Origin of the sequence: Sulfitobacter sp. 1A15299, from assembly GCF_043556915.1 — a bacterium.
Taxonomy (GTDB): domain Bacteria; phylum Pseudomonadota; class Alphaproteobacteria; order Rhodobacterales; family Rhodobacteraceae; genus Sulfitobacter.
Window position 1 is genome coordinate 1 of record NZ_JBIFFJ010000008.1, and the last position, 57,472, is coordinate 57,472.

A 57,472-nucleotide genomic window follows, 5' to 3' on the forward strand; every position below is an offset into this window, starting at 1 on the left:
CCCAATCCCTGAATGCCCAACGCCCTGCTGCACGCACATCCCCTAACAACCGAATCATACGACTATTACGTGCGACAGAGGTTAAGCAGGCTTTAACCGAAATCGGTTTGCACGCATTGGTTGATTATGGGTAAATTTACTCGCGCGTCAACTGTGTTGAAAAGAACCCGTCGCCATCGGGGGTCACGTCATAACGGTCCATGCGGACGACTTTCCATTCTGGGTTGCGGGCGAGAAAGGCTTCGACCCGCGCCTCGTTCTCCTCTCGAAACAGGGAACAAGTGGCGTAGGCCAAGACACCGTCACGGGCGGTAAGCCCTGCCGCCGTATCGAGAATTTGATCCTGAATGGCCGTCAGTTCTGTCAAACGTTCGGGGGTCAGGGTCCATTTTCCCTCTGCCGCGCGGCGCCATGCGCCGGAGCCGGAACAGGGCGCATCGCAGAGAACGATGTCATAGGGCGCGCCCGCTGCGGCCTCATCGGTATTGACCAGGGAGATTGCGACGCCCGCGCGATCGGCGCGGGGGGGAAGGTCGCTCATCCTGCGGGGGTCAATGTCGTGGGCCGTGATCTCGCGCAGGGGGTCCATGGCCAAGGCCAAGGCCTTGCCGCCACCCCCGGCGCAGTAGTCGAGCACCCGCCCCCCCTGCGGCAGCGCGGCGACAACTGCTTGGCTCGACGCGTCTTGCAGTTCGACATAACCATCCGCGAAAGCGGCGGAATTTCGGATACGCCGCGCGCCTTCGGTCACGGTCAGCGCGGCCTCGGCAAGCGGGTTGGCGCGGGTTTGGACACCCTCTTCGGCCAGCAGTTCTTGCGCCGCGGGCACGGCGATCCGTGCCGTGTTGACCCGCAGGCAGATCGGCCCGCGCTCTTGAAGCGCGAGGGCTACGGCATCCGCAGTCTCCCCAAGCGCCGTATCGAACAGGGGCAGCAGCCAGTCGGGCAGGTTCAGCCGCGTTGCGCGATCCTCGGGCGCTGGCGGGATAGCCCGCTCATCCTCGGACAGCGGCGCAGGCGCATGGCCCGCCCCTGAGAAGAGCGCGTCAAGGTCGCCCCCCTGCCCGCGCAGCACACCGATCATCAGCGCGCGGCCCGTCTCCCCCTTGCCGTAATGCGCCGCGCTGCGTTTCTGGCGCAGCACGTCGAACACATGATCGCGCACGCCGGCACGGTCCTTGGATCCTGCGAAACGGCTTTGACGTGCCCATCGGGTCAGCGCCTGTTCGGCGGCCAGCCCCCCGGCAATTGCGTCCAGAACTTCTATCGCAGCCGATACGCGCGCGCCGGGGGTCATGGCATCTTCCTTCTGGCAAAGAACGGCCCGCGGGCCGTTGCTTCATGGGTTAACCGATCCGGTAATTCGGGCTTTCGCGGGTGATCTGGACATCGTGCACATGGCTTTCCTTCAGCCCCGCGCCGGTGATCTTCACGAAGCTGCAATTGCGGCGCATCTCATCGACCGTGGCGCAACCGGTATAGCCCATGGCCGCGCGCAGACCGCCGACCAATTGGTGCAACACATTGCCCGCGCTGCCCTTGTAGGGCACCTGACCTTCGATCCCTTCGGGCACCAGTTTGTCAGAGGCGGCGTCTTTCTGGAAATACCGGTCTGCCGAGCCGCGCGCCATGGCGCCCATGCTGCCCATGCCACGGTAGCTTTTGAAGCTACGGCCTTGATAAAGAACGACTTCGCCGGGGCTTTCGTCGGTGCCAGCGATCATGCTTCCGACCATGGCACAGGAGGCACCGGCGGCAATCGCCTTGGCGAAATCGCCGGAGAACTTGATGCCGCCGTCGGCTATGATCGGCACGTCGCCCGCAGCGGCCACGCAGTCCATGATGGCGGTCAGTTGCGGCACGCCCACCCCCGCGACCATCCGCGTGGTGCAGATGGAGCCTGGACCGATGCCGACCTTGACTGCATCGGCGCCCGCGTCGATCAGCGCGCGGGTGGCGTCGCCGGTGGCCACATTGCCCGCGACGACCTGCACATCGCCGAACTGTTTCTTGGCGCGGGTCACCGCATGGGCCACGCCTTCGGAATGGCCATGGGCGGTGTCGACCACGATCATATCGACGCCGGCATCGACCAGCGCCTCCGAGCGCTCGAAGCCCGCGTCGCCCACTGTCGTCGCCGCAGCGACGCGCAAGCGGCCCAAGTCATCTTTGCAGGCAGTGGGGTTCAGCACCGCCTGTTCAGTGTCGCGCAGGGTCAGCAGCCCGGTAAGCTTGCCGCTGGCATCCGTAACCAGCAACTTCTCGATCCGGCGCGATTTCATCAGGCTGATCGCCTCGTCCCGGTCGGCAGGCTCTTGCAGGATCGCCAGCCGGTCGGAGGTCATCATGACCGACACCGGCGTGCGGTCGTCAGAGGCAAAACGCATGTCGCGGTTGGTCACGATGCCCAGCACGCGGCCATTTTCGTCCACCACCGGGAAGCCGGTCACACGGTAGCGTTCTTGCAAAGCCTTGGCATCCGCCAGCGTCTGGTCCGGGCGCAGGGTGATCGGGTTGTAAACGATGCCGGATTCAAAGCGTTTCACCCGGCGTACTTCGCGGGCCTGTTCTTCGATCGTGAGGTTGCGGTGCACCACCCCCATGCCCCCGGCCTGCGCCAGTGCAATGGCCATGCGGCTTTCGGTCACCGTATCCATGGCCGAGCTGAGCAGCGGGATATTGAGCGCGATGCTCTGCGTGACGCGGGTTCGCGTGTCTGCGGTGGACGGCAACACAGAAGACGCTGCGGGAACCAGCAGGACGTCATCAAAGGTCAGGGCCTCACGAATCTCCATTTAACACCTCGGGTCTGGATGGGTTCATTTGGCGGTTTCCTATTTCACGGATGGCCGGGATTGGAAAGGCCTATTCCCCCGCGTAAGCCACAGACCGGGAATGACGCGGGCGCGGCATGAATTGCCGCCCCGCATCTTTCCCCCGCCGCGCGGCACGCTATGGTGTCGCAAAGAAACAAAGGACGGCCCCGATGAGCAGTGACCCCCTCGTGATTTTCACGCCCTCCGGCAAGAGAGGGCGCTTTCCCAAAGGCACCCCGGTGCTGACCGCCGCGCGGCAGTTGGGTGTCGATCTGGACTCGGTCTGCGGCGGGCGCGGCATCTGTTCGAAATGTCAGGTCTCGCCGGGCTATGGGCAGTTCTCGAAACACGGGGTGACCGTCGCGCCTGACGCGCTGAGCCCATGGAACGCGGTGGAAGAACGCTATGACGAGAAGCGGGGCCTGAAGGCGGGCCGTCGTCTGGGCTGTCAGGCGACGGTGCAGGGCGACGTGGTGATCGACGTGCCGCCAGAGAGCCAAGTGCACAAACAGGTCGTGCGCAAACGCGCCGAGGCGCGGGAGATCGTGCTGAACCCGTCGGTCAAACTCTTCTACGTCGAGGTCACGGAGCCCGACATGCACGAACCCTCGGGCGATCTGGAGCGCCTCCGGGCCGCGCTGGCCGAGCAGTGGAAGCTGGAGAAAGTCACCGCCGATCTGCACATCCTGCAAATGATGCAGCCGGTTCTGCGCAAGGGCGATTGGAAGGTCACGGTCGCCGTCCATCTGGGCGATCAGGAGAATGCCGCGCGGATCATGAACATCTGCCCGGGGTATTACGAGGGCACGGTCTATGGTCTGGCGGTCGATCTCGGCTCAACCACCATCGCGGCGCATCTGTGCGATCTGCAAACCGGTGAGGTCATGGCCTCTTCCGGTGTGATGAACCCGCAAATTCGTTTCGGCGAAGACCTGATGAGCCGGGTCAGCTATTCCATGATGAACCCCGACGGCGCGCAGGAGATGACCCGCGCGGTGCGCGAGGGGATGGCTGCGCTTTTCACCCAGATCGCCGCCGAGGGGAATGTCGCGCCCGATCTGATCGTCGATGCGGTCTTCGTCTGCAACCCGGTGATGCACCACCTGCTGCTGGGCATCGACCCCTTCGAGTTGGGCCAAGCGCCCTTCGCGCTCGCGACCTCTGGCGCGCTGCGTCTGCGGGCCGAGGATTTGGACCTGAACATCCACCCCTCGGCCCGTGTCTATCTGCTGCCCTGCATCGCGGGCCATGTCGGCGCGGATGCCGCCGCCGTCGCCCTGTCCGAGGCGCCTGAGAAATCCGACGAGTTGATGCTGGTGGTCGATGTGGGCACCAATGCGGAGATCCTGCTGGGCAACAAGGAAAAGGTGCTGGCCTGCTCCTCCCCCACCGGCCCCGCGTTCGAGGGCGCGCAGATCAGTTCGGGCCAACGGGCGGCCCCCGGCGCGATCGAGCGGGTCGAGATCGACCCAGAAACCAAGGTGGCGCGGTTCAAGGTGATCGGCTGTGACCTCTGGTCCGACGAGGACGGCTTTGAAGAGGCGGTGGCAAGCACCGGCGTCACGGGCATCTGCGGCTCCGGCATTATCGAAATGGTCGCCGAGATGCGCATTCACGGCATCGTCGACGCGCCGGGGCTGATCGGCAGTGCTGCGCAGACGGGCTCGGCCTCGGTCTTTGCCGATGGGCGCACCAACAGCTATCTGGTCTATGACGGCACCGAAAAGGGCGGACCCAAGATCACGGTGACCAACCGCGACATCCGCGAAATCCAGATGGCCAAGGCCGCGCTCTATTCCGGCGCGCGGCTGCTGATGGACAAATTCGGCGTCGACAAGGTTGACCGCGTGGTGCTGGCCGGAGCCTTCGGCGCCCATATCAGCCCCAAACATGCGATGGTGCTGGGCATGATCCCCGACGCGCCGCTCGACAAAGTCACCAGCGCGGGCAATGCCGCAGGCACCGGCGCGCGGATCGCCCTGCTCAATACCGAGGCCCGGGCCGAGATCGAGGCGACCGTGGGCGCGATCCACAAGATCGAAACCGCCGTCGAGCCGCGCTTTCAGGAGCATTTCGTCAATGCTTCGGCCATCCCCAATGCGGTGGAGCCTTTCCCCATCCTCAACAGCCTCGTCGCCCTGCCAGAGGTGACCTTCAACACCGGCGGCAGCGGCGATAGCGAACGCGGCGGGCGTCGGCGCAGAAGAAAGACGACGTGATGGGCGCCTCCGACAACAGCGATCAGGTCGAATTCTGGAGCGCCTCTGCGGGCCGAAGATGGGCCGCGCGGCAGGCAGAGTTGGACATTCTGATGCAGCCGGTGCTCGACGCTGTGCTGGCGCGGGCCGAACTGGCACCGGGGCTGAGGGTGCTCGACATTGGCTGTGGCGCGGGGGCGGGCTGTCTCGCCGCCGCCCAAGCGGTGGGCAATGCGGGCGCGGTACTGGGCGTCGATGTCTCTGCCCCGCTGCTCGACCTCGCGCGGCAACGGGCTGCCGCCCTGCCTCAAGTCGCCTTTCACCATGGTGACGCGACGACGCTAGCGCTTTCCCCTCCCTATGACCGGCTGATCTCGCGCTTCGGCGTGATGTTCTTTGCCGATCCGGTCCTGAGCTTTACCCGCATGGCCGCGCAACTCTGCCCCGGCGCGAAGCTCAGCTTTGCCGCTTGGGGCCGGATCCCCGAAAACCCTTTCTTCACCCTGCCCGCCCGCGCCGCCCGGGACACCATCGGGGCCATGCCGAAAAGCGATCCCGACGGCCCCGGCCCCTTCGCCTTTCGCGACCCCGAACGCGTGGTAGCGATCCTCGCCGAGGCGGGATTTGTCGATATCGCCTGCAAGATCACACGGCTTGACCTCACCCCCGCGGGCACGGTCGATGACCTTGCCCAACAGATGTGCGAAATCGGCCCGGCCAGCGGCGCGATCAATTATTTCGAGGCGGACCCGGCACAGGTCGAAAAGCTTCGGCAAACCATCGCCGAAGCCCTGCGCCCCTATGCGGAAGACGGCCCCCTGCGCCTGCCCGCCGAGATCAATTTCGTCACCGCGATAAAACCCTGACTTGACCTTCTCCCGCGCGCCGATTATCTCACCCTCAGCGCGCGGGTATGGTGAAAAGGTATCACGGCAGCTTCCCAAGCTTTAGTTACGAGTTCGATTCTCGTTACCCGCTCCACGCTTTCCCCCTCCGCCTTCGTGCCCCCGCCAGATGGCCCCGCGCAGGGCACACTGGGTTCCCCAAGGTCGCACCCATGAAAAGCCCATTCTGGTCCGAATTTCGCCATGATTGCCCGCAAAAGTAGCAATCAACAGGGAAGTAACTTACGCGCAGATGGCCCAACGATGTCGGATGCGCATTGAGGCAAAGGAAAAAAGCGTGGCAAACGCGTTTCGGGACTACGCGACCTCCAAGGCGTATATCATCGTCAACTTCATCGTGCTTTGCTGTGTCGCTGGCATCAGCTATTCGATCGTCAAGCTGGATTACGAGCAGCATATCGCCAGCATCCGTCAGGATGCCCGGCAAACGCTGCATGAAGTCACCAATCAAGTGCAGCATCAGTTCCAAGAGACCATTCTGGTCACCAAGAACATCGAGAACATCCTGCTCTCCGGCGAGGCCTTCAAAGACAAGAAGATCGAACTGCTGGTCAAGGAGTTGCGCGACCGGAACCCCGGCATTCAGGCCTTCGCCCTCGCCCCGGACCTCAAGATCACCCATAGCTATCCCAAGACCCCGAATGCCGGGGTTATCGGATTGGAATACAAGAACATTCCAACGCAGCTTTCCGGTGTCGCCAATGCCTACCGCCGCCAAAGCCCGACCATCGAAGGGCCGCTGAACCTGGTTCAAGGCGGCAAGGGCTATATCATGCACTACCCGGTGTTTGAGCGCCCCATCGGACTGGGCGCGCCACGCTTTTGGGGGGTGATGTCCATCGTCTTCCAGCCCGACCGGCTGTTCGAGCCGCATCAAAACCCGCATCAGGCCGCCGACTACATCTACAGCCTGCGCGCCTTCCCCACGGGCGTCATGCCGCCCGAGATCGAGCCTGCGACGGTCGACCCCACCGCCCCCGTACGCACCCGGTTTGAGCTTCTGGGCAAGACCTGGGAGGCGACGGCCAGCCCTGCCAACGGTCTGCCCCCCTATGCCCCGCAAAGCCCCTACCTCGTGGCCTTCGCTTTGATCGCGACCATCGCGCTGATGGCAGGTCTCTGGGCCTTTCGCCGGGTCACGTTGAAAAAACAGGAAGCCCATGCGCTATTGGCCGAAGGCATCGGCTCGATCCAAGAGGGGTTCATCGCCTTTGACGAGAAAGAGCGCCTTGTCACCGTCAACAGCAAGTTTCTGGAGTATCACCCTGAAATCGCTGACCTTCTGATTCCCGGCAAAACCATCGAAGCGCTGTTGCGCCATTGGGTCGCCCGCCATCAGCACCCCGAGAAGGTCGAAGAGCGCGAGGCATGGATCGCCAAACGTCTCGCCCGCTTCCGCAACCCGACAGGCGCTTTCATCCTTGAGGTGTCGGATAACTTCTGGCTCAAGGTCACGGAATCGCGCACGCCGCATGGCTATACCGTGGGCATCTGGACCGATGTAACGGCCGAGAAACGCGCGCTCGACGCGGCCAAGGCGGCGGACCGTGAAAAGACCGAATTCCTCAACAACGTCAGCCATGAGCTGCGCACGCCGCTGACCGTGATCTCGGGCCGCGCCACCTTCTTGCAACATGCCGAGAAACTGCCCCAAGCCCGGCGCTTGCAGACCGCGTTGAACAACAGCGCCAATGCCACGCCCGACATTCGCCACAGTGTCGATGAGTTCCAAAACTTCGTTTCTGACCAAGCGGGCGGCATCGCGGGGTCGTCCAAACATATGCTGCGCCTCGTCGAAGACCTGTTGGATTGGACCAAGGTCGCGCGCGGCAAGATGGAGCTTGATCTGCAAGAGATCGAGACCAGCGAGATCGCCCGCTCGGTCGCCGATGACCTGCGCCCGGATGCCGAAGCCAAGGGGCTGACGCTCACCTATGAGGATAATGGCACGGCCCTCGCCAATGCCGATCCGGTGCGCCTGCGGCAGATCCTCTACAACCTCATTTCAAACGCGATCAAATTCACCCGCAGCGGCAATATTCATCTTCAAATGCAGCAGGATGCCGAAAAGATCACCTTCTCGGTCTCCGACACGGGTTGCGGTATTTCCGAGGACAATCTCGAACGGGTCTTCCTGCGGTTTCAGCAGGTGGATGGCTCCATGTCGCGTGAGAACGGCGGCTTGGGATTGGGCCTTGCGATTGCAGAGCAATTGGCCAGCCTGCATGGCGGCAGCCTGTCGCTGGAAAGCAAACTCGACGTGGGCAGCACCTTCCGGCTGACCCTGCCCCGCCCTGTGGCCAATAGCGCGATGCGCCGCTCGGCGTGACGGCAGCCCGCCCCGGCCCAACGCGGACCGGGGCGGGCTGCCTTAGCTGTCGCCCCGCATCAGCACGTCACCAAAGCGGTCCCGCAGGTCGCGCTTCAGCACTTTGCCCGTGGCATTGCGCGGCAGCGCCTCGGCGAAAACTACCCTGTCGGGCACCTGCCATTTGGCGATCTGATCCTCGAAAATCTTGAGGATATCCGCCTCTGACGGATCGGCCCCTTCGGCCTTTACCGCGACCAGAACGGGGCGCTCGTCCCATTTGGGATGGGTGGCCCCGATGACGGCAGCGTCGGCCAGCTGGGGATGGGCTATGGCGATATTCTCTAACTCGACCGAACTGATCCATTCGCCGCCTGACTTGATGATGTCCTTGGCGCGGTCCCGGATGGTGATATAGCCGTCGGCGTCCATCGTCGCGATATCGCCGGTGTCGAACCAGCCATCGCGCAGGGTGCTGTCGCGGTCGGATTGGTAGTAGGCATCCAAAATCCAATGCCCGCGGGTGACCAGCGCGCCTTGGGTCTCGCCGTCATGGGGCAACGGTTTGCCTGCGTCGTCCCAGATCTCAAGTTCGACGCCAAAGACCGGGCGGCCTTGGTTCTCGCGCAGTTTATGCTGTGCGTCTTCGGGCAATTCACCGTGTTTCGCCAAGGGTTTGTTGACGCTGCCGACCGGCGACATTTCGGTCATCCCCCAAGCGTGGATGGTCTCCACCCCATAGTCTTCGCGGAAGGTCTTGATCATCGACGGCGGACAGGCCGACCCGCCGACCACGGTACGCTCTAGGCTGGGGAGTGCGCTGCCGGATTTCTTTGCCGCCGCCAAGAGCCCCTGCCAGATCGTCGGCACGCCAAGTGCCAAGGAAACGCGGTAGGTGTCGATCAGACCCACCAATGACGCCCCATCGAGGTTCGGCCCCGGCAGCACCATCCGCGCGCCGGTCATCGCACTGGCATAGGGGCAGCCCCAAGCGTTGACATGGAACATCGGCACCACGGCCATCACGATGTCCCGCGCAGAGATCGCAATGCTGTCGGCCATGTTGATGCCGAAGGAATGCAACACGGTCGAGCGGTGAGAATAGAGCACGCCCTTGGGGTTGCCCGTGGTGCCAGAGGTGTAGCACAGGCTTGACGCCGTGTTCTCATCCAGATCGGGCCAATCAAACCCAGCATCGCCCGAAGCCACCAATTCGTCGTAGAAGACCAGCCCCGGCAGCGCCTCGGCGGCCTCGGCATCAGGGCCGGACATCAACACGAGATGCTTGAGATGCTCCAGCTTGTCGCGGATCGCGGCGACGAGCGGCACGAAGGTCTTGTCGATGAAGAGCACCTCATCCGCGGCATGGTTGAGGATGTAAATCAGTTGATCGGCAAAGAGCCGCGGGTTGATCGTATGACAGACAAAGCCCGCGCCGGAGGTGCCGAAGTAGATCTCCAGATGCCGCCGGTTGTTCCATGCGATGGTCCCGCAGCGCGCCTGCGGCGAGAGGCCCAGATCGGTCAGGGCCGCGCCCAAACGCCGCGCATTCTCGGCCACCTGCCCCCAGTTCGTCTCTTCGACCCCGCCGCTGGTCGAGACCGAGATGATCTCCCCCTCGGGGTGATAGCGTTCGGCATGGGAAATCAGGCTTGAGATCAGCAGCGGCTGCGACATCATTTGGCCAAGCATAATGAAGATCCTCCAATCATTTGCTTCGAGACTGTCCAAAGGTCAGTGCAGTTGCAAGCCTTCCCCTCCGGCAAGTCGGAATAGCGCTGACGGACAGGACAATGGCACCGCGCAGGCGGCTGCCTCCCGCGCGGTGCCTCGTTCCCGGTCTCAGGGCAGCCCCTAGCCGCGATGCTGGTGGATATAGCTGATCAGCCCGGCGGTGGAGCCGTCTTTTCCCTCGGCAGAGGCCTCACCTTCGACGAGCGGTTGGAGCGATTTGGCCAGTTCCTTGCCCAGTTCCACGCCCCATTGATCGAATGAGTTAATGCCAAGGATCACGCCTTCGACGAACACGCGATGCTCATAGAGCGCGATGATCTGTCCCAGCGTGAAGGGATCAAGCGTCTCATAGGCAAGCGTGGTCGAGGGCCGGTTGCCGGGGAAAACACGGTGGCGCGCTTGGCGCTCAAGCGCGTCGCCCGAAAGCCCTGCGTCGCGCATGATGGCGCGCGCTTCGTCCAAAGACCGCCCGCGCATCAGCGCCTCGGATTGGGCAAGGCAATTGGCAATGAGCAGATCGTGGTGGTGCTGCAACTCCGGCTCATGCCCCTTGGCCGCCACCAGAAACTCGCAAGGGATCACCCGTGTGCCTTGGTGGATCAACTGATAGAACGCGTGTTGCCCATTGGTGCCCGCCGCCCCCCAGACCACCGGGCCGGTGTGGCGCGGGCTGTCGGTGCCGTCCATCTGCACGCCCTTACCGTTCGATTCCATCTCAAGCTGTTGCAGGTAATCGGGCAGCATCTCAAGCCGTTGGTCATAGGGCAGCACCGCGCGGGTGGCATGGCCGCAGATTTGATTGTGCCAGATGCCCACCAGCGCCAGAAGGATCGGCATATTCTCCGCCGGATCAGCGGCGCAGAAGTGGCGGTCCATCTCCTGCGCGCCGCGCAGGAAGCTGTCGAAAGCCTTGGGGCCAATGGCGATCATCAGCGAAAGCCCAATCGGCCCCCAGACGGAATAGCGCCCACCGACCCAATCCTCGAAACCGAAAACGCGAGCCGGGTCGATCCCGAACTCGGCGGTCTTGTCATCAGCGGTGCTGAGGGCTGCGAATTGCGTCGCCGGATCGCCGCCGTGGTCGCGCATCCAAGCCCGCGCCGTGCGTGCATTGGTCATGGTCTCGATGGTGGTGAAAGTCTTGGACGCCACGATCACAAGTGTTTTCTTGGCATCCAGCCCGCGCAGCGTATCCGCGATATGCGCGCTATCGACGTTCGAGACGAAGTGGCAGCGCGGCCCATCGTGATAGGGTGTCAGCGCGCGGGTCGCCATGGCAGGGCCAAGGTCAGAGCCGCCGATGCCAATGTTGACCACATCGGTGATCTCGCCACCGCGCACCTGATCGGCAAAGCTGCGCATCCGCGCCAGCGTGTCGCGCACCTGCGGCATGACATCTTCGCCCGCGACCTTTACCGCCCCGCCATCGAGATTGCGCAGCGCAGTGTGGAGCACCGCGCGGCCCTCGGTCTCATTGATCGGCGCGCCCGCGAACATCGCGTCGCGCCGCTCGGTGACCTTGGCGTTTTCGACCAGTTGCAACAGCGCCGCACGGGTCTCGGTGTCGATATTGGTCTTGGCGTAGTCGAACAGCATATGCTGCGTGCGCAGCGAGAAGTCCTCGGCCCGGTTCGGGTCATCGAACAATGCCGTGATCTTGCGCTCCGCCACGGCATTCTGCCGCTCTTGAAGGTCTTGCCAAATGTTCATCATGCCGCCCAGTAAACTTCGATTTCATCAAGCACCGCTGCGATCGGCGCCTCTTCGGAGGAAAGCCCCTGCGCGCGCTCAAGCGCGGCGCGTTTCTCATCCCCGAAAATCACGAGATGTTTGTTCAGCGCCCCGTCGAGCACATGCGCCGGCAGCGTGACCCGCGCGGTCGGCTGGCCCTCGGGATAGACCGGGCACAGAAGCGGCGCATCGGCGGCCAAAGCGTCAGGCAGGCTGGGGTCGCCGGGAAAAAGCGAGGCGGTGTGCATGTCGTCGCCCATGCCAAGCAGCAGGACAGAGATCGGCATATGCTCCGTCAGACTGGGGGCCACCGCCTCTGCCCCCTCGCCCGGGGAAAGCCCGGGGCGAAAGAAGGGGATGAACTGGGCCGCCGCGGCGCGGTCGTTCAGCAGATGCTCGCGCACCAGACGCGCGTTCGACAGGGGATCATGCTCATCGACCCAACGCTCGTCCGTCAGCATCACATCCACCCGGTCCCAATCCAGATCGGTGGCGCTGAGCATCTCAAAGATCGGCCCGGGCGTAGAGCCCCCCGGCACGGCAAAGGAGACGCGCTCATTACCCGAAAGCGCCGATTTCAGTTTGCCTGCCAGTTTGTTGGCAACATTCATCACCAGCATTTCGCGGTCCGCATATTCGATGATGTTCATGGGGATACCTTTCGCCATTCACGGCCATCGCGCCGCATCATTTCTGTCGCATCCGTGGGCCCGGCCGAGCCGCTGTCATAGGGTTTGGGCACGTCGTGACGGGCCTCCCAACCTTGGATGATCGGATCGGTCCAGGCCCAGGCGGCCTCGACCTCGTCGTCGCGCATGAACAATGTCTGGTTGCCCCGGATCACGTCCATGATAAGCCGCTCATAGGCATCGACCTGATCGCCCCCATCGGGGCCAAGCGCTTCGGCAAAGGTCATGTCGAGCGGCACATCGACCAGACGCATGCCCCCCGGCCCCGGTTCCTTGATCGTCACGCCAAGGGTGATGCCCTCGTTGGGTTGCAAACGGATCGACAGCACGTTGCGATGGCGGCCTGCATCTTCGGCAAAGATCGAATGCGGCGTGTCTTTGAAGACCACCGTGATCTCGCTCGACCGCGCCACCATGCGCTTGCCGGTGCGCAGATAGAACGGCGTTCCATGCCAGCGCCAGTTGCTGATATGGGCCTTCAACGCCACGAAACTCTCGGTCCGCGAACGCGGGTTGCCGACGGCATCGCGGTAGCTGGGGGCGTCTTCCTCATTGCCCTCTTCGGCCTCATACTGCCCACGCACCAGATGATGCGGCAGCACCGGGTCGATCGCGCGGATCACTTTCAGCTTTTCGTCGCGCACTGCATCGGGGTCGAAACGCGCGGGCGGCTCCATGGCGATCAGGCACAAGAGTTGCATCAGGTGGTTCTGCACCATATCCCGCATCGCGCCGGATTTGTCGTAGTACTCGCCACGCCCGCCGACGCCCACCGTCTCGGCCACGGTGATCTGGATGTGGTCGACGTATTGGCGGTTCCACAATGGCTCGAACAGCATATTGCCAAAGCGCACCGCCATGAGGTTCTGCACCGTCTCTTTGCCGAGGTAGTGGTCGATCCGGTAGATCTGCTGTTCTTTGAAAAAGGTCGCCAGCGTCGCGTTGAGGGCGCGCGCGCTCTCCAGATCACGGCCAAAGGGTTTCTCCACCACAATGCGACATTCCTCCCCCGCCATGCCCCATTGCTGCAACCGTTCGGCCAGATCGCCGAAAAGCCCCGGCGCGACGGAGAAATAATAGACCTCGATCCGGTCCTTGCCGGACATGAGTTCTTGCAACTCGGCCCAGCCGGTCTCGCCGCGTGCGTCGATGGCGACATAGTGAAGCTTGGCCAGAAAGGCGTCGAGGTTGTCGCAAGCGTCTTTGCCGCCGAACTCTTCGATCGCTTCGGCCACCATCTCGCGGTATCCTGCGGCGTCCATCTCGGTACGCGCAGCGCCGATGATCCGCGCCTCTTCGGGCATTTGCCCCGCGCAATACCGCCGGTATAGCCCCGGCAAAATCTTGCGCCGGGCCAGATCGCCAGTGCCGCCAAAGATGACAAGATCGAAGGGGTCGACAGGGATAACACGCGAAACCATTAATTAATCCTTGTCCGGGCAGAATGGCAGAGTTAGCGCAAACATACTTATTTTTCCCTACATCACAAGACTGTGCGCCCCGGTGCTTGGACTTTTAGGGTGCGCCGCAATAGCTTACCACAACAGGAACACACGGGATCACGCAAGGAACAATCATGAAAGATATTGCGCAAGCAAACGAGGGCAAGTTCCAGAACCCGGCGGTCACCGCCAAGGGGGAACCCCGCGCCACCGTGGCCCTGCGCGGGGCGGAAACGCTTTGGTTCAACACAGGCACCCTGTGCAACATCGAATGCGTGAACTGCTATATCGCCTCCAGCCCCAAGAACGACGCGCTGGTCTATATCACCGCGGATGAGGTGCGCGACTATCTCGACCAGATCGAGGAGCGAAACTGGCCGGTGCGCGAGATCGCCTTCACCGGCGGCGAGCCCTTCATGAACCCCCAGATGATCGAGATCACCGAAGCCTCGCTAGAGCGCGGGTATGAGGTGCTGATCCTGACCAATGCCATGCGTCCGATGATGCGCAAATCGGTGCAAAAGGGGCTTTTGCGGCTACAGGAGAGCTATCCCGGCAAGATGACCTTCCGCATCTCCGTCGACCACTACCGCCGCGACCTGCATGATGCGGAACGTGGGACAGGTGCCTTCGACAAGACCCTGATCGGCATGGAATGGCTGCGCGACAACGGCTTTCGCATGGCCGTGGCGGGGCGGTCGATCTTTGCCGACAGCGATGCCGACAGCCGCGCGGGCTATGCCGCCTTCTACGCCGAACACGGCTTTGACATCGACGCGCAAGACCCGGCCATGACCGTCCTTTTCCCCGAGATGGACGAGGCCGTCGAGGTGCCCGAAATCACCACCGCCTGTTGGGGCATTTTGGACAAGTCCCCCGACGCTGTGATGTGTGCCTCCTCCCGTATGGTGATCAAACGCAAGGGAGCCGAGAAGCCCGCCGTGCTGGCCTGCACGCTTCTGCCCTACGACCCTGAGTTTGAACTCGGCACCACCTTGGCAGAGGCGGAACGCGACGTGGCTCTGAACCACCCGCACTGCGCGAAGTTCTGCGTTTTGGGCGGGGCGAGCTGTTCGGGCTGACGCCCCTGCCCTTCGGCCTGCAGGCTCAATGTAGCGTGAATTCACCCACTTGGTTTTGCCATTCGCCGGGGCCGATCAACTTGCGATGGGTGAAACGGACCGAATGCAGCGGGCCGTCCAACTCCGCGCGCCAGAATTCGACGAATTCGAACAGACGCGGATGGTCCGGTGCGATGTCGTATTCCTGCCAGATATAACTGTTCAGCACATGGCTATAATCGGGCATGTGGTAAAAGAACTCTGCCGTGGTCAGCCCGTAACCTTTTAGCATCAATTCGGTTTCACTGCGGGGCATGTTGCGCCTCCCTTGCTGCCTCTGTAGAACAAGTTTGCGCGGTCGGAATTACTTTTCAATGAAAACAGTATGTTGGCACTTCACCCCAAGTGCTGCCAGTGCGTTTCGGCCACAGCCATTGCACCTGATATGCCCCGTCTGCTATAGAAAACCCCAAGATATAGAACCATAAAAATGGTGGGCAAGATACGTGACCGATACGCCGGATACCCCTGAAAACGCAGACGAAAAACCCATCTTTCACGGGCCGTCGGTGACCATCGAACACGAAATGCGCACGTCCTATCTGGACTACGCGATGTCCGTGATCGTCAGCCGCGCGATTCCCGATCTGCGCGACGGTTTGAAACCGGTGCACCGCCGCATCCTCTACGCAATGCATGAGACCGGCAACACACACGAGAAACCCTACCGCAAGTCCGCCCGTCCGGTGGGCGACGTGATGGGCCAGTACCACCCGCATGGCGACTCTGCGATTTACGACGCACTGGTGCGGATGGCGCAGGATTTCTCGATGTCGCTGCCGCTTCTGGACGGTCAGGGCAACTTCGGCTCGATGGACGGCGATAACCCGGCGGCGATGCGCTACACCGAAGTGCGGATGGACAAGCCCGCCGCCTATCTCTTGGCGGATATCGACAAGGAAACCGTCGATTTTCAAGACAACTACGACGGCAAGCAGCAGGAACCCACGGTTCTGCCCGCGCGTTTTCCCAACATGCTGGTCAATGGCGCGGGCGGCATCGCTGTCGGCATGGCGACCAACATCCCGCCGCATAACCTCGGCGAGGTGGTGGATGCCTGCCTCGCGCTGATCGACGATCCGGACCTGACCTCGGAACAACTTATCGACTATGTCCCCGGCCCCGACTTCCCCACGGGCGGCATCATGCTGGGCCGCTCCGGCGCGCGCAAAGCCTACCTCGAGGGCCGCGGCAGCGTGGTGATCCGCGCCAAGACCCGGGTCGAGGAAATCCGCAAAGACCGCTGGGCCATCGTCATCGACGAGATTCCCTATCAGGTCAACAAAGCCACGATGATCGAAAAGATCGCCGAACAGGTTCGCGAGAAGAAGATCGAAGGCATCGCCCACGTTCAGGACGAAAGCGACCGCAACGGCGTGCGCGTGGTGATCGAGCTCAAACGCGACGCCACCGCCGAAGTGGTGATGAACCAGCTTTACCGCTTCACGCCGATGCAGACCTATTTCGGCTGCAACATGCTGGCGCTCAACGGCGGCCGGCCCGAACAGCTGACCTTGCGCAAATTCCTCAGCTACTTCATCGACTTCCGCGAAGATGTCGTGGCGCGCCGCACCGCTTACCTGCTGCGCAAGGCGCGCGAGCGCAGCCATATTCTCTGCGGTCTCGCGGTCGCCGTTACCAATATCGATGAGGTCGTGGCCACCATCCGTTCTTCTGCCGATGCCGCCGAGGCGCGCGAGAAGTTGATGACCCGGCGCTGGCCCGCCGCAGATATTCTGCCCTATATCGCGCTCATCGACGATCCGACCCATACGGCGAACGATGACGGCACCTACAACCTTTCCGAAGCGCAGGCCCGCGCCATTCTGGAACTGCGGCTACAGCGCCTCACGCAGATCGGCGTCAAGGAAGTGACCGACGAGCTGGAAGAACTGGCGGGTAAGATCAAAGAATACCTCGAGATCCTCGGGAGCCGCGAGCGTATCCTCGGCATTATTTCCGACGAACTGCGCGAGGTGCGCGACCAATTCGCCGTGCCGCGCCGGACTGAGATCGTTGACTGGTCGGGCGACATGGACGACGAAGACCTGATCGCCCGCGAGGAGATGGTCGTGACCGTCACCTCCGGCGGCTACATCAAGCGCACGCCCTTGGCCGACTTCCGCGCGCAGCGCCGCGGCGGCAAGGGTGTCTCGGGCATGCAAACCAAGGAAGAGGATGTCGTCACCAACCTCTTCGTCGCCAATACCCATACACAGCTTTTGTTCTTCACCACCGACGGGATGGTCTACAAGCTGAAGACATGGCGCCTGCCGCAGGGCGCGCGCACCGCCAAGGGCAAGGCCATCGTCAACATCCTGCCCATCCCCACCGGCGTCTCCATCGCCGCAATCATGCCCGTGGACCGGGACGAAAAGGAATGGGACGATCTTCAGGTGATCTTTGCCACCTCTGCCGGAACGGTGCGGCGCAACAAACTGTCGGACTTCACCAATGTGAAGGCCAACGGCAAGATCGCCATGAAATTCGAAGGCGAGCATGAGGGCACCACGCTGATCAACGCGCGCATTGCCTCGAACGATGATGACGTGATGCTAGTCACCGACGCGGGCCGTGCGATCCGCTTCCCGGCGACCGATGTGCGGGTCTTCAACTCGCGCAACTCCGTCGGTGTACGCGGCATCCGTCTGGGCGAGGGAGACAACCTCGTCTCCATGTCCGTAATCCGTCATTTCGAAGCAAGTTCCGAAGAGCGTGTCGCCTATCTCAAACAGCGCCGTCTGATGGCGGGGCTGACCGACGACGACAGCAGCGACGACGAGGAAGAGCAGGTTCAAGCCGGACAGCTCAGCACCGAGCGTTATGCCGAAATGTCCGCCGCCGAGGATCTGATCCTGACGATCACCGCCAAGGGCGCGGGCAAGGTTTCCTCCGCCCACGACTACCCCGTGCGGGGCCGCGGAGGCATGGGCGTGACCGCATGGACCAAGGCCATGGCCCACGGCCCCATCGTCGCCTGTTTCCCGGTGGAAATGTCCGACCAGGTGATGCTGGCGACCTCCAAGGGCCAGTCGATCCGCGTGCCGGTCGAAGGCATCTCTTTCCGCTCACGCAGCGCAGGGGGTGTAAAAGTGTTCAGCACCGGCAAAAACGAAGAAGTCGTCAGCGTGGCCTGGATCGCCGATCAAGGCAACGAAGAGGATGAAGCCGAGGGTGACAGCGCCGCCGGGTGATCGGCGGCCCCCGCCCCCTGCATATGCTTTGGGGGCGCGGGTCTTTTCCGAGATACCCTTGAACCATAAAAAATCCCCCGCGCCATCAGCGCGGGGGATTTTCCAATCTTAAACTTCCGTTAGGAAATTAGTTGGTAGTCGTGGTCGAAGAAGACGACCCTGCAGCTGCAACCGCAACCAGAACCAGCGCCGCACCAGCGGCTGCTGCACCACCACCAAGGCCAGCACCCGCTGCGAAAAGACCAGCGCCCGCTGCGGCAGGCTTGCAAACACGCGCGGTGTTGCCGTCAACCATAACGGGGTTAGGCTTGCAGTTGTAGATCACGCCGTTGGCGCCCTGAACCTGAAGCGAATAGACCGGATCGTCAGACGCCCCAAGAACCGCCGCTTGAGACGTAGTTTGGGCGAAAGCAGCACCCGAAAGAGCGATAGTTGCCGCCACCGTTGCAAGAATTTTCATGTCTAGGTACTCCTATATTTCGTCAAAAATTAAACTCACCGCAGCATCGCATATAATCTTATCCGGCGCAAAGGCGAAATATTAAGCTATGGTTAGGAATTATAGCGATGCCCTTCGTTTAAGCAACACCGTGATAGGGCAATTGTTCCCCACCTTAGATGCCTAAATTCCATACAGTTCCTTGAACTTATTTTCCAGATAGGTCAGCAACGGCGCTTCAGTCGGCGGCTTTCCGCAAGCGCGGGTGATTACCTCACGGGGCTCATAGAGTCCCCCATGCTTTTGCACGTTTTCACGCAGCCAACCTGTGGCCGCGCTCGTGTCCCCTCTCGCCAAAGCCTCGTCGAGATCGGGTACGGCCTCCCGCAATGCCTCGTGAAGGCAACCGGCATAGACATTGCCGAGGCTATAGGTCGGGAAATAGCCCAGAAGCCCGACGGACCAATGCACGTCCTGCAATACGCCGTTTGAAGGGCGGTCGACCGGATAGCCGAAATCAGCCTCAAAGCGATCGTTCCATGCCGCTTCCAGCCCATCGACCTGGAGGTCGCCCGACATCAGCGCCCGCTCAAGATCGAAACGCAGCAGAACATGAAGATTATACTGAAGCTCATCCGCCTCGGTCCGAATGAAACCATCCGACACGCGGTTGACGATCCGGTAGAAGGTTTCGGCATCCGGCACGCCGAAATTGCCATAGACCGCCGTCATCTCACCATAGAGCCACCCGGTGAAGGCGCGGCTGCGGCCGATCTGGTTTTCGTAGATGCGGCTTTGGCTTTCATGCACCCCCATCGACACGCCCCGGCCCAAGGGCGTCAGCAGATAGGCGCTGTCGATCCCCTGCTCATAGGCCGCATGGCCGACCTCATGCACGGTGGAGTAAAAGCAATTGAACGGGTCGAGAGCATTGGTTCGCGTGGTGATCCGCACGTCCAGCCCCGACCCGGAGGAGAAGGGATGCACCGCCTTGTCGATGCGTCCGGTGGCCAGATCATAGCCAAAACGCCGCGCCAGTTTGGCGGTGAGGGTCATCTGTGCTGCTTCGTCAAAGACCCCATCCAACACCGGCGGCGCTTCGGCCTCGCGGACGGCGGCGCGCAGTTCGGAGAGTTTTGGCCGCAGCGCGCCGAACATGGCTTCAAGGTCCGCCGCGGTGGTGCCGGGCTCGTAATCCTCGAGCATGGCGTCGTAGATCCCCACCCCGCGCCCGTCTGCCAGCGCGGCCCCCTCTTCGCGTTTGAGCGCGATCACTTCTTTCAGAGTGGGAGCGAAGGCCGCGAAGTCATCGGCGGCGCGGGCCTCGGCCCAAGTGCCTTGGGCGGCGGAGGTGACTCGGGCGATGCGCGCCGCCAGATCGGCGGGCACGCGGGTGGCACGATCAAAGTCGCGCTTGATGTGACGCAGGTTCGCCTGCCCGACCGCATCCAACGCCGCGGGCTCGATCTGGGCCAGCCAATCTGCAATGCGTGGGTCGATGCGGCGGGCGTGCAGAACGCTTTCCATCGCCGCCATCTCCTCGGCCCGCTGCGGGGCCGCACCCCGGGGCATGACCGTTTCCTGATCCCAGCCCAAACGGCCCGCGACCTGCGCCAGCGCCTCGGTGTCGCGCTGAAAAGCCATCAAATCGTCATATGCAGTCATGTCTCAGCCTCTCAGCGATGTGGCGACAGGATAGGCCGCAAGGAAACGCGCACGCAGGATCAGCACCCAGAGCAGCACGGCCAGCGCCTGATGCGCGAGCGCCAGATGCACCGGCGCCGCATAAAGTACGGTGGTGATGCCCAGAACCACCTGCAAAAACAGCGCCGCCATCACGGCGTTGAAAGCAAAGCGCGTGCGGGCATGGGCCGAGCGGCGACCGCGCAGCCAGACGACGACCCCGAAAGCGAAAAGCAGATAGCCCGCCATCCGGTGCATGAATTGCACCAGTCCCGGATTCTCAAAGAAATTCCGCCATGTCGGCGTGATGTCGAATGCCTCGGGCGGGAAGAACTGCCCCTGCATCAGCGGCCAGTCGACGAAATAACGCCCCGCGTCAATCCCTGCGACCAGGGCGCCCAGCAGGATTTGCACTGCGGCGAAATGCAACAGACCCGTAGCCATGCCGAATTGCTTGGCCTCCTTGGCGCGGCGGGCTTGCATTAGATCGCGTTCGCTGCGGCCCAGCAAGAGCACATACCATGTGATGAAACCGAGGATGACAAAGGCCAGCCCCAGATGCGTCGCCAAACGGTAGGAGGCCACATCCGTCACCCCCTGCCCGCTGGTCACGCCCGAGGCGACCATCCACCAGCCAATCGCTCCCTGCGCGCCGCCCAATGCGCCGATAAAGAGCAGCCGTTTGGTCCAGCCGACAGGGATTTGGCGGCGCAGAAGGAAAAAGAGAAAGCCCAAGACCCAGACAAGGCCGATAACCCGGCCAAGCTGCCGATGCCCCCATTCCCACCAGTAAATGCTTTTGAAATCAGAGAGTTCCATCCAAGAATTCTGGACCTGAAACTCATCAATCTGTTGGTATTTTTCGAATTCCGCTTGCCAATCGGCCTCGTTCATTGGCGGCAAGGCTCCGGTCACCGGGCGCCATTCCGTAATGCTAAGGCCGGAGTCGGTCAGCCGCGTCAGCCCGCCCACGGCGATCATGACAAAGACCAGCGCAAAGAGGATCATCAGCCAGACCCGGATCGGCCCGCGCGCGCCGCCCCGGCCCTTGTCGATCGTGCCGGTTTGCACCGGGGCACGGCTGGGTTGGTCGGCTCCGACCTCTTCGAACAGTTTGCGTTTCTCCGCCATGGCGCGCCTCTTTTTCCGTTTGGACAGAGTGGTATGACATGGGCGGGGAAAGGTCTAGCGGGGTGGGTTATGTTGCCGCATGCGCCGCCAACCCCGGCCCGGAATCAAGCCGAAGGCGCCGGGCCATCACCTGCCCGCCCCACGGGGAGGCGATTTGGCAAGGAGAGGCGCAACACTGCGGCAAAGCATTGATGCTGCACCATAAAGTGGCAGAAAAACCTTTAGGATCGCCACCCCACGGGCAGGCGCTGGCCCTCCGTCGCTCAGCCCTTCTCCTTCCACCGGACCATTTGCCGCAGGATGCCATGCAGCATCTGCACATCCGCCCGCGTGAGCGGCATCCGCGACCACATGTTGCGCAGGTTAAGCTTCATCGAGGCGACCTTATGCTCGGGGAAGAAGAACCCGGCCTCGGTCAACTGCTCCTCGTAATGCCGCGCCAGATGGTCGACCTCGGCCCCCTTGGCCCAATCAGTGCCCGCCATCTCGACCACCTCATGGGTCACTTCGCCCTGCGCCCGCATCCATTCGTAAGACATCAACAAAACGCATTGCGCGAGGTTGAGAGAGGCGAACTTGGGGTTCACCGGGACCGAGACGATGGCATTGGCCTGTGCGATGTCCTCATTCTCAAGCCCTGCCCGTTCCGGCCCGAACAGCACCGCAACCCGTTGGCCTGCCGCGATCTTTTCCGCCGCCAGCCGCATCGCGGCTTCGGGGCTGTAGACTGGTTTGGTCAGGTCTCGGCTGCGCGCCGTGGTGGCAAAGGTGAAATCGCAATCGCCGAGCGCTTCGGGCAGATCGGCGCAATGCTGCGCCTCGTCCAACAGCCGCCCCGCCCCCGAGGCCATGGCCACGGCGGATTGGCTCGGCCAGCCGTCGCGCGGGGCCACGACCCGCATATGATCGAGGCCGAAGTTCCACATGGCACGCGCCGCGGCGCCGATGTTCTCGCCCATCTGGGGGCGGACAAGCACGATGGCCGGGATCGGCGCGGGCTGAACGGGGGAGGAGGATGTCTCTGTCATGCGCGCCTCATAGCCCCTGCGCCGCAGCACCGCAAGAAAGCCCGCGCGACGCACGCATATCCGTTTTCTTTTGCAGCGCCTTGCGCTAGTCAGACCTCCAGACCCGAGCAGGGCCGCAGACCCGATTAAGGACAGTGACCATGGACGCGCCAGAACAGCCGCAGATTTACCTTATCACCCCACCTGAAGTTGAGCTGAGCCAATTCCCCGCGCAACTCGCCGCCGTGCTCGACGCCCATCCGGTGGCCTGCGTGCGCATGGCGCTTTCGACCCGCGACGAAGACCGCCTTGCCCGCGCCGGTGACGCGCTGCGCGAGGTAACCCATGCGCGCGATGTGGCCTTGGTGATCACGGATCACCTGCTGCTGGTCGAGAAGCTCGGCCTTGACGGCGTGCACCTGAGCGATGCCGCCCGCACCGTGCGCCATGCGCGTAAAGAACTGGGCGAAGATGCCATCGTCGGCGCCTTTTGCGGCACATCGCGGCATGAGGGGATGGCGGCAGGCGAAGCCGGGGCGGACTACATCAGCTTCGGCCCGACCCAAGCCAGCGCCCTTGGCGATGGAAGTTTTGCCGAGGCCGACTTGTTTCAGTGGTGGTCCGAAGTGATCGAAGTGCCCGTCGTCGCCGAAGGCGCGCTTGACATCAACATGATCCGCAATCTCGCCTCCCGGACCGACTTTTTCGGCATCGGCACCGAGATTTGGGACAAGAACGATCCGGTGGCCGAACTCGCCACCCTGATCGCCGCCATGCAGGGCTAAGCGGCCCTTGGGGCAGCCCGCTCAAGGGCTGCCCGCTCGCTTACAGAAACACCCGTTCGATGAACCAATAGGCCCCGATCGCCGCGATGACGCAAGAGGCGGGGACCGCGATGGCGCGGCGATACCAGTCGCGATTCATCGCCCAGCCGACCAATACGAAGGCGATGGCGATTACTGCCAGCTGGCCCAGTTCCACCCCAATATTGAAGCCGATGAGCGCGGGCACGAATTGCCCCGCAGGCAGGCCGAAGTCCCCCAGCACCGAGGCAAACCCAAGCCCGTGCAACAGCCCAAAACCAAAGATCACCAAGGGCCGCCAGCGGTTTAAGGCGGAGTGAAAGATATTCTCGACCGCGACATAGGTGATCGAGGCGGCGATCAGCGGCTCGACGATGGCACCGGGCACGTTGACCCAGCCCAAAGCCCCAAGCGCCAGCGTGACCGTATGGGCCAGGGTGAAGGCGCTGACCTGCCAGATCAAAGGCCGCAGACGGGTCGACAGAAAGAACAGGCCCAAAACGAATAGGATGTGATCCAACCCTTTGGGCAGGATGTGATCGAAACCGACCGGGATGTAGCTGACGAAGGCCTGCCAGCCAGTTTCGGCATCACCGCCTGCAAGGGCAATTTCGGGGCTGGTTTCACCGCCCGAGAGATAGCCGGTATAGGGATCCTCCACCCCTTGCTGGCGCAGCACCAGCGCGCCCGCGCCATCCGGCCATGTCACCTGAACCTGTGCCGCCCCCGCAGGCACCGCGCTCTCCAACCGCCACTGGCTGTCGCGCGGCAGTTCGCCGTCGACCCCTTCGGGCACCTCGACCGTCACACTCTCTAACGGGACGGCGGTGCCATCTACGCTGAGCAGCGGCAGGCTGTTCCACTTCGACAAAAGCTCGGGCGCGCGGTCGGCGATGCGCGCGGCGGGCAGACTGCGCAGGGAATCGTAATCGCCCGCATTCTCGGCATTGTCGGTGTCTTCGATGGTATCGAGGTCGATGCCCGCCAAGAGCGCTTCGAGGTTGATGTCCAGCGCCAGCACCGCCCGCCCATCGGCCACGGTCAAATCCGCGATCGTGGGTTTGACCTCATGCGCCTGCGCCGCCGCGCCCAAGGAAAGCAGCAACGCGCTTGACAACAGCCACAGCAACGCCAGCTTGGATCTCAACAAAATGAAAGTTCTCTTCATGAAACTGTCCCAGTTGTCCGCTATTATTTTCAGTATCTTATCGGCAGCGCCTGCCTTTGCACATGAATACTGGCTGTCGCCGGTGAACTATCAAGTGGAAAGCGGTGAAAAGATCGCGGCGCATTTTCGCAATGGTGAGGAGTTTATCGGCACGGCCTTTCCCTATCTGCCCAACCGGCTCACGCGTTTCGAGGTCAAGATCGGCGGGCGAGAGGTCGCGCTCTCGCCGCGCGCGGGCGACAACCCTGCCCTGACGCTCCCCGCGCCCGAAGGTGATGCGCTGATCGTAGCGGTGGCCGAAACGACACCGTCCAAAGTGACCTATGAGGACTTCGACAAGTTCCTCCGTTTCGCGGCGCATAAGGACTTCCCCAAGGCCGAGAGCGATCACCGCGCGAACGGCTGGTCGACCGAGAAGGTCGTCGAAAGCTACACCCGCCACGTGAAAACACTGATCGCCCTCGGCGCGGGCACGGGGCAGGATGCGCCCACCGGCATGGCGACCGAGTTCGTGGCGCTGACGAATCCCTATGACGCAGATTTCGCGGGTGAGATGAAAGTGGCACTCCTCTATCAAGGTGCCCCCCGCCCCAACGCCCAGATCGAAGTGTTCGACCGCGCGCCGGATGACAGCGTGACCATCACCCGCCACCGCACCGATGCGGCGGGGGAAGCACTGGTTCCGGTCACTGCGGGCCATGAATACCTTTTTGACGCGGTGGTGCTGCGCCCGGCGGCAGAAGCGCAGACCGGCGCGGGCTACGACCCCGATCAACCGGTCTGGGAGACGCTCTGGGCGGCGCTGACATTCGCGGTGCCACAACAACGCCGCTTGCGCGGGGGGAGATTTGGCGGCTAGAAGCGCCGCATGACCAAGACAGCTGACATCCTTTGCATCGGCTCCGTCCTGTGGGACGTGATCGGCCGCTCTGAAAACGCCATGCGCCAAGGCTCCGACATGCCGGGGCGGATCACCCGCCTGCCCGGCGGCGTGGCGCTGAACATCGGCATGGCGCTGGCGCGCTTTGGGCTGACGCCCGCGCTGCTTTCCGCTGTGGGGCGCGATGCCGAAGGGGATGAGTTGATCGCCGCCTGCGCCCTGCGCGGGCTGATCACCGATCACGTCTACCGCTCTGACGATCTGCCGACCGACCGTTACATGGCCGTCGAAGGGTCCAACGGGTTGATCGCCGCAATTGCCGATGCCCATTCGCTGGAGGCTGCGGGCGACAAGATCCTGCGCCCGCTGGAGGATGGCAGCCTGCCCAGCCCCTACGAAGGGGCTGTGGCGCTCGATGGCAACCTGACCGTCGAACTGCTGGCCCGCATGGCCCAAAGCCCGCTCTTGGCAAAGGCTGACCTGCGCGTCGCGCCCGCCTCTCCCGGCAAGGCGCTACGGCTGACGCCCTTCCTAAAGGCTGGGCGCGGCACGCTTTATGTGAACCTCGAAGAGGCAGGGTTGCTCTGCCAATCAAGCTTTGACGATTCCCCCACCGCCGCCCGCGCCCTGCTGGCCCGTGGCGCGCGCCGCGCCGTGGTGACCGACGGCGGCAACCCCGCCACCGTGGGCCAAGGCGACGAGATCATCACCCTTACCCCGCCGCAGGTCCATGTCGCGCGGGTCACGGGTGCAGGCGATACATTCATGGCGGCCCATGTGGCTGCTGAACTTGGCGGTGCTATTGCGCAATCCGCCCTCAAGGCAGCACTCGATGCCGCCGCCCTTTACGTTTCCGGAGAGACCAAGATATGACCACCGCCACATCCGCCCTGCCCCTGACCTTCAGCGCCGAGGTGGCCAAGGCCCGCGAAAGCGGCGCGCCGATCGTGGCCTTGGAAAGCACCATCATCACCCATGGCATGCCCTATCCGCAAAACCTCGAAGTGGCGCGGCAGGTCGAACAGGACATCCGCGACGCAGGCGCGGTGCCCGCCACAATCGCCGTGATCCGTGGCGCGCTGCACATCGGTCTGGACGATGACCAACTGAGCGATCTGGCCCAAGCTAAGGACGTGGCCAAACTCTCCCGCGCCGATATGGCCGTCTGCATCGCCTCGGGCGGGACAGGTGCCACCACCGTCGCCGCCACCATGATCGCGGCCAATCTTGCGGGCATCGAAGTCTTCGCCACCGGCGGCATCGGCGGCGTGCATAAGGGCGCGGAAGACAGCTTTGACATCTCCGCCGATCTCATGGAACTGGCCCAAACCCCCGTCACCGTCATCGCAGCAGGGGCCAAGGCGATCCTTGACGTGCCGAAGACGCTGGAGGTGCTGGAAACCCAAGGCGTGCCGGTCATCACCGTGGGCCAAGACAGTTTCCCCGCCTTCTGGAGCGCCGGCTCTGACCTGCAATCGCCGCTGCGCCTCGATGACGCCGCAGCCCTCGCCAAAGCCCACCGCACCCGCGCTGCCATGGGGCTGCCCGGCGGCCAGTTGGTGGCCAACCCGATCCCCGCAGCAGAGGAAATCCCCGCCGCCGAACTCGCCCCGATCATCGCGCAGGCCCAATCCGAGGCGGATGCGCAAGGGGTCCACGGTAAGGGCGTGACCCCCTTCTTGCTGCAACGCATCTTCGAGCTGACCGAGGGCCGGTCGCTCACCGCCAATATCGCATTGGTGCGCAACAATGCCCGGCTGGGGGCAAAGATCGCCGCAAACCTCGTCAACCTGCCGCGTTAAAGGCGAAAAACACCGCGGAGCCATTGCCGGGCCGGGGCATACGCCTTAGCTATGATGCGATTAACTCTTCGGAAAACGGCGCAGATGAACACACCTTTTGATCCCGATCCAACGCAGGTTCGGCGCAGCCTTGTCGCAAGGCTGCGCGCGTCTTTCCTGACCGGTCTGGTCGTGATTGCGCCTGTCGGGCTGACCATCTGGCTGATCTGGAGCGTTGTCGGCTGGATCGACGGTTTTGTGCTGCCATTGGTGCCCAAAGCCTACCATCCCGACCGGCTGCTCCAGGATTTCTTGGGCCTCGACCCGTCGATGCAGTTCAACGTGCGCGGCCTTGGGGTGGTGATCTTTCTGATCTTCACCGTCATGGTGGGCTGGGCCGCGAAAGGGCTGATCGGCCGTTCGATGATCCGCTTCGCCGAAAGTCTGGTGGAACGCACCCCCGTCGTGCGGACAATTTATTCCGGCATCAAACAGATTTCCGAGACGATCTTCGCCCAGTCCGAGCGGAGCTTTGAGACCGCCTGCCTGATCGAATACCCCCGGCGCGGCATCTGGGCCCTTGGCTTCATCTCGACCGAGGCGAAGGGAGAGGTCTTGGCCCGCACCAACGCGGGCGGCGAGATGCTCTCGGTCTTTCTGCCGACCACGCCGAACCCGACCTCGGGCTTTTTGTTGTTCCTGCCGCGTGAGGATGTGATCGAACTCGACATGAGCGTCGAAGACGCAGCGAAGCTGGTGATCTCTGCCGGGCTGGTCTATCCGCCGCGCCCCGGTGCCGATCTGCCCGAGGCGCTGGCGCTGTCGGACCCTGAAAACTCAGCCAAACATCGCCGGTAGATCGACGCTGCTGCGCTGGTTCAGGTCGTCGAAGTGATCCTCAAGAAACCGGTCTGCCGCCGCCACGCCTGCCTCATGCAGCGCGCGGATCACCGCCGGGTTGGGCATCAGCTTCGTCGCCACCGACAACTGCGCCATCAGCGCGTCATCGGCGATCATATGCATGTGCACCCGCTTCATCCGCCCCTCCGGCAGGGTGCCATCCGCAATCAGCCTTTGCACGAAGTCAATCGCCCGCATCTCGCGCAGAAGGCTAGAATTGAAACTGATCTCATTGATGCGGTTTTGGATTTGCTGGGGCGTGACCGGAAGGTCTTCGCGGTCAAGCGGATTGATGTTCACCACCACGATATCTTCGGGCAGATCATCGCGAAACAGCGGAAACAGCGCCGGGTTGCCGGTATAGCCCCCGTCCCAAAACGCCTCGCGCTGGCCGGTCTGGGCGTCGTCGATCTCAACCGCCTTGAAGATCGTCGGCAGGCAGGCCGAGGCGAGCAAGGCATTTGGCCCGATCTCATCCCCCTCGAAGACCCGGATCTTGCCGTTGCGAACCCTTGTGGCGCAGACGAAAAAGAACGGCGGCCTATGCGCGCCCACCTTGCCATAGTCGAACCGCGCCACGACATCTTCGAGCGGATTGCGATAGAACGGGCCGTAGGCATAGGGCGACACAACCCGCGTCAGCGAATCCGAGATCGCCATCGGCAGGCTATATTCCATCGCCTGACTGAGCTTGTCCAAACCGAAGGGCGCCAGCCAATGCGACAGACGCAGGTCCGAAATGCCCGAGACCTGCGCCCAAAGCCAATCAAGATTTTCGCGCGCGCCCTCGCGCCCGCCTGCGATCATCCCCGATTTCAAGGCCGCGCCGTTCAGCGCCCCCGCCGAAGTGCCCGAGATCCCGCAGATGTCCAGATCGTCCTGCTGCAACAGCCGGTCGAGCACCCCCCAAGTAAAAGCGCCATGGGCGCCGCCCCCTTGGAGGGCGAGGTTAATGCGTTTCTTGACCGCCACGGCGCTTACAACGCCGTCCAGCCGCCATCGACACTGATCGTCGTGCCGGTGATCTGGGCCGCTGCATCCGAGCATAGGAAGGTCGCCGTGCCGCCCATCTGCTCAACAGTGGCGAATTCGCGCGACGGCTGCCGGGTGAGCATGACCTGTTCGATCACCTCTTCGCGGCTCATGCCATATTCCTTCATCGTGTCGGGAATCTGTTTCTCGACGATCGGGGTCAGCACATAGCCGGGGCAAATCGCGTTGCAGGTGATCGGGTCTTTCGCCGTCTCAAGCGCGGTGGTCTTGCTTAGGCCGACAATCCCATGTTTCGCGGCGATATAGGCGGATTTATAGGGCGATGCCGTCAGACCATGGGCCGAAGCGATATTGATCACCCGGCCCCAGCCCGCCGCGCGCATCATTGGCAACACCTCGGCGGTGGTGTGAAAGGCCGACGACAGGTTGATCGCGATGATCGCGTCCCATTTTTCGGTTGGAAACTCAGGGATTGGCGCGACATGCTGGATGCCTGCATTGTTCACCAAGATATCGCAGACCCCGGCTTCGGCAATCAAACGCCGACAGTCCGCCCCCTTGGACATGTCGGCCTTGATGTATCGGGCCGTTACGTTGCATGTCTGCGCAATCTCCTGCGCCAGCGCATGGTCCGCCTCGTCATCGGTAAAAGAGTTCAAAACGATATCGGCCCCGGCCCGCGCCAATTCCCAGGCGATGCCAAGTCCGATTCCAGAATTCGATCCCGTGATGACGGCTGTCTTGCCGGACAGGTCGATGGTGAAAGCCATGGCGCGTCTCCTTGTTCATGCTGCGCCTGCATCATGTACTGCGCGCGCGCCAAAGGGAAAGGGTTTGCGCGAAGGAGCTTAAGGGTCGGTGAAAATTGGCCAAAAAAAACGCCCGCGCGAGGCGGGCGTAAGTTATTGAGGCAGGTTTCATACAGGCAAGAAACCTATCGAGCAGTGACCTCTGTATACGCCTTTCACGCTCACAATCCAAGCTAAAAGTTTGATAAGGCGAGAATCCGCGGGTATGGAATAACTCCAACAAAATAAGGGCAGATCGTGATTGTTTCAAAAATGAGCTGGGAATTTTTCTCGAAAGCACGGGGCGTTGCGGCCCTTTCTTCACTGATTCTGCTCTCGGGCGCGGCATGGGCCGCCCCGCAACATGGAATCGCCATGTATGGCGAACCTGCTCTGCCGGCCGATTTCGACGCCCTTCCTTACGTGAACCCCGATGCCCCCAAGGGGGGCGAGATCGTTCTGGGCAATACCGGGGGATTCGACAGCCTCAACCCCTTCGTCCGCAAGGGCACCGCGCCTTGGCAATTGCCGCATTTCACCCATGAGACTTTGATGGGGCGATCCTGGGATGAACCCTTCGCGCTTTACGGTCTGCTGGCCGAAACGATCGAAGTGCCCGAGGACCGCTCTTGGGTGGCATTCACCCTGCGCGAAGAGGCGCGGTTTTCCGATGGCACGCCCGTCACCGTCGAGGATGTGATCTTTTCTTTCGATCTGCTCGGCACCGAAGGCCATCCCCGCTACCACGGGCTGCGCCAGCAGATCGACAGCATCGAACAGACCGGCCCGCGCAGCCTGCGGATGACTTTCAACAGCGACAACCGCGAGCTTGCCCTGCTCGCCGGGATGCGCCCCATCCTCAGCAAAGCGCAATGGGAGGGGCAGGACTTTGCCAATGCCCCCCTGTCCGAAATCCCTTTGGGCAGCGGCCCTTATACCATCACCGACTATCAAGCGGGCCGCCATGTTACGCTGACGCGCAACCCCGATTACTGGGGCGCAGAGGTGCCCTTTCGCCAAGGCACGCATAACTACGATGAGGTGAAGATCGACTTCTACGGCGATGCCAATGTGCTGTTCGAAGCCTTCAAGGCCGGTCAAATCTCTGCCGTGCGCGAATTCAACGCCGAGACTTGGGCCACGCAATACGACTTCCCCGCGATCACCCGGGGCGAGGTGGTGAAATCGACCTTCCCGCATAGCAAACCTTCCGGCATGACCGGTTTTGTCATGAACGCCCGCCGCGCGCCTTTCGACGATTGGCGGGTGCGCGATGCGCTGATCTCGGCCTTCAATTTCGAGTATATCAACGAGACCTTGACCGGCGGCACCCTGCCCCGGATCACCTCTTATTTCTCGAACTCCGACCTTGCCATGCGCGACGGTCCGGCGTCGGGGCGGGTGTTCGATTTGCTGGCCGATTACGCCGACACGCTGCCGCCCGGGACGGTGGATGGCTATCGGCTGCCGGTGGGCGACGGCTCTGCCCGCAATCGCGCAGGCATTCGCGCCGCGATGCAGCAGCTGAATGCCGCAGGCTATGAGGCCGAAGGTGGCGTCATGCGCCGGGGCGACGGCACGCCGCTGACCTTCACCATTCTCCTGTCTAAGGGGAGCCGTGAAAACCTAGCAATTGCAGAGCTTTACACGCAGGCTCTCAAGCGGCTTGGCATCACGGCCGAGATCGAAACCGTGGATGATGCGCAATTCGTCGCACGGCAGAACAGCTATGATTTCGACATGACGACTTTCCGCCGCGCCCTGTCGCTCAGCCCCGGTACGGAGCAGCGTTTCTACTGGGGGTCGGAGGCCGCCGATCTGCCCGGCACGCGCAACCTCATGGGTGTGCGCTCTCCGGCAGTGGATGCGATGATCGACCGGATGCTGCAGGCCCGCGAAACGGCGGATTTCGTGGCCGCCACCCGCGCGCTCGACCGGATCCTGACGGCAGGCCGCTATGTCATTCCCTTCTGGCAGTTCGACGAGGGGCTGATCGCCCATGACGCGCGCATGGCCTACCCCGAGACGATCCCGCTTTACGGCGATGGGCCGAACTTCATGCCCGAGGTCTGGTGGTGGGAACCGGCGGAGGGGTCAGACCAATGAGGTCACCCAGAGGATCGTCGCATCCTCATCGCTGAGCGAGACGACATTATGCCCCATGGTAGCGTCGTAATAGGCGCTATCGCCCCGGCGCATGTCGACGGGCTCGTAGAACTCGGTGAAAAGCCGCACCATACCGGTCAGCACATAGAGGAACTCTTCCCCGTCGTGGCGCACCCAGCCGTCGAATTCCTCCATCCGGCGGGCGCGAATGCGGGCGCGGTAGGGCAGCATCTGCTTCTTGCGCAGGGCATCGGCCAGCAGCACATGCTCGTAGGTGCCCGTGGCCTTGGGCGCGCCTTCCTCGGCACGAGTCACCGCCATGCGGCCCGTGATCTTTTCGCCCGCGGGCGGGGTGAAAAGCTGCGGCACGGTGATCTCCAGCCCCACAGCGAGCTTTTTCAGCGCGTCATAGGTGGGCGACATCAACCCGTTCTCGATCTTGCTCAGCGTGGAGCGTGCCAGCCCGGCCTGCCGCGCCGCCTGTTCAAGCGTCCAATTGCGCGCCTTGCGCAGCTCGCGCACCCTTGCACCAAGGTCGACCGGCGGCGCAGTCTCACTCGCGCCGCTTTCGCGGGCGATCTGGATCATGGAACGGGGCGGTGTATCTGTCATGGACCTGCTATAGCCGCGCCCCGGGGCGCTTGCAACGCCGCCCGCTTGCGATACCGGCCTCGGCCCGCTATGCCCATTGCGCAGCAATAGATGGGGCGCAGCATGGCCGAAGCGATCAAACTCGATATCATGTCCGACCCGATCTGCCCGTGGTGCTACATCGGCAAGGCGCATCTAGACCGCGCGTTGCAAGACCACCCCGACCACCCCTTTGCCATCGAATGGCACCCGTTCCAGCTAAACCCCGAGATGCCGCGCGAAGGCATGGACCGCCGCGCCTATCTTGAGGCTAAGTTCGGCGGCAAAGAGGGGGCCGTGCGCGCCTATGCACCGGTTGTGGAACATGCCGAAAAGGCCGGGCTGAAGATCAACTTCGAGGCCATGCAGCGCACGCCCAACACGCTGGATGCGCACCGCCTGATCCATTGGGCCGGGGTCGAAGGCCGCCAGACCGCCGCCGTCTCTGCCCTTTTCAAAGCCTATTTCGTCGAGGCCCGCGACATCGGTGACCACGAGGTGCTGGCCGATATCGCCGACAGTATCGAGATGGACGCCGCCGTGGTCACCCGCCTGCTGAAATCCGATGTCGATGCGCAGGACATCCGCGACCGCGACGCGCACAGCCGCAAGATGGGGGTGAATTCGGTGCCGACCTTCATCGTGGCCAACACCCATGCCGTGCCCGGCGCGCAGCCGCCCGAGCTATGGGCGCAGGTCATTGCCGATCTGACCAATCGGCAGGACTAAACAGGGCGGCAATCATTGCCAAGTTAAGCGTTCTCGACTATCGAGAGCGCAACCACAAGTTATTCCCTGAATCCTGCCCAAACGGATCCGCCGTTCGGGACAATCGCCGGAGTGCGCCTTCGTGACCACCGAAAATCCAAAATTCTCTATGGGGCGGATCGAATTCGTCGGCCTTATCGCGATGATGATCGCCACCATCGCCTTTTCCATCGACGCGATGCTGCCCGCCCTGCCCGAGATTGCGGCGGAACTGTCGCCCGAGATCGCCCACCGCGCCCCGCTGATCCTGACGGCCTTTGTGCTTGGCATGGGGCTGGGCACTTTCTTTAGCGGCGCGCTGTCGGATGCATTCGGCCGCCGCAACGTGGTCTTCGGCGGGGCCGCGCTTTATTGCCTTTCGGCCTTCGTCGCTTGGATGAGCAACTCTCTCGAAGTCATGCTGGTGGCGCGCGTCTTCCAAGGGCTCGGCGCCTCTGGCCCGCGTGTGGTGGCCGTGGCGATCATCCGTGACCTCTATGCGGGGCGCGAGATGGCGCGGATCATGTCGGTGGTGATGATGGTTTTCGCGCTGGTGCCCGCCTTGGCCCCGATGCTGGGCGCGGGGATCATTCTGACGGCGGGCTGGCGGGCGATTTTTGTCGCCTTCATTGCCTTTTCGCTCATTTCGGTCATCTGGATGGCCCTGCGCCTGCCCGAAACCCTCGCCCCCGAAGACCGCCGCCCGCTCCGCGCACGGCTGATCATTGGCGCGGTGCGCGAGTTGGTCGGCCATCCCACGGTGCGCCTGTCGATCCTTGTGCAGTCGCTTGCCATGGCGATGCTCTTTTCGATGCTGATGCTGGTGCAGCCGATCTATGACACCGTCTATGGCCGGGGCGAAAGCTTCCCGTTGTGGTTCGGCGGCATCGCCGTGGTGGCGGCCAGCGCCAGCCTGATCAACGCGCTTTTGGTGGTCCGCTACGGTATGCGGCGGCTGGTGACCATCGCTTTGGGCGTGCAAATCCTGCTGTCGGGGGCCATGTATTTTCTCAACCTCGGCGCCCTGCCCGACCCTTACGGCTTCGCCGCTTTCGTGTTCTTCCAGACTTGCCTGTTCTTCCAAGCGGGGCTGACTTTGGGCAACCTCAACGCCATCGCGATGGAGCCGATGGGCCATATCGCGGGCATGGCAGCCTCGGTCGTGGGGGCGATTTCCACCGTGCTGGCGGCGCTCATCGCCTCCCCTGTGGGGTTGATGTTCGACGGCACCACCAAGCCGCTGGCGCTGGCCATGCTGCTGATGGCAATCGCGGCCTATGCGCTGATGCTCTACATGGGTCGAGTGGAAAACCGGCAGCCGGCGGCCGCGGAATAACCGCCGCCTTTCGAAGGGCTTAGCCCTTTGCCTTCGCCTTTTTCGCGGTCTTTTCCTTGGCGATCACATGTTCGGCCAAGTCACGAGCAATGGCAAAGGCGCCCTTGATCTTATCGGCATCCGTCTTCCAATCGCGCCGCACGACAATCTTGTTGTCCTTGACCTTGGCCAGCCCGCGCTGGTCCTGAATGAACTTCACCAACCCTTCGGGCGAGGCGAATTTGTCGTTGTGGAACTGGATCGTCGCGCCTTTCGGCCCCCCGTCGAGCTTGGCGATCCCGGCGCGTTTGCACATTGCCTTGATCCGCACCACCAGCATCAAAGTGTTGACCTCTTTCGGCAGCTTGCCGAAACGGTCGATCAGCTCGGCGGCGAAGCCTTCCAACTCGACCTTGGTCGACAGCTCGCTGAGGCGACGGTAGAGGCCGAGGCGCACGTCGAGGTCCGGCACATAGTCATCCGGGATCAGCACCGGCACGCCAAGGTTGATCTGCGGCGCCCATTGCTCATCGGCCTCGGACAGCCCTTCAAGCTCGCCCGCCTTGATCTTGGCAATCGCCTCTTCCAGCATGGACTGATAAAGTTCGAAACCCACGTCGCGCATCTGGCCGGACTGTTCTTCGCCCAGCAGGTTGCCCGCCCCGCGAATGTCGAGATCTTGGGACGCCAGCGTGAAGCCCGCGCCGAGCGTGTCGAGGCTGCCCAGCACCCGCAGGCGCTTCTGCGCCGTGTCGGTCAGCTTGGCGCGCGGCTTGGTCGTGAGATAGGCATAGGCGCGGGTCTTCGACCGGCCCACACGGCCCCGGATCTGATAAAGCTGCGCTAGACCGAACATGTCGGCGCGGTGCACGATCATCGTATTGGCCGTGGGAATGTCGAGACCGGATTCGACGATTGTCGTGGCCAACAGAATGTCGAACTTGCCGTCGTAAAAGGCGTTCATCCGGTCGTCGAGCTCACCCGGCGCCATCTGGCCGTGAGCGATGACGTAAGAAAGCTCGGGCAGTTGCGCCTTCAGGAACTCCTCGATCTCGCGCAGGTCGCTGACGCGCGGCACCACGTAGAAGCTCTGCCCGCCGCGGTAATGCTCGCGCAAAAGCGCCTCGCGGATGGTCACCGCGTCGAACTCGCTGACATAGGTGCGGATCGAGAGGCGGTCGACAGGCGGCGTGCCGATGATCGACAGGTCGCGCACGCCGGTGAGCGACAGTTGCAAGGTGCGCGGGATCGGCGTGGCGGTGAGGGTCAGCACGTGGATATCCGTGCGCAGCGCCTTCAACCGCTCCTTATGGGTGACGCCAAAGTGTTGTTCTTCATCGATAATCAAAAGGCCAAGGTCGTTGAAACGAATGCCCTTGGCCAGCAGCGCATGGGTGCCGATGACGATATCGACCGTGCCCTTGGCCATGCCGTCGCGCGTTGCCGCCGCCTCCTTGGCCGAGACGAAGCGGCTGAGTTGGCGCACGTTGATCGGGAAGCCGCGAAAGCGTTCGGCAAAGCTCTTGTAGTGCTGCCGCGCCAGCAGGGTCGTCGGCGCGATCACCGCCACCTGCACGCCCGACATGGCCGCGACGAAGGCCGCGCGCATCGCTACCTCGGTTTTGCCGAACCCCACATCGCCGCAGACCAGACGGTCCATCGGATTGCCGCTGGTCAAATCGTCGATCACATCGCCGATGGCGCGAAGCTGGTCGTCCGTCTCCGTGTAAGGGAACCGGGCCGAGAAGGCATCCCACATGCCCGGCGGCGGGTCGAGCACCGGCGCTTTTCGCAGGCTGCGTTCGGCGGCGATCCGGATGAGCTTATCCGCCATCTCGCGAATGCGCTCTTTCAACTTGGCCTTTTTCGACTGCCACGCGCCACCGCCGAGCTTGTCCAAAAGCCCTTCCTCGTGCCCGTAGCGCGACAGCAGTTCGATATTCTCCACCGGCAGGTAAAGCTTTGACTGTTCAGCATATTCCAGCACGAGACATTCATGCGCAGCCCCTGCGGCGGTGACGACCTCAAGCCCGTGATAGCGCCCGATGCCGTGGTCGACATGAACCACCAGATCGCCGGGGCTGAGGCTTTGGGCCTCGGTCAGGAAGTTCTCGGCCCGACGCTTGCGTTTCGGCGCGCGGATGAGCCGGTCGCCCAGCACGTCCTGTTCTGAGATCACCGTCATCCCCGGCGCCTCGAACCCATGCTCCAGCGCCCAGACCGCCAGATGCAAGCCCCGCTTGCCGATGCGGGTGGCATCCATCACCGGGATCGCTTCGGCCAGACCCTCGTCTTCGATCAGCCCAGTCAGGCGCTCCCGCGCGCCTTCGGAGTAGCTGGCGATCAGCACCGGCCCAACTTCAAGCTTTGCTTTAATATGTGCGGCCAAAGCACCGAAAAGGCTGATGGATTCCTGCTGACGCTCAGGGGCGAAATTGCGCCCGAGCCGCGCGCCCGCGTCCAGCACGCCCGGCCCCGTGGGCTGCGGCAGCGGGTTGAACTGGATGACGCGGTGGTCCAGCAGCGCTTGGGTCCAGGCGTCATCGGTCAGGTACAGCCCCTCAGGTGGGGCGGGTTTGTACACGCTGTCCATTTTCGAGCGCGTCTTCATCGCCAGTTTGCGGGTCTCATATTGGTCGGCGATTGTTTCCCACCGCGCAATCCGCATCGGGGTCAGTTGATCGTCTAATGTGACCGTCGCCTTGGGCAGATAGTCGAAAAGCGTTTCCAGATCGTCGTGGAAAAACGCGAGCCAATGCTCCGCGCCCTGATGTTTGCGGCCCGCGCTGATCGCCTCGTAAAGCGGATCGTCGGTGCCTGCGGCGCCGAACTCGATGCGGTAGTTCTGCCGAAAGCGGGTGATCGCCGCCTCGTCGAGAATGACCTCGCTCACCGGGGCAAGTTCCACCAGATCGAGCTTTTCTGTGGTCCGCTGCGTCGCCGGATCAAACCGCCGCGCGCCATCCAGCACATCGCCGAAAAGGTCGAGCCGCACCGGGCCAAGATCGCCGGGCGGGTAGATGTCGATGATGCCGCCGCGCACCGCGTAATCGCCCGGCTCCATCACCGTGGGGCTTTGCACAAAGCCCATGCGCACCAGAAACGCGCGCAGCGCCTTTTCGTCGATCCGGCTGCCGACGCGGGCGGCAAAGGCCGCATCGCGCAGGGTGTCGCGGGCGGGGATGCGTTGGCTGGCCGCGTTCAAGGTCGTCAGCAGGACGAACTGATCGGGCATCCCATGCACCAGCGCCGCCAGCGTCGCCATCCGCCGGGCGGAGATATCGGCATTGGGCGACACCCGGTCATAGGGCAGGCAGTCCCACCCCGGGAAGGTGACGACCGGCATGTCGGGGGCGTAGAACCGCAAGGCGGCTTGCATCGCCGCCATGCGTTTGTCATCGCGCGCCACATGGACCACCGGCTGGCCGCCCTTGGCGATTTCATCGAGGATGGCGCGGGCATCATAGCCTTCGGGAACGCCGGAGAGGGTGATATTGCGCGGATCGTTCATCGGGTCTCAATTGGCCCTCGGAGGGGGGCTGTCAACCCGCCAGCGGGCCGATGCTTAGATTTTGATACATTCCCCAAAGCGCGGTCACGAAGATCGAGATCATGCCGATGATCTGGGTGTAAAGCCGGTGCCGCATCAAGCGCCGCCGCAACACCTCGCCGGTTGAACCTTCGATGCGAATGAGACGCGCCGTCGACAGGCTCAAAAGCCCTACAAGCGACATCGGAAAACCCAAGAGCAGCAGGGCTTGCGCGAATTCGATGCCATAGACGAAGCCCAGGAGCACCAGAGAGGTCAACGCGAAGAACCCCAGCCCCAAGAGCCACAGCCCCGAGACCTGCGAGATATAGAGCATCCGGTTCACGTTGATCCGCACGATGTCTTCCAGATCGGCCTCGGCCTCTCCGCCATAGCGCCGGGCGCGCAGGACCATGTCGAAGGGCACGCCCAGCACCCAGTGACTTGCCGTCGACCACATCACAGCCAGCGCGATCCAGAACCAAAGGTTCGAGAAAGAGCGCATGTCGATCATTTCGAAAAGGGTTTGATACCAGTCCAAGGCGTGCTCGTCCGAATATTGAGTTCGGTTCTCTTAGCGGTCCGGCGCGACAATTCATAGGGTTGAGGCGTTCAAAAATACATGGCAAGCCCTTGCCGAGCCATTCTGAGGTATAATTGATGCAACCCGTCCACGCCCCCTTCCCCGCCACACGCCTGCGCCGCACCCGTGCCAATGCCGGTATCCGCGCGCTGGTGCGCGAGAATGACCTGCAATTGGGCGATCTGATCTGGCCGGTTTTCGTGCGCGAAGGCGAAGGCGTGGAAGAGCCGATCCCCTCGATGCCCGGTGTCATGCGCCGGTCGGTCGACATGCTGGTCCCGGCGGTGCGCGCGGCGGCGGATTTCGGCATCGGCACGGTCTGCGTCTTTCCCTATACCGGGCCCGAGGACCGGACCGAGGATTGCGCCCGCGCATGGGATCCGCAGAACGCCACCAACCGCGCCATCGCCGCGATTAAAGCGGCGGTGCCGGACATGGTGGTGATGACCGATGTGGCGCTCGATACCTATAACATCAACGGCCATGACGGTTTCGTCGAAGACGGCATCATCGTGAACGACCGCACGGTCGAGGCGCTGGTCAAGATGGCGCTGGCACAGGCCGAAGCGGGGGGGGATATCATCGGCCCGTCGGATATGATGGACGGGCGCATCGGCGCGATCCGCGCCGGTCTCGAAGAGGCCGGACATCAGGACGTGATGATCCTGAGCTACGCCGCCAAATACGCCAGTGCTTTTTATGGCCCGTTCCGCGACGCGGTCGGTGCCTCTTCGGCGCTGAGCGGCGATAAGAAGACCTATCAGATGGATCCGGCCAATAGTGACGAGGCGCTGCGGCTGGTGGCGCGCGACCTCTCGGAAGGGGCGGATATGGTCATGGTGAAGCCGGGGATGCCCTACCTTGATATCTGCCGCCGGGTAAAAGACGCCTTCGGCGCGCCGACCTTTGCCTATCAGGTCTCGGGTGAATACAGCATGATCAAGGGCGCAGCGGACCAAGGCTGGATCGACGGCGAACGCGCGATGATGGAGAGCCTTCTGGCCTTTAAACGCGCAGGCTGCGACGGCGTGCTGACCTATTTCGCCCCCGATGTCGCCCGGCTTTTGCACAAAAGCGCGTGACCTAAGGGCGTAAATCTGCGCACAGGGGCCAATGAACATGACAAACCGCGTGATTATGCGTAATCTCGCGGGCAAGTCGGGAAAACCGGCAGCAGGCAACCGATCTTGAATATACAGGCAGAAAAGATGACCAAACAGACATATAACCGGCGCTTCGTGACATTGGGCGCCCTTACGGCGCTTGGCGCGACCGCGGCCTGCGGCAATGGCGTGGGCGGACGCGGCAGCGCGATGATCGACGCGCGCGTGGATGCGACACTGGCCGAGATGTACCGCGGCTATCCTAACACCCGCCAATTGGCGCAAAAGGCCAATGGCATGTTGGTCATGCCGCTGGTGACCGAAGCGGGCCTCGGCTTTGGCGGTGCCTACGGGCGCGGCGCGCTGCGCGTCAACGACGTGACGGTGGACTATTATTCGGTGACCAAAGCCTCGGGCGGTTTGCAGATCGGCGCGCAGCAATATGCGCATGTGCTGTTCTTCATGACCGAACCCGCCCTGCGCGAATTCCGCAGCTCGCCCGGTTGGGCGGCGGGCGCCGGTCTGGAATATGTGATTTCGGACAAGGGCGACAGCGTCAGCGCGGATACCACCACCGTCATGGCCCCGGTTCTGGCCGCCGTTTTTGGCCGCGCGGGCCTGCGCATCGGCGCGACGCTAGAAGGCACGAAATACACGCGGATCATTCCCTAAGGGACGCCCATGCCCGCGAAAAGCAAACGCCCGGCGTTAAGCCGGGCGTTTTTGTTTGGGGCAAAGGCCAAAACGGCCCGTCGCGCGTCACCCGAGGTTCTGCAACCGTTTAAACAGGCTCGACGTATCCCAACGCGCGCCGCCCATCTTCTGCACGTCCTTATAGAACTGATCGACCAGCGCAGTCACCGGCAGGCTCGCTCCCGTCTCGTCCGCCGCATCGAGACAGATGCCCAGATCCTTGCGCATCCAATCCACCGCGAAGCCGTGATCGAACTTGTCGTCGAGCATGGTCTCATAGCGGTTCGCCATCTGCCATGAGCCTGCCGCGCCTTGGCTGATCACCTCGACCACCGCGCGGCCATCAAGACCGGCCTTCTCAGCGAAATGCAGCGCCTCTGACAGGCCCTGCACCAGCCCCGCGATGGCGATCTGGTTGCACATCTTGGTCATCTGGCCCGCGCCGCTCTCACCAATGCGGCGGCAGATTTTCGCGTAGACCTCCATGATCGGCAGTGCCCGGTCGAAAGCGCCTTCGTCGCCGCCGCACATGATCGACAATTGGCCGTTCTCCGCCCCCGCCTGACCGCCCGAGATCGGGGCGTCCACAAAGCTCACCTGCGCGTCATCTGCGGCGGCATAAAGTTCGCGCGTCACAGCCGCCGAAACGGTGGTGTGATCGACAAAGATCGCCCCTGCCGTCATGCCGCCAAAGGCCCCGTCTTCTCCCAAACAGACCGAGCGCAGATCGTCGTCATTGCCCACGCAGGCGATCACAAAATCCGCATCCTTTGCCGCCGCACGCGGGGTCTTGGCCATGGCGCCGCCATAGGTTTTCACCCAGTCGTCGGCCTTGGCTTCGGTGCGGTTGTAGACGGTCACATCGTGGCCCGCCTTTTGCAGATGCCCCGCCATCGGAGCCCCCATGACCCCCAGTCCCAAAAACGCGAGCTTTGCCATGTGCTTTTCCTTATCATTCAGTTGCGTTATTCCCTGTCATTACACCTACCACCCTGCGCGCTCCGGTCAATCTGCGCGCCAGTCGAGGATCCCCCGATGGCATTGATGTTTCGCTGGCTTATCCGATTGGCGGTGTTTCTCGTCACGCTGAGCGTCGTGGTTTTGCTGCTGGTCTATTGGTTCGCCGCGCGGTCCCTGCCCGACTATGACGATACGGTCGAGGTCGCAGGCGTCAGCGCCCCGGTCGAGATCGTGCGCGACAACGCCAATGTGCCGCATATCTTCGGGCAGAGCGATGAGGATGTCTTTTTCGGCCTCGGTTTCGCCCATGCCCAAGACCGGCTCTGGCAATTGATCACCCTGCGGCGCACCGCGCAGGGGCGGCTGTCCGAGGTCTTCGGCACCGCCACCATCACCACCGACAAGCTGATGCGGCGCTATGACATCTACCGCCTTGCCGTGGCGGCGGCGGATAAGCTCGACCCCGAAACCGAAGCGGCGCTTGAAGCCTATTCCGCCGGGATCAATGCGCGGCTGGATCAGATCAACACCGAAGCCTTGGGCCGCGGTGCGCCCGAGATGTGGCTGTTCAACGCGCCCATGGCCCCGTGGCGGCCCGCGGATTCACTGGCGGTGACCAAGCTTATGGGCCTGCAAATGTCGGGCCATCTGGAGGCCGAGGTGCTGCGCGCACGGGTGTCTCTTGAGTTAAGCGACCAAGACCGTCTGCGCGACATCCTGCCCGAAGCGCCGGGCAGCGGGGTCGCCGCCCTGCCCGAATATGCGGCCCTCTTTCCCGAGGTCGCCCGCCGCCACGCCGCCGCAGCGCCGGCAGACAGCCACCCGGTGTCGCCCTTCAAACGGCAGGCCTTTGCCGGGGCCTCCAACGCTTGGGCCGCCGCGCCCTCGCGCTCTGCCGCGGGGGGCACGCTTTTGGCCAATGACCCGCATTTGGGCTTCACCGCGCCCGCGATCTGGTATCTCGCCCGGTTGGAGCTTGAGACCGGCGGCGTGATCGGTGGCACCATCCCGGGCATGCCCGTGGTGCTCACCGGCCGCAGCGCCGATCTGGGCTGGGGGCTGACCACCGCCTATGTCGACGATCAAGACGTCTATATCGAAGAGTTGAACCCCGATAATGCCGAGGAATACCGCACCCCCGACGGGTTCAAGAAATTCCGCAAACGCTCTTCCATCATCAATATCGCCGATGCCGATCCGATCACCGTCACCCTGCGCTGGACCGACAATGGCCCGGTGCTGCCCGGCAGCCATTACAACCTTGGCAGCATCACCCCGCCGGGGCATGTCGCCTCAGTCGCCGCGACCCTCCTGACCGAAGAAGACACCTCGCTGGCCGCCGCGATGAAGGTGATGCGCGCGAAATCGGTGCAGCAGGCGATCAATGCCGCGACGGACTATGTGGCGCCCGCCCAAAACCTCACGCTGGTCGACCGCGACACCATCGCGATGAAGACCATCGGCGCCATGCCGCGCCGCGATGCCAATCACCAAAGCGAAGGGCGCATGCCCAGTCCCGGTTGGATCGCCGCCAACCGTTGGGACGGGATGCTGCCCTATACCGCGAACCCCGAGTTCGTCGCCCCCGCGGGCGGCATCCTCGGCAATACCAACAACAAGACCGTCGACCGCCCCTTCCCTAACCACGTCTCCTTTGTCTGGGGCGACACGCAGCGGGTGCAACGCTGGCAGCGGCTGATGCAGAACCGCGAGGTCCACACCCGCGACAGTTTCATCGAAGCGCAGCTCGATACCGTCAGCCCCACGGCCCGGTCGCTGCTGCCGCTCATCGGCGCCGAGCTGTGGTTCACCGGAGAAGCCGCCCCAGACGGCACGCCCGAGCGCCAGCGCCAGCGCGCGCTCGACCTGCTCGCCGGTTGGTCGGGTGAGATGAACGAACACCTGCCCGAGCCGCTGATCTATGCCGCGTGGATCCGCGCGTTACAGGACCGGCTGATCCGAGACGAACTTGGACCGCTGGCCGAGGAATTCACCCATATCCAGCCGCTCTTTATCGAACGCGCCTTTCGCGATGTGCAGGGCGCTGCGAAATGGTGTGACGTGCGCCAATCCGCACCGGTCGAGACCTGCCACGACATGGCCCGGCTGGCGCTCGACGATGCGCTGCTCTGGATCAAAGAGACATGGGGCACACAGCTTGAATCGCTCCGCTGGGGTGATGCGCATCAGGCGACCCATGACCACCCCGTGCTGGGCGAAGTGCCGCTTTTGCGCTACTTCGTGAACATCCGCCAGTCGACCTCGGGCGGGGACAATACCCTGCAACGCGGGTTGACACGCGGCACCGGCAAAGACCCGTTTTATAATGTGCATGGCGCAGGCTATCGCGGCGTTTACGATTTCGCCGATCCCGACAGTTCGGTCTTTGTCACCTCCACCGGGCAATCGGGGCATTTCCTGTCGCGGCATTACGATGATCTGGCGCAGCTTTGGCGGCGGGGCGAGTATATTCCGATGTCGCTGGACGCCGAACTGGCCCGCGCCGCCGCCGTGGGCGTGACCCGATTGGAGCCTGCCCAATGACCGCCCGCGTGATCCTGCTGAACAAACCCTACGGCGTGCTGTCGCAATTCACCGACAAGGGCACCGAAGGCAGCACGCGGCCCACCCTCTCGGCCTATGTCGATGAAAAGGGGTTTTATCCCGCGGGGCGGCTTGACCGCGACAGCGAAGGGCTTTTGGTGCTGACCGACCACGGCCCACTTCAGGCCCGTATCGCACATCCGAAATACAAACGGCCCAAAAGCTATCTGGTGCAGGTCGAAGGCACGCCGGATGCCGCAGCGCTCGACGCGCTGCGCAAAGGTGTCGAACTGAAGGACGGTCTTACGAAGCCTGCCCAAGTGGAGCAGATCGACGCGCCCGATCCGCTTTGGCCCCGCGACCCGCCGGTGCGTTTTCGCAAGACGGTGCCCGACGCTTGGCTGCGCATCACCATCCGCGAGGGGCGCAACCGGCAAGTGCGGCGCATGACGGCTCATGTCGGCTTGCCCACGCTGCGGCTGATCCGCGAAAGCGTGGGCGATTGGACACTCGCCGGGCTGCAACCCGGCGCTTGGCGCTGGTCGACCGAAATGGGCCGTTAGGTGAAGGCGCGGGTGATCGCCACACCCGCCGTCGCCGCCGTCCCGGTCAGGACCGATCCCCAAGTGAAGTCGCGCGCGACCATGGGCCATGTCCAATCCTTAAGCGTCGCCAGATTGGTGAACTCATAGGTGCCATAGCCCATCGCCCCGATCAGCAGCGCATTGCCAAAAACCCACAGCAGCGAATGATCCTGCACCATCGCGGGCCAAGACACGAACCACAGCACCACGGCCACGAAGAAGGCATAGAAGATCAGCGCCGGGGCGATGCGGAATTCATCCAACAGCCAGTCGCCGATATCACGCTCGAACGCAGGTTTGATGAGATAGGTCAGCCCGAGATAGTCCAGCCCGAGGAAGATGACGACGGTTGAGAGGTAAAGGATAACGAGGGTCATGTGGCGCGCTCCGTTTCTGGTCATAGGACCATATGCGGCGCGCAGCGCGGAATTCGATGCCGGGGGCGGCAAAATTTCACCGCCCATGGCGGACCCGTCAAATTTGCTGGAATTCAGCCTCCTGCCGCGCGGACCAGCGCACGGTGATCTCGAACCCGTCATCGGTCTGGCGCTCGCCCTCGACCACGTCCTGCGCAAACAGCCAGGCGCGTTTCTTGCCGTCGGCGAAACCAAGGGTCAACATAGCCTCGCGCACGGCACCTTGCAGCGCCTCGGCAATGGTTTCTTGCAGCGTCTCAAGCCCTTCGCCGGTGATGGCCGAGATCGCCAGCACGTCACCGTTGCGCGCAGCACGGGCGCGCATGGCCTCGGCCCGGTCTTCGGGCAGCAGGTCGAGCTTGTTCCAAACCTCGAAACTGCGGGTCTCTTTCGGCACACCGAGAGAGGCGAGAATATCGCGCACGTTCTGGGCCTGCTCCTCGGTCTCGGCATGAGAGACATCGCGCACGTGGCAGATGATATCGGCGGCCAAAACCTCTTCCAGCGTGGCGCGGAAGGCGGCGACGAGTTCCGTGGGCAGATCGCTGATGAAACCCACCGTGTCGCTGAGGATGATCTCAGGCCCATCGGGCAGCACGAGGCTGCGCATGGTCGGGTCGAGCGTGGCAAAGAGCATGTCTTTGGCCATGACCTCGGCCCCGGTCAAACGGTTGAAAAGCGTGGATTTCCCGGCGTTGGTATAGCCCACAAGTGCCACGATCGGGAACGGCACCTTGGCCCGCGCGGCGCGGTGCAGGGCGCGGGTTTTCACGACCTTTTCCAACTGGCGGCGCAGGCGCACCAATTGGTCGTCGATGGCACGGCGGTCGGCCTCGATCTGGGTCTCACCCGGCCCGCCGACAAAGCCCAAACCGCCCCGCTGCCGCTCAAGGTGGGTCCATGCCCGGACAAGCCGCGTGCGCTGGTAGTTCAGCGCGGCCATCTCAACCTGAAGCACCCCCTCGCGGGTCGCCGCACGATCGCTGAAAATTTCCAGAATCAGCCCGGTCCGGTCGAGCAGTTTGACCCCCCAAGCCTTCTCAAGATTGCGCTGCTGCACCGGGGTCACAGGGCCATCGACCAGCACGAGGTCGACCTCAGCCCCCTTCATGCGCTGTTCAAGCTCTTCGATCTTGCCCTTGCCGAAAAGCATACCCGCATGCACCGTGCGCAGGGGCACGATCTCGGAGCCGACGACCTGCAACTCGGGCAGCGCCTCGGCCAATGCCACAGCTTCGGCCAGCGCGGGCTCAGGCGCGCGCCGGTCGTTGTCGGACTTGATATCAGGATGCAGCACCCAAGCGCGCGTCACGCGGGGCCCGTCGCTGTTGTCGATCTGAAATGCTGGACGGCTCAAGAAGCGTCTTCGCCCTCATATAGGCTGATCGGCTGGCTTGGCATGATGGTCGAAATCGCGTGTTTGTACACAAGTTGCGATTGACCGTCGCGGCGCAGCAGAACGCAGAAGTTGTCAAACCATGTAATGACGCCCTGCAATTTGACGCCATTGATCAGGAAAATTGTCACCGGTACTTTGGTCTTGCGCACGTGGTTGAGGAACGCATCCTGAAGGTTCTGTCTGTCTGACGCCATGGTAGTCTCGCCTTTTGTTCTTGCTGGCGTCCGCGTACCGGACCCCCCCATTGCCTCAAGTATGGAGTGCGAAAGCGTGAGTTTCCAGCCCCAATATCAGAGGACTAGAGTGGTTCTAGCGCTAAACGTGTCAAGCGCGCCACAAATTCGGGGTCATCAGCGCAATAATCGCCAAGGTTTCCAGTCGCCCCAGCACCATAGCACCGCTAAGGATGACTTTGGCCGCCAAACCCAGCTCGATTAGGTGAATGGGCTTGTCGGCGGCATGTTCGATCAGCGGCCCGGTGGTGGAGAGCGTGGCCACAGACATGACCACCGCCGCATCGAAGGACGCGCCTGTCAGGGTCAGCAACAGAGTCACCCCAGCCAGTGACATGGCAAAGAGCATGAAAAAGATCCAAGCGATGAAAGCCCCGTTGCTTTGCAAACGCCGCCCGGCCGCCCCCGCCCCGCTGACGGAGTTGGGATAGACCAGCCGGTCCATCTCACGCACCCCGTTCTGATACAGGGCGAAGACCCGCAGCAGTTTCACCCCGCCCGCCGTGGTGGCCACCCCGCCGCCGATCAGCGCAAGCCCCATAAGCACCAGCCCCGGCGTGCGCAGCCCCGACCAATTCTGCGCCTCGGCCCAATGTTCGGAGACGAAACCGGTGGTCGACAGGAAGGACAGCACCGTGAACAGCCCGCCCCAAAGCGCGTGTAAGGCGCGGGTGCCGTCAACCTCGACCTCAACCTCAAAAGCGCCGATCCAATGGCGCGCGAACAGCAGCAGCGGCACGCCGATCACCACCAGAATACCGATGCGAAACTCAGGGTCGGTCATCAGCCCGCCTTGGGTCGCCGTGACGGTATCCTTGGAAAAGGTTAGCCGCGACAGGGCGAAAAGCATGAAGAGCATCATCACCGCCTCGCCCGTCACCCCGACCTGCGCCTCGGCCACGCCACCGATGGGCGAAATGCCCGACGTCGCCATGACCGACATCGCGTGACAAAGCGCCACCAAGGCCGTCTCTCCCCCGATGACCAGCAAGAGCCACAGCAGGAGCGTCAGCCCGAAGTAGATCGGCAGCAGCGCCTGTGTCGTGCGCGGCAGCCGCTGGCGTGGGGTGATCCGGCCCATGCGCGTGTTGATCCGGTCATCAGGCCGCCCCGGCTCGGCCTGCGCCGTGACCTCGAATCCGCCCAAATGCAGCGGGGCCAGAATGGCCGAGGCCGTGACCCACATGAGCAGCCCGCCCATCCAGCCAACCTGCGCACGCCACAGGTGCAGCGTGTCGCTCAGCCGTTCGGGGTTGAACATGGTGGCCCCGGTGGTGGTCAGGGCGCTGACCATCTCGAAATAGACATTCACGAAACGCGTCGTCGGCAGTGCTTCAAGAAAAGGTACCGCAAAGAAGACCGGCAGCAGCACAAAGGCCGAGAGCAGCGACAAAAGCGGCCCAAGCGCCCCGTCCAAGGGTTTGCGCCCGGCATGGGCGATGGCGATGAGCGTAAAGGCCACAAGCCCCAGAAGCCCCGCATAGAGAAAGGCGCGGCTGGCCAAATGATCGTTCATCACCAACCCGTGTATCGACGGCAGGATCATCGACAGGGCGGAGACACCGAACAACTGCAAGAACAACGGCAGCTGCACGATCTCTCGGCGGATGCCGGTCGGGCCTATGCGGGTCGGTTGCGTCACAAAGGCGCTCCTGCGGTTAGAAAAAGTCGATCGAGACCTGCAAAAGCTGTTCGACCCGGGGCACGTCCTCGGCCAGAGCAAAGAGGGCGACCACATCGCCCTCGTCGATCCGCGTGCTGCCCAGGGGGCGAATGACCTTGCCTTCCTTACGCAGCATGCCGATCAAAACGCCCTCGGGGAAGTCGATTTCCGACACTTTCTTACCGGCGAGGGGCGAGGTCGAGAGCACTTCGGCCTCGATCACCTCGGCTTCGGCATCACCGATGGAATAGACCGCCCGCACCCGGCCATGACGGATATGGCGCAGGATCGAACTCACGGTGGTGGCGCGCGGGTTGATATAGGCGTCGATGCCGAGGTGGGTCATCAGCGGCACCAGCGTCGGGTCATTGATCAGCGCGATGACATAGGGGCAGCCCTCGGCCTTGGCGCGGACGCAAGACAGCATGTTGGTCTTGTCATCATCGGTCACCGCCAGCATCGCATCGGCGCGGCTGATGCCAGCCTCGGCCAGCAGGGCCGCATCCAGCCCGTCGCCATTGAGCACGATGGTCCGCTCCAACCCTTCGGCGGCGCGTTCGGCGCATTTGCGGTTCTTCTCGATCATCTTGGTGCGCACGCGCAGAGGCCCGCTTTCCAAATGCTGCGCCACGGTCAGCCCGACATTGCCCCCGCCCACCAGCACGACACGCTCTTGCTTGGTGGTTTGCTTGCCGAAAATCTCCATCGTGCGGGCGATGTCGTCGCGATGCGAGAAAACATAGCAATCATCCCCGACGAAAAGCTGGTCCTTCGCCTCGGGCGCAAACAGCGTGCCGTCGCGGCGCACGCCCACGACCACGGCGCGCAGGGTCGAGAAGAGATCGGTCAGCTGCCGCAGCGGCGTATTCACCACCGGGCAATCGCTGTCGATCGAGATGCCCAACAGCTGCGCCTGCCCGTCCATGAAAATCTCGGTGTCGAAAGCGGCGGGCGCACTGAGCCGCTGAAGCGCTGCGGTCGCGACCTCCTTCTCGGGCGAGATCACCACGTCGATCGGCATGTGATCGCGGCGGTAGAGGTCAGAGTAGATCGCATCGAGATAGGATTGGCTGCGCAGCCGCGCGATCTTGCGGTTGATGCCAAAGACCGAATGCGCCACCTGACAGGTCACCATATTGACCTCATCGGAATGGGTCGCGGCGATGATCATCTCGGCGTCGCGCGCGCCCGCCCGGTCCAGCACATCAGGGTAGCTCGCAAATCCGGCGATGCCCTGAACATCCAGCGTATCGGTGGCGCGGCGGATCAATTCGGCATTGCTGTCGACCACGGTCACATCGTTGCGCTCTCCGCTGAGGTGACGGGCAATCTGCCAACCCACCTGCCCTGCGCCGCAAATGATGATTTTCATGAAGGCTTCCTTACCCTGAGCAAAGATCGTGTGAGGGTTGTCTTAGGTCGGTTAGAGGGCATGACAGATGGGTTGGCAAGGGTCAAATCAATTGTCTTTACCCCGCAACGGCGGCATGATGGGGCCATGAAACCGATATTCCCTCGCCCCTCCCGCGCTGCTGTCGCCCTGACCTTTGTCGGCTTGGCCGCGGCGGCCTGTGCGCCGCTCAACACCTATTACAAACCGGGCGCGAGTGTCGCGCAGGTCAACCGCGCCACCACCGCTTGCGAGGTTCAGGCCCTGCGCGACGTGCCGATCTCAACACAAATCCGCCGCGAGCCGCCGCGCTACGTGCCCGCGCGCCGCCTCTGCGATGCCGATAACAATTGCACCACGCGGGGCGGTTTTTACGTGCCGGGGGAATTGGTGACCTTTGACCCGAACGAAGACCTGCGCAACCGGGTCGAGGCGCAATGTATGGCCGACCAGGGCTTTGCGCCCGTGTCGATCCCCGCTTGCCCCGGCAATGTGGCCCGTGCGGCACCGACGCGGGCAACGACCACCCTGCCCACGCTCAACCCCAAGTCCTGCGTGATCCGCAACAACGACGGGTCGTTCCAGATCGTCACCCAAGGGTGACGCGGACGCGCGGGGCACAGCCCCCCGCGCGCGACCGGCGGCGCTTAGCCCGCCGCTTCGACTTCCTCGTCCACATGGGCCACGCGCACGCCCGCTTTGGCCGAAGTCACGACGCCGAGCGATTTCAGCTTGCGGTGCAGGGCGCTGCGCTCCATCCCCACAAAATTCGCGGTGCGGCTGATGTTGCCGCCGAAACGGTTGATCTGGGTCAGAAGATACTCCCGCTCAAACGCCTCGCGCGCTTCGCGCAGCGGCAGCGTCGCCAAGGCGCCTGAGAGCACCACGCGCCCCTCATCGCCGCCGTTCTCTTCCTCGCCCGGCAGTTCCCGCGCTTCGATCGGGCCGGTGCCATCGCCGAGGATCAGCACCCGTTCGACAAGGTTCTTGAGCTGGCGCACATTGCCCGGCCAGACCATCGTTTGCATCAGCGCCACGGCATCTTCGGTCAACGCGCGCTGCGGCAAACCTTGCGAGGCGTTGAATTCGGCGATGAAATGTTCGGCCAGCAGCGGGATATCCTCGCGGCGCTCTTCAAGCGAGGGCACGGCGATCGGCACGACGTTCAGACGGTGATAGAGTTCCTGCCGGAAAGTATCGGCCTTGATCGCCTGATCCAGGTCGCGGTTCGTCGAAGAGATCACCCGCAGATCGACCCGGACCTTATCCGTCCCGCCAACGCGGGTGAATTGTTGATCGACCAAGACCCGCAGGATCTTGGACTGGGTGCCAAGCGGCATGTCGGCGACCTCATCGAAATAGATCACCCCGCCGTGGGCTTGCTCCAGCAACCCCGGCTCGACCCCCCGGTCGGGGGTCTCACGGCCAAAAAGCACCTCTTCCATCCGGTCGGGCGCCACCCCGGCGCAGTTGACGGTGACGAAGGGCGCCGAGGCGCGGGCGGAATGGGCGTGAATATAGCGGGCGGCCACCTCCTTGCCCGATCCGGCGGGGCCGGTCAGCAACACGCGGCCATTGGATTTGGTCACCTTGTCAAGCTGGCCCAGCAGCGCCCGATAGGGCGCCGAGGTGCCGATCATCTCGGAGGTCGCCACATCGCGGCGCTTGAGGTTCTGGTTTTCCCGGCGCAGGCGCGAGGTTTCCATGGCGCGACGGATCACCACCAGCAACTGGTCAATGTTGAACGGCTTTTCGATGAAGTCGTAAGCGCCCTGTTTGATCGCCGCCACGGCAATTTCGATATTGCCATGGCCCGAGATAATCACCACCGGCACATCCGGGTTGTCGCGCTTGACCGTTTTGAGAATGTCGATCCCGTCCATGCGGCTGTCTTTCAGCCAGATATCAAGGATGATCAGGGCCGGTGCCTCGGTATTGATCTCGGCCATCGTCTCATCCGAATTGCTGGCCAATCGCGTGGCGAAACCCTCATCCTCAAGGATATCCGAGATCAACTCACGGATGTCGCGTTCGTCGTCTACAATCAGAATGTCACTCATCTGCCTTATCCCCTTGGTCTGTCGTTGCGTCGATGGCCAATGGCAGCGAAATGACTGCCATGGCACCGTGATGGTCTTGCCCGTCGAATGCAGGCGCGGTTTCGAGCGTCAGGCTGCCGCCGTGTTCCTCGATAATCTTTTTGACGATCGGCAGGCCCAGCCCCGTGCCTTCGCTGCGCGTGGTCACATAGGGCTCGAAGAGCCGCGCGCGGTCTTCGGGCAGGCCAATGCCATTGTCGGCGATGGTCAGCCGCAAAAGCCGATTCTCGGGCATCAGCGTCACGCGGATCTGCGGCGCATGCCCTGCGGGCGGGCCTTCTTTCTTCAGGCTTTCAATGGCTTCGCCTGCGTTCTTGATCAGATTGGTCAGCGCCTGCGAAATCATCGTGCCGTCAATATTGGCCATGACCGGCTCTGCGGGCAGGTCGAGCTTGATCGCCACCTCTTCCTGCCGGCTTTGCTGAAGCAATACCGCGTCGCGCAGCAACTGGCGGATGTCCTGACGGCTGGTTTCCGGCTCGGGCATCCGCGCGAATTTCGAGAATTCGTCGACGATGCGCCGCAGATCGCCCGTCTGGCGAATGATCACACCGGTCATCTGCTCCAGCGCGTCGTCATCGCCCTCGGCCATCTTGGGGCCGAACTTGCGGCGGATGCGTTCGGCGCTTAGCTGGATGGGCGTCAGCGGGTTCTTGATCTCATGCGCGATGCGCCGTGCGACATCACCCCATGCGGCCATGCGCTGCGCCGAGACCAGATCGGTCACATCGTCAAAGGCCACCACATATCCCTCTAGATCGCCGTCCTTGGACCGCCGGGTCGCCATGCGGACCAAGAGGTTCTCCATCGCCCCTTGGCGCGAGACCTTGACCTCGGCCTGCGCGACCTCGTCCGAGGCAGCCTTGACCGTCTCGAACAGCGGCCCGAACTCCGGAACGGCAAGGGTCAGCGGCAGGCTTTGCTGATCTTCCGACCAATCCAACAGCCGCATGGCCGAGCGGTTGACGAAGGTCACGCGCCCCTCGGGGTCGAGCCCCACCACGCCCGAAGTCACCGAGCTTAGCACGGAATCAAACAGGCGGCGGCGACGCTCGATCTGATCAGTATTCTCCAACAGCGTCTCGCGCTGGCCCTTCAACTGCCGGGTCATTTGGTTGAAGTAACGGCCCAGCATGGCGATCTCGTCATCGCCCTCTTCCTCGCGGACCTGCACGTTCAAATCGCCTGCGCCCACCTGCTGCGCGGCCCCCGTGAGCCGCCCGACCGGCCCGGAAAGACGCTCGGCGAACCATAGGCCCAGCCAGACGGCGGCCAGAATTAGGATCACCGCAAAGCCCAGATAGACAAGGGCGAATTCGAACAGCAGCCGCCCGCGTTCGGATTCAAGCTGTTGGTAGAGGCGCACCGTCTCTTTGGTTTCGTCCAGCAGCGCCAGAATCTCGCCATCCACTGCGCGGGAGACATAGAGGAAACGATCAACATAGGCGTCCATCGGCACCAGTGCGCGAAATTCGTTGTTGGGCCAGTCCTCGATGACCAAAAGCCCCTCGTCGCTGGCAGCTTCAAGCTGCGCCTCGGTGGGGGCTTCGAAATCAAAGAGATAGGACCGATCCCCCCGCGCCCGGATCTGCGCGGTGCTGTCGATCAGAAAGGCCTCGCGCAGCCCCCGTTGGATTTGCCGCTGGCCCTCGCCCAAAAGCTCGCTGTCGCTCAGGTTGATGCCCTGCGCGCGGGCGTTGTCGATGCTGCGGGCAAGGGTCTGCGCGTCCAAGATCAGCGCTTCGCGCTGCTCGGCCTCATAGGCCTCTGCCGCCGCGAGGGATGAGCCGACCACGCCGCTCACCCGGTCAGAGAACCAGCCTTCGAGCCCGACATTCACCGTCAGCCCTGCAAAAATCGCCACCGTGACCGTGGGGATCAGCGCCATCAGCGCAAAGACCCCCGTCAACCGCAGGTGCAACCGCGAGCCTGCCGATTTGGCGCGCCGCGCCGAGATCAGCCGCCCGACTTGGATAAGCACCAGCGCCGCCACCAGCAGCACATAAACCAGATCGGTCAAGAGAATGAGCCGCAGGTTGAGCGTATCCGCCCCCTGCCCTAACGGCCCGAGTGCCAAATAGGTCGCCAGCGCCAACACCGGCCCCAGCACCACCAGCCCGAAGGTGGACCAATTGCGCAGCCGTTTGACCCGCCTGAGACGCCCCAACCGCTCGAGCTTGAACCTGCGTGACCGGGTTGCCACCCGCATACCTCACCGATGTTGTGATGCATCGCTGCATCAACCGCCATATTATGTGGTCCTGAACGGGAGAGTTCCCCGATGGCCACTGTTATGTGGCTCTTTTACATCATCTTGCGACCCCGTGTCACCTCAATATCGAGGTCGGTGATCTTCTTACGCAAAGTATTTCGGTTAATTCCCAGCAAAGCGGCACATTTAGCCTGGTTCCCTGCCGTCGCGGCAAGGGCAATTTCGATCATCGGCAGCTCAACCTCACGCAGAATCCGCGCGTAGAGGCCCGGCGGCGGCAGCATGGAGCCGTGCAGATCGAAATAGCGTTGCAAATGCCGCTCGACCGAGGCGCCCAGACGTTCGGTGTCGGCCTCGGTCTGCATCGGTGCCGGACCGCTTTGCGCGCCCAGCAGTTGCTCGGCCTCGCTCGCCGTGATCTCGGCCGCTTGGCTGGCGAGCGCGAGTTGCCGCATCGCATGTTCCAACTGGCGCACATTGCCGGGCCATGGGAATTTCAGCAGGATCTGCGCGGCCTTGTCCGACAGTTTGCGCGGCGAGGCTGGGCCGGGATTGGCGCGGGCCAGAAAATGGTCGGCCAAAAGCGGGATGTCTTCGACCCGGTCCCGCAGCGCAGGCACTTCGAGGGTTGCCCCCGACAGGCGGTAATAGAGATCGCGGCGCAGCTTGCCCTCTTGCATCGCGGCGTCCAGATCGCTTTGGCTGGTGGCCATGAAGCGCGGCGCGTCATCGCCCGGCGCATCCATCATCCGCACCAAACGGGCTTGGATTTCTTGGGGGAAATCGGCGATTTCGTCGATCATCAGGGTGCCGCCGCCGACCCGCGCCAACACCCGCGAGGGGCCTTCGATATCGGCAAGATCGGCATCCGTCACCGTCACGAACGGCAGGCTACGCCGGTCCGAAAAGTCGTGTATCGCCCGCGCGATCAATGACTTGCCCGAACCGCTCTCGCCCCAGATCAGCACCGGCAGGTCGGTGTTCATCACCCGCGCCACGGTGCGATAGAGCGCTTGCATCACCGGGGTGCGGCCAATCATCGGCAGATCGTCACGCTCTGCGTCGATCTCAGCGCTGTCATCGGCGGCGGCCTTACGGCTAAGCGTCGTGCGCTGCTCCAAGGCGCGGGCGGTGCGTTTCATCAGGTCCGGCAGGTCGAAGGGTTTGGGCAGATAGTCAAAGGCTTCGGCCTCTGCCGCCTTGATTGCCGTCATGATGGTGTTCTGCGCCGAGATCACGATCACCGGCAGGCCGGGTCGGTCCTGCGCGATTTTCGGGAGCATTTCCAACCCGTTTCCGTCAGGCATGACCACGTCCGAGATCACCGCGTCGCCCTTGCCCTCGCTGACCCATCGCATCAGGGTGGTCAGGCTTGACGTGGCGTGTACCTTGCAGCCCGCGCGGGTCAGCGCTTGGGTCAGAACGGTGCGGATCGTGCGGTCGTCATCGGCGACGAGGATGGTGCCATCCATGTCAATTCTCCTTAAGGGCAGCGGCGCCTGCGCGCGGCAGCGAAATGCGGAATGCGGTTCGACCGGGGGCGGAACTGACGGAAATCCAGCCGCCATGGTCTGAGATGATCTTGCTCACCAAGGCGAGGCCCAGCCCGGTGCCATTCTCGCGGCCCGAGACGAAGGGATCGAAAACATCGGCGCGGATATGGTCCGGCAGGCCGGGGCCATCGTCGATCACTTCGATCTGGAGGGGCAGCGGCTGGCCATCCCCATCTGCGCGGCGCAGCTGAAAGCCATGTTCATAGAAACTGCGCAGCCGGATGGTGCCCCCCGCCGCGCCCGCCGCCTCAGCCGCGTTGCGAATGAGGTTGAGCAAGACCTGCAAAAGCTGGTCCTTGTCGCCAAGCGCGGGCGGCAGTGAGGGGTCATAATCCTCGGTGATTTTCATGTGCGAGCCGAAGCCCAGCAGAGCCGACCGGCGAGCGCGGTCCAACACGTCATGCAGGTTCACCGGCCTGCGCTCAGGCGCGGTCAGATTGCCGAATTGTTCGACCTGCTCCAGCAGTTTCACGATGCGCCGGCTTTCGGCGACGATCAGGTCGGTCAATTCCAAATCAGCCTTGGAAAGGTTCATCGACAAAAGCTGCGCCGCGCCGGTGATCCCGGCCAGCGGGTTCTTGATCTCATGGGCCAGCATCTCGGCCATGCCGATGGCGGATTTGGCGGCGGATTTCACGCTGTGATCTTGGGTGATGCGCCCGGCCAGTTCGCGCGGGGTGATCATCAAGACCATCTCGCCCGCGCCGCCCACCAGCGGAGCGATTTGCAGCCCACATTGCAAAGGCGCGCGCTGCATCGCGCCCACATCCACATCATTGACGAAAAGCGGCGTGCCTTGCAGCCGTGCACGGGCGAATGCAGCCTCAAGCGGGTGATCCACCGCAATCAACTGCCAGATCGACTGGCCGATGGTGGCGCGGGCGGAGGCATTGAGGAAGCCTTCGGCTGAGGGGTTCAGATCGACGACCCGGTCATCGGCACCGACGATGAAGGCAGGCACCGGCAGAGAGGTCCAAACCTGCCGCTCCGGGGTCTCGCCTCTCATGCTGCGGCCCGGGTTTGGGCGGTGGCGGCGTCATAGTGCATGGCCTCCGCGATGAGATCGAAGGTGGTTTTCACCTCCCGCGCCGTGAGCAGCGCGCGGCGCAGATCGGCAGGGGTGGCGCAGTGATCCATATACCAACCCAGATGTTTCCGCGCGACCTTGGCCCCCAGGTCGGTGCCGTAGAAACGCAGCATCTCGTCGTAATGTTCGGCCACCATCTCGGCCATCGCCTGCCCTCGCGGGATCACCGGCATGGGCCGTCCGTGCAGATCATGAGCGATCTGCGCCAGCAGCCAGGGCTTTCCTTGCGCACCGCGCCCCACCATCACGCCATCCGCCCCCGACAGCCGCAGCGCCGTGCGCGCGGCGTCACTGCCGATAATGTCGCCATTGGCGATGACGGGGACATGCACGGCCTCTTTCACCGCCCGGATCGCGGCCCAATCGGCGCGGCCCTTGTAGAACTGACAGCGCGTGCGCCCATGGATCGTGATCATCTGCACGCCCGCCTCCTCGGCCCGTTTGGCGATTGGAGCGGCGTTGAGCATATTGTCGTCCCAGCCCAGCCGGGTCTTCAGCGTCACCGGCACCTTGACCGCGCCGACCACCGCTTCGATCAGCCGCAGCGCGTGGTCCGGCGTTTTCATCAATGCCGAGCCGGAGGCGCCTTGGGTCACCTTCTTGGCCGGGCAGCCCATGTTGATGTCGATGATCCGCGCGCCCATTGCCTCGACCATGCGGGCGGCTTCGGCCATCGGTTCGGCCTCACGCCCCGCAAGCTGAACCGAAGTGCCGATGACATCGAGCCCCAGTTCCGCTTTCTCTCGCGTGCCGGGGCGGCGGCTGAGCAATTCTTGGCTGGCGACCATCTCGGACACGACCAATCCGGCCCCGAATCGCGCCACGAGGCTGCGATAGGGCAGATCGGTGATCCCGGCCATCGGGGCGAGGAATACCGGCGGGTCGAATGTCAGGGGGTCGGCGGTCACATGCTTA

Annotated in this window: 46 protein-coding genes and 1 tRNA gene; 19 read left to right on the top strand and 28 right to left on the bottom strand. The window is 63.1% G+C overall.

What is annotated here, in order from left to right; genetic code table 11:
- Positions 1–136: 136 nt before the first annotated feature.
- Positions 137–1,297 (bottom strand): RsmB/NOP family class I SAM-dependent RNA methyltransferase, encoded by a 1,161-nt coding sequence (locus ACGYK7_RS10545; RefSeq protein ID WP_394401952.1) that lies wholly within the window; start codon positions 1,295–1,297, stop codon positions 137–139.
- A gap of 49 nt (positions 1,298–1,346) precedes the next feature.
- A complete protein-coding gene (gene guaB / locus ACGYK7_RS10550) occupies positions 1,347–2,795 on the bottom strand; it encodes an IMP dehydrogenase (protein WP_394401955.1) in 1,449 nt (482 codons plus the stop codon).
- 191 nt (positions 2,796–2,986) lie between these two features.
- On the opposite strand from guaB, the gene ACGYK7_RS10555 reads away from it, so the two are divergent.
- The 4 genes from ACGYK7_RS10555 to ACGYK7_RS10570 all read left to right on the top strand — a co-directional run bounded on the left by ACGYK7_RS10555 (position 2,987) and on the right by ACGYK7_RS10570 (position 8,248).
- On the top strand, positions 2,987–5,035 hold the full coding sequence (locus ACGYK7_RS10555; protein ID WP_394401956.1) for an ASKHA domain-containing protein: 2,049 nt from the start codon (positions 2,987–2,989) through the stop codon (positions 5,033–5,035).
- The gene (locus ACGYK7_RS10560; protein WP_394401959.1) at positions 5,035–5,880 is read left to right on the top strand and encodes a class I SAM-dependent methyltransferase; all 846 of its coding nucleotides are present in this window, start codon (positions 5,035–5,037) and stop codon (positions 5,878–5,880) included. Before ACGYK7_RS10555 ends, ACGYK7_RS10560 begins: the two co-directional genes overlap by 1 nt.
- 41 nt (positions 5,881–5,921) lie before the next feature.
- A tRNA-Gly gene (locus tag ACGYK7_RS10565) sits at positions 5,922–5,995 on the top strand.
- 201 nt (positions 5,996–6,196) lie between these two features.
- Positions 6,197–8,248, top strand: coding sequence for an ATP-binding protein (locus tag ACGYK7_RS10570; protein WP_394401962.1), 2,052 nt, complete (start codon positions 6,197–6,199; stop codon positions 8,246–8,248).
- Between the two features lie 42 nt (positions 8,249–8,290).
- Here the strand turns inward: ACGYK7_RS10570 and ACGYK7_RS10575 are convergent, their stop codons facing one another.
- From ACGYK7_RS10575 to zwf, 4 genes are all read right to left on the bottom strand, one after another.
- Positions 8,291–9,919, bottom strand: a complete 1,629-nt coding sequence (locus tag ACGYK7_RS10575; protein WP_394401965.1) for a long-chain fatty acid--CoA ligase — start codon at positions 9,917–9,919, stop codon at positions 8,291–8,293.
- Between the two features lie 162 nt (positions 9,920–10,081).
- Complete coding sequence (gene pgi, locus ACGYK7_RS10580; RefSeq protein ID WP_394401968.1) at positions 10,082–11,674, bottom strand: glucose-6-phosphate isomerase; 1,593 nt, start codon at positions 11,672–11,674, stop codon at positions 10,082–10,084.
- Positions 11,671–12,342, bottom strand: a complete 672-nt coding sequence (pgl, locus tag ACGYK7_RS10585; RefSeq protein WP_394401971.1) for a 6-phosphogluconolactonase — start codon at positions 12,340–12,342, stop codon at positions 11,671–11,673. The genes pgi and pgl overlap by 4 nt, the downstream gene beginning before the upstream one ends.
- Complete coding sequence (gene zwf, locus ACGYK7_RS10590; protein ID WP_394401974.1) at positions 12,339–13,802, bottom strand: glucose-6-phosphate dehydrogenase; 1,464 nt, start codon at positions 13,800–13,802, stop codon at positions 12,339–12,341. The genes pgl and zwf overlap by 4 nt, the downstream gene beginning before the upstream one ends.
- Positions 13,803–13,957: 155 nt before the next feature.
- Here zwf and ACGYK7_RS10595 point away from each other — a divergent pair, with 155 nt between their 5' ends.
- Positions 13,958–14,905 (top strand): radical SAM protein, encoded by a 948-nt coding sequence (locus tag ACGYK7_RS10595; RefSeq protein ID WP_394401977.1) that lies wholly within the window; start codon positions 13,958–13,960, stop codon positions 14,903–14,905.
- A gap of 25 nt (positions 14,906–14,930) precedes the next feature.
- Here the strand turns inward: ACGYK7_RS10595 and ACGYK7_RS10600 are convergent, their stop codons facing one another.
- Positions 14,931–15,200: an usg protein gene (locus ACGYK7_RS10600; RefSeq protein ID WP_394401979.1), complete on the bottom strand. Its 270-nt coding sequence runs from the start codon at positions 15,198–15,200 to the stop codon at positions 14,931–14,933.
- Between the two features lie 190 nt (positions 15,201–15,390).
- Between ACGYK7_RS10600 and gyrA the strand changes: the two genes are divergently transcribed.
- Positions 15,391–18,138 (top strand): DNA gyrase subunit A, encoded by a 2,748-nt coding sequence (gene gyrA, locus ACGYK7_RS10605; RefSeq protein ID WP_394401981.1) that lies wholly within the window; start codon positions 15,391–15,393, stop codon positions 18,136–18,138.
- Positions 18,139–18,265: 127 nt separating this feature from the next.
- Here the strand turns inward: gyrA and ACGYK7_RS10610 are convergent, their stop codons facing one another.
- The 4 genes from ACGYK7_RS10610 to ACGYK7_RS10625 form a co-directional block, all read right to left on the bottom strand.
- Positions 18,266–18,598: a hypothetical protein gene (locus tag ACGYK7_RS10610; protein ID WP_394401983.1), complete on the bottom strand. Its 333-nt coding sequence runs from the start codon at positions 18,596–18,598 to the stop codon at positions 18,266–18,268.
- 162 nt (positions 18,599–18,760) lie between these two features.
- A complete protein-coding gene (locus ACGYK7_RS10615) occupies positions 18,761–20,242 on the bottom strand; it encodes a carboxypeptidase M32 (protein ID WP_394401984.1) in 1,482 nt (493 codons plus the stop codon).
- A gap of 3 nt (positions 20,243–20,245) precedes the next feature.
- The gene (gene ctaA, locus ACGYK7_RS10620) at positions 20,246–21,391 is read right to left on the bottom strand and encodes a heme A synthase (protein ID WP_394401986.1); all 1,146 of its coding nucleotides are present in this window, start codon (positions 21,389–21,391) and stop codon (positions 20,246–20,248) included.
- Positions 21,392–21,654: 263 nt separating this feature from the next.
- The gene (locus ACGYK7_RS10625) at positions 21,655–22,419 is read right to left on the bottom strand and encodes an RNA methyltransferase (RefSeq protein WP_322327805.1); all 765 of its coding nucleotides are present in this window, start codon (positions 22,417–22,419) and stop codon (positions 21,655–21,657) included.
- 140 nt (positions 22,420–22,559) lie between these two features.
- Here ACGYK7_RS10625 and ACGYK7_RS10630 point away from each other — a divergent pair, with 140 nt between their 5' ends.
- Positions 22,560–23,183, top strand: coding sequence for a thiamine phosphate synthase (locus tag ACGYK7_RS10630; RefSeq protein WP_394401989.1), 624 nt, complete (start codon positions 22,560–22,562; stop codon positions 23,181–23,183).
- Between the two features lie 40 nt (positions 23,184–23,223).
- On the opposite strand, the gene ACGYK7_RS10635 is transcribed toward ACGYK7_RS10630, so the two are convergent.
- Positions 23,224–24,369, bottom strand: coding sequence for a HupE/UreJ family protein (locus ACGYK7_RS10635; protein ID WP_394401991.1), 1,146 nt, complete (start codon positions 24,367–24,369; stop codon positions 23,224–23,226).
- Between ACGYK7_RS10635 and ACGYK7_RS10640 the strand changes: the two genes are divergently transcribed.
- The 4 genes from ACGYK7_RS10640 to ACGYK7_RS10655 all read left to right on the top strand — a co-directional run bounded on the left by ACGYK7_RS10640 (position 24,368) and on the right by ACGYK7_RS10655 (position 27,888).
- Positions 24,368–25,228, top strand: a complete 861-nt coding sequence (locus tag ACGYK7_RS10640) for a DUF4198 domain-containing protein (RefSeq protein WP_394401993.1) — start codon at positions 24,368–24,370, stop codon at positions 25,226–25,228. The two genes, ACGYK7_RS10635 and ACGYK7_RS10640, sit on opposite strands and share 2 nt — an antisense overlap.
- Positions 25,229–25,237: 9 nt before the next feature.
- Positions 25,238–26,122, top strand: coding sequence for a PfkB family carbohydrate kinase (locus ACGYK7_RS10645; RefSeq protein WP_209218843.1), 885 nt, complete (start codon positions 25,238–25,240; stop codon positions 26,120–26,122).
- Entirely contained in the window at positions 26,119–27,051 is a 933-nt protein-coding gene (locus ACGYK7_RS10650; protein WP_394401997.1) for a pseudouridine-5'-phosphate glycosidase, read from the top strand. The genes ACGYK7_RS10645 and ACGYK7_RS10650 overlap by 4 nt, the downstream gene beginning before the upstream one ends.
- An 84-nt stretch (positions 27,052–27,135) precedes the next feature.
- Positions 27,136–27,888, top strand: a complete 753-nt coding sequence (locus ACGYK7_RS10655; RefSeq protein ID WP_394401999.1) for a DUF502 domain-containing protein — start codon at positions 27,136–27,138, stop codon at positions 27,886–27,888.
- On the opposite strand, the gene ACGYK7_RS10660 is transcribed toward ACGYK7_RS10655, so the two are convergent.
- Positions 27,868–28,902 carry a patatin-like phospholipase family protein gene (locus ACGYK7_RS10660; protein WP_394402002.1) on the bottom strand — a complete coding sequence of 345 codons (1,035 nt, stop codon included), beginning with the start codon at positions 28,900–28,902 and terminating at the stop codon, positions 27,868–27,870. The two genes, ACGYK7_RS10655 and ACGYK7_RS10660, sit on opposite strands and share 21 nt — an antisense overlap.
- A 5-nt stretch (positions 28,903–28,907) precedes the next feature.
- Positions 28,908–29,693, bottom strand: a complete 786-nt coding sequence (locus ACGYK7_RS10665) for a 3-hydroxybutyrate dehydrogenase (protein WP_394402005.1) — start codon at positions 29,691–29,693, stop codon at positions 28,908–28,910.
- A 393-nt stretch (positions 29,694–30,086) separates the two neighbouring features.
- Here ACGYK7_RS10665 and ACGYK7_RS10670 point away from each other — a divergent pair, with 393 nt between their 5' ends.
- Positions 30,087–31,817: an extracellular solute-binding protein gene (locus tag ACGYK7_RS10670; RefSeq protein WP_394402175.1), complete on the top strand. Its 1,731-nt coding sequence runs from the start codon at positions 30,087–30,089 to the stop codon at positions 31,815–31,817.
- Here ACGYK7_RS10670 and ACGYK7_RS10675 read toward each other — a convergent pair.
- The gene (locus tag ACGYK7_RS10675; RefSeq protein WP_394402008.1) at positions 31,806–32,429 is read right to left on the bottom strand and encodes a helix-turn-helix domain-containing protein; all 624 of its coding nucleotides are present in this window, start codon (positions 32,427–32,429) and stop codon (positions 31,806–31,808) included. The two genes, ACGYK7_RS10670 and ACGYK7_RS10675, sit on opposite strands and share 12 nt — an antisense overlap.
- 102 nt (positions 32,430–32,531) lie before the next feature.
- Between ACGYK7_RS10675 and ACGYK7_RS10680 the strand changes: the two genes are divergently transcribed.
- Together ACGYK7_RS10680 and ACGYK7_RS10685 are read left to right on the top strand one after the other, a co-directional pair.
- Positions 32,532–33,176 (top strand): DsbA family oxidoreductase, encoded by a 645-nt coding sequence (locus ACGYK7_RS10680; RefSeq protein ID WP_394402011.1) that lies wholly within the window; start codon positions 32,532–32,534, stop codon positions 33,174–33,176.
- A gap of 148 nt (positions 33,177–33,324) precedes the next feature.
- On the top strand, positions 33,325–34,530 hold the full coding sequence (locus ACGYK7_RS10685; protein ID WP_394402177.1) for a multidrug effflux MFS transporter: 1,206 nt from the start codon (positions 33,325–33,327) through the stop codon (positions 34,528–34,530).
- 19 nt (positions 34,531–34,549) lie between these two features.
- Here the strand turns inward: ACGYK7_RS10685 and mfd are convergent, their stop codons facing one another.
- Positions 34,550–38,020, bottom strand: coding sequence for a transcription-repair coupling factor (gene mfd / locus ACGYK7_RS10690; RefSeq protein ID WP_394402014.1), 3,471 nt, complete (start codon positions 38,018–38,020; stop codon positions 34,550–34,552).
- Positions 38,021–38,051: 31 nt separating this feature from the next.
- A complete protein-coding gene (locus tag ACGYK7_RS10695; protein ID WP_394402016.1) occupies positions 38,052–38,579 on the bottom strand; it encodes a component of SufBCD complex in 528 nt (175 codons plus the stop codon).
- Between the two features lie 119 nt (positions 38,580–38,698).
- On the opposite strand from ACGYK7_RS10695, the gene hemB reads away from it, so the two are divergent.
- Both hemB and ACGYK7_RS10705 read left to right on the top strand, forming a co-directional pair.
- Positions 38,699–39,703, top strand: a complete 1,005-nt coding sequence (gene hemB, locus ACGYK7_RS10700) for a porphobilinogen synthase (protein ID WP_394402018.1) — start codon at positions 38,699–38,701, stop codon at positions 39,701–39,703.
- 126 nt (positions 39,704–39,829) lie between these two features.
- Entirely contained in the window at positions 39,830–40,396 is a 567-nt protein-coding gene (locus ACGYK7_RS10705; RefSeq protein WP_394402020.1) for a YSC84-related protein, read from the top strand.
- 87 nt (positions 40,397–40,483) lie between these two features.
- Here ACGYK7_RS10705 and ACGYK7_RS10710 read toward each other — a convergent pair whose 3' ends face one another.
- Positions 40,484–41,356: an NAD(P)-dependent oxidoreductase gene (locus ACGYK7_RS10710; RefSeq protein WP_394402022.1), complete on the bottom strand. Its 873-nt coding sequence runs from the start codon at positions 41,354–41,356 to the stop codon at positions 40,484–40,486.
- Between the two features lie 96 nt (positions 41,357–41,452).
- Between ACGYK7_RS10710 and ACGYK7_RS10715 the strand changes: the two genes are divergently transcribed.
- Together ACGYK7_RS10715 and ACGYK7_RS10720 are read left to right on the top strand one after the other, a co-directional pair.
- On the top strand, positions 41,453–43,921 hold the full coding sequence (locus ACGYK7_RS10715; RefSeq protein WP_394402025.1) for a penicillin acylase family protein: 2,469 nt from the start codon (positions 41,453–41,455) through the stop codon (positions 43,919–43,921).
- Positions 43,918–44,484 carry a pseudouridine synthase gene (locus ACGYK7_RS10720; RefSeq protein WP_394402028.1) on the top strand — a complete coding sequence of 189 codons (567 nt, stop codon included), beginning with the start codon at positions 43,918–43,920 and terminating at the stop codon, positions 44,482–44,484. The genes ACGYK7_RS10715 and ACGYK7_RS10720 overlap by 4 nt, the downstream gene beginning before the upstream one ends.
- On the opposite strand, the gene ACGYK7_RS10725 is transcribed toward ACGYK7_RS10720, so the two are convergent.
- The 5 genes from ACGYK7_RS10725 to trkA all read right to left on the bottom strand — a co-directional run bounded on the left by ACGYK7_RS10725 (position 44,481) and on the right by trkA (position 49,588).
- A complete protein-coding gene (locus ACGYK7_RS10725) occupies positions 44,481–44,882 on the bottom strand; it encodes a DUF2177 family protein (protein WP_394402031.1) in 402 nt (133 codons plus the stop codon). The two genes, ACGYK7_RS10720 and ACGYK7_RS10725, sit on opposite strands and share 4 nt — an antisense overlap.
- Positions 44,883–44,979: 97 nt before the next feature.
- Positions 44,980–46,278 (bottom strand): GTPase HflX, encoded by a 1,299-nt coding sequence (gene hflX / locus ACGYK7_RS10730; RefSeq protein WP_394402033.1) that lies wholly within the window; start codon positions 46,276–46,278, stop codon positions 44,980–44,982.
- Entirely contained in the window at positions 46,275–46,514 is a 240-nt protein-coding gene (gene hfq / locus ACGYK7_RS10735; protein ID WP_007119530.1) for an RNA chaperone Hfq, read from the bottom strand. Before hfq ends, hflX begins: the two co-directional genes overlap by 4 nt.
- A gap of 130 nt (positions 46,515–46,644) precedes the next feature.
- Positions 46,645–48,195: a TrkH family potassium uptake protein gene (locus ACGYK7_RS10740; RefSeq protein WP_394402035.1), complete on the bottom strand. Its 1,551-nt coding sequence runs from the start codon at positions 48,193–48,195 to the stop codon at positions 46,645–46,647.
- 16 nt (positions 48,196–48,211) lie between these two features.
- Entirely contained in the window at positions 48,212–49,588 is a 1,377-nt protein-coding gene (trkA, locus tag ACGYK7_RS10745) for a Trk system potassium transporter TrkA (RefSeq protein WP_394402037.1), read from the bottom strand.
- A 126-nt stretch (positions 49,589–49,714) separates the two neighbouring features.
- Here trkA and ACGYK7_RS10750 point away from each other — a divergent pair, with 126 nt between their 5' ends.
- Positions 49,715–50,209, top strand: coding sequence for a hypothetical protein (locus ACGYK7_RS10750; RefSeq protein WP_394402039.1), 495 nt, complete (start codon positions 49,715–49,717; stop codon positions 50,207–50,209).
- Positions 50,210–50,253: 44 nt separating this feature from the next.
- Here ACGYK7_RS10750 and ACGYK7_RS10755 read toward each other — a convergent pair whose 3' ends face one another.
- The 5 genes from ACGYK7_RS10755 to dusB all read right to left on the bottom strand — a co-directional run bounded on the left by ACGYK7_RS10755 (position 50,254) and on the right by dusB (position 57,465).
- Positions 50,254–51,666 carry a sigma-54-dependent transcriptional regulator gene (locus ACGYK7_RS10755; protein WP_394402042.1) on the bottom strand — a complete coding sequence of 471 codons (1,413 nt, stop codon included), beginning with the start codon at positions 51,664–51,666 and terminating at the stop codon, positions 50,254–50,256.
- The gene (locus tag ACGYK7_RS10760; RefSeq protein ID WP_394402045.1) at positions 51,659–53,914 is read right to left on the bottom strand and encodes an ATP-binding protein; all 2,256 of its coding nucleotides are present in this window, start codon (positions 53,912–53,914) and stop codon (positions 51,659–51,661) included. Before ACGYK7_RS10760 ends, ACGYK7_RS10755 begins: the two co-directional genes overlap by 8 nt.
- A gap of 95 nt (positions 53,915–54,009) precedes the next feature.
- Positions 54,010–55,389, bottom strand: a complete 1,380-nt coding sequence (locus ACGYK7_RS10765; RefSeq protein ID WP_394402047.1) for a response regulator — start codon at positions 55,387–55,389, stop codon at positions 54,010–54,012.
- A gap of 1 nt (position 55,390) precedes the next feature.
- Entirely contained in the window at positions 55,391–56,476 is a 1,086-nt protein-coding gene (locus ACGYK7_RS10770) for a nitrogen regulation protein NR(II) (RefSeq protein ID WP_394402050.1), read from the bottom strand.
- Positions 56,473–57,465, bottom strand: coding sequence for a tRNA dihydrouridine synthase DusB (dusB, locus tag ACGYK7_RS10775; protein WP_394402052.1), 993 nt, complete (start codon positions 57,463–57,465; stop codon positions 56,473–56,475). Before dusB ends, ACGYK7_RS10770 begins: the two co-directional genes overlap by 4 nt.
- Between the last annotated feature and the right edge of the window lie 7 nt (positions 57,466–57,472).

Excerpts from the sequence above, each read along its gene's own strand:
- ACGYK7_RS10575 (WP_394401965.1), bottom strand. The coding sequence starts at position 9,919 with ATGCTTGGCCAAATGATGTCGCAGCCGCTGCTGATCTCAAGCCTGATT.
- ACGYK7_RS10560 (WP_394401959.1), top strand. The coding sequence starts at position 5,035 with ATGGGCGCCTCCGACAACAGCGATCAGGTCGAATTCTGGAGCGCCTCT.
- mfd (WP_394402014.1), bottom strand. The coding sequence starts at position 38,020 with ATGAACGATCCGCGCAATATCACCCTCTCCGGCGTTCCCGAAGGCTAT.
- ACGYK7_RS10710 (WP_394402022.1), bottom strand. The coding sequence starts at position 41,356 with ATGGCAAAGCTCGCGTTTTTGGGACTGGGGGTCATGGGGGCTCCGATG.
- ACGYK7_RS10675 (WP_394402008.1), bottom strand. The coding sequence starts at position 32,429 with ATGACAGATACACCGCCCCGTTCCATGATCCAGATCGCCCGCGAAAGC.
- ACGYK7_RS10760 (WP_394402045.1), bottom strand. The coding sequence starts at position 53,914 with ATGCGGGTGGCAACCCGGTCACGCAGGTTCAAGCTCGAGCGGTTGGGG.
- ACGYK7_RS10725 (WP_394402031.1), bottom strand. The coding sequence starts at position 44,882 with ATGACCCTCGTTATCCTTTACCTCTCAACCGTCGTCATCTTCCTCGGG.
- ACGYK7_RS10670 (WP_394402175.1), top strand. The coding sequence starts at position 30,087 with ATGTATGGCGAACCTGCTCTGCCGGCCGATTTCGACGCCCTTCCTTAC.
- ACGYK7_RS10610 (WP_394401983.1), bottom strand. The coding sequence starts at position 18,598 with ATGAAAATTCTTGCAACGGTGGCGGCAACTATCGCTCTTTCGGGTGCT.
- pgl (WP_394401971.1), bottom strand. The coding sequence starts at position 12,342 with ATGAACATCATCGAATATGCGGACCGCGAAATGCTGGTGATGAATGTT.
- hfq (WP_007119530.1), bottom strand. The coding sequence starts at position 46,514 with ATGGCGTCAGACAGACAGAACCTTCAGGATGCGTTCCTCAACCACGTG.
- ACGYK7_RS10680 (WP_394402011.1), top strand. The coding sequence starts at position 32,532 with ATGGCCGAAGCGATCAAACTCGATATCATGTCCGACCCGATCTGCCCG.
- ACGYK7_RS10770 (WP_394402050.1), bottom strand. The coding sequence starts at position 56,476 with ATGAGAGGCGAGACCCCGGAGCGGCAGGTTTGGACCTCTCTGCCGGTG.
- ACGYK7_RS10595 (WP_394401977.1), top strand. The coding sequence starts at position 13,958 with ATGAAAGATATTGCGCAAGCAAACGAGGGCAAGTTCCAGAACCCGGCG.
- zwf (WP_394401974.1), bottom strand. The coding sequence starts at position 13,802 with ATGGTTTCGCGTGTTATCCCTGTCGACCCCTTCGATCTTGTCATCTTT.
- ACGYK7_RS10615 (WP_394401984.1), bottom strand. The coding sequence starts at position 20,242 with ATGACTGCATATGACGATTTGATGGCTTTTCAGCGCGACACCGAGGCG.
- ACGYK7_RS10765 (WP_394402047.1), bottom strand. The coding sequence starts at position 55,389 with ATGGATGGCACCATCCTCGTCGCCGATGACGACCGCACGATCCGCACC.
- ACGYK7_RS10750 (WP_394402039.1), top strand. The coding sequence starts at position 49,715 with ATGAAACCGATATTCCCTCGCCCCTCCCGCGCTGCTGTCGCCCTGACC.
- ACGYK7_RS10645 (WP_209218843.1), top strand. The coding sequence starts at position 25,238 with ATGACCAAGACAGCTGACATCCTTTGCATCGGCTCCGTCCTGTGGGAC.
- ACGYK7_RS10650 (WP_394401997.1), top strand. The coding sequence starts at position 26,119 with ATGACCACCGCCACATCCGCCCTGCCCCTGACCTTCAGCGCCGAGGTG.
- ACGYK7_RS10755 (WP_394402042.1), bottom strand. The coding sequence starts at position 51,666 with ATGAGTGACATTCTGATTGTAGACGACGAACGCGACATCCGTGAGTTG.
- ACGYK7_RS10600 (WP_394401979.1), bottom strand. The coding sequence starts at position 15,200 with ATGCCCCGCAGTGAAACCGAATTGATGCTAAAAGGTTACGGGCTGACC.
- trkA (WP_394402037.1), bottom strand. The coding sequence starts at position 49,588 with ATGAAAATCATCATTTGCGGCGCAGGGCAGGTGGGTTGGCAGATTGCC.
- ACGYK7_RS10635 (WP_394401991.1), bottom strand. The coding sequence starts at position 24,369 with ATGAAGAGAACTTTCATTTTGTTGAGATCCAAGCTGGCGTTGCTGTGG.
- guaB (WP_394401955.1), bottom strand. The coding sequence starts at position 2,795 with ATGGAGATTCGTGAGGCCCTGACCTTTGATGACGTCCTGCTGGTTCCC.
- pgi (WP_394401968.1), bottom strand. The coding sequence starts at position 11,674 with ATGATGAACATTTGGCAAGACCTTCAAGAGCGGCAGAATGCCGTGGCG.
- ACGYK7_RS10555 (WP_394401956.1), top strand. The coding sequence starts at position 2,987 with ATGAGCAGTGACCCCCTCGTGATTTTCACGCCCTCCGGCAAGAGAGGG.
- ACGYK7_RS10630 (WP_394401989.1), top strand. The coding sequence starts at position 22,560 with ATGGACGCGCCAGAACAGCCGCAGATTTACCTTATCACCCCACCTGAA.
- ACGYK7_RS10545 (WP_394401952.1), bottom strand. The coding sequence starts at position 1,297 with ATGACCCCCGGCGCGCGCGTATCGGCTGCGATAGAAGTTCTGGACGCA.
- ACGYK7_RS10685 (WP_394402177.1), top strand. The coding sequence starts at position 33,325 with ATGGGGCGGATCGAATTCGTCGGCCTTATCGCGATGATGATCGCCACC.
- hemB (WP_394402018.1), top strand. The coding sequence starts at position 38,699 with ATGCAACCCGTCCACGCCCCCTTCCCCGCCACACGCCTGCGCCGCACC.
- ACGYK7_RS10665 (WP_394402005.1), bottom strand. The coding sequence starts at position 29,693 with ATGGCTTTCACCATCGACCTGTCCGGCAAGACAGCCGTCATCACGGGA.
- ACGYK7_RS10625 (WP_322327805.1), bottom strand. The coding sequence starts at position 22,419 with ATGACAGAGACATCCTCCTCCCCCGTTCAGCCCGCGCCGATCCCGGCC.
- ACGYK7_RS10720 (WP_394402028.1), top strand. The coding sequence starts at position 43,918 with ATGACCGCCCGCGTGATCCTGCTGAACAAACCCTACGGCGTGCTGTCG.
- ACGYK7_RS10640 (WP_394401993.1), top strand. The coding sequence starts at position 24,368 with ATGAAACTGTCCCAGTTGTCCGCTATTATTTTCAGTATCTTATCGGCA.
- ACGYK7_RS10715 (WP_394402025.1), top strand. The coding sequence starts at position 41,453 with ATGGCATTGATGTTTCGCTGGCTTATCCGATTGGCGGTGTTTCTCGTC.
- ctaA (WP_394401986.1), bottom strand. The coding sequence starts at position 21,391 with ATGGCGGAGAAACGCAAACTGTTCGAAGAGGTCGGAGCCGACCAACCC.
- ACGYK7_RS10655 (WP_394401999.1), top strand. The coding sequence starts at position 27,136 with ATGAACACACCTTTTGATCCCGATCCAACGCAGGTTCGGCGCAGCCTT.
- ACGYK7_RS10705 (WP_394402020.1), top strand. The coding sequence starts at position 39,830 with ATGACCAAACAGACATATAACCGGCGCTTCGTGACATTGGGCGCCCTT.